The 57671-nt window shown below is 34.8% G+C and carries 49 protein-coding genes, 1 tRNA gene and 1 pseudogene (2 of these 51 running past the window's edge); 22 read left to right on the top strand and 29 right to left on the bottom strand.

The window, feature by feature from the left end:
- The 3 genes from CJ739_RS02650 to CJ739_RS02640 all read left to right on the top strand — a co-directional run.
- Positions 1–964 carry the 3' portion of a DUF6695 family protein gene (locus CJ739_RS02650; RefSeq protein WP_117172505.1) on the top strand. 29 nt of this gene lie to the left of the window's left edge, so 964 of the gene's 993 nt are visible here — the last part of the coding sequence; the start codon falls outside the window, past its left edge; the stop codon is at positions 962–964.
- A gap of 98 nt (positions 965–1062) precedes the next feature.
- Positions 1063–1581 (top strand): DUF4136 domain-containing protein, encoded by a 519-nt coding sequence (locus CJ739_RS02645; protein ID WP_117172504.1) that lies wholly within the window; start codon positions 1063–1065, stop codon positions 1579–1581.
- A gap of 641 nt (positions 1582–2222) precedes the next feature.
- Positions 2223–2633, top strand: a complete 411-nt coding sequence (locus CJ739_RS02640) for a hypothetical protein (protein ID WP_162880107.1) — start codon at positions 2223–2225, stop codon at positions 2631–2633.
- A 189-nt stretch (positions 2634–2822) separates the two neighbouring features.
- Here CJ739_RS02640 and CJ739_RS02635 read toward each other — a convergent pair whose 3' ends face one another.
- The 4 genes from CJ739_RS02635 to CJ739_RS02615 form a co-directional block, all read right to left on the bottom strand.
- A complete protein-coding gene (locus CJ739_RS02635) occupies positions 2823–4238 on the bottom strand; it encodes a M64 family metallopeptidase (RefSeq protein WP_117172502.1) in 1416 nt (471 codons plus the stop codon).
- Between the two features lie 2 nt (positions 4239–4240).
- Positions 4241–4822, bottom strand: a complete 582-nt coding sequence (locus CJ739_RS02630) for a hypothetical protein (protein WP_162880106.1) — start codon at positions 4820–4822, stop codon at positions 4241–4243.
- A gap of 611 nt (positions 4823–5433) precedes the next feature.
- The gene (locus CJ739_RS02620; protein WP_117172499.1) at positions 5434–5814 is read right to left on the bottom strand and encodes a DoxX family membrane protein; all 381 of its coding nucleotides are present in this window, start codon (positions 5812–5814) and stop codon (positions 5434–5436) included.
- A gap of 77 nt (positions 5815–5891) precedes the next feature.
- A complete protein-coding gene (locus tag CJ739_RS02615; protein ID WP_117172498.1) occupies positions 5892–11945 on the bottom strand; it encodes an alpha-2-macroglobulin family protein in 6054 nt (2017 codons plus the stop codon).
- A 249-nt stretch (positions 11946–12194) separates the two neighbouring features.
- Here CJ739_RS02615 and CJ739_RS02610 point away from each other — a divergent pair, with 249 nt between their 5' ends.
- A complete protein-coding gene (locus tag CJ739_RS02610; RefSeq protein ID WP_117178681.1) occupies positions 12195–13148 on the top strand; it encodes a tetratricopeptide repeat protein in 954 nt (317 codons plus the stop codon).
- A gap of 232 nt (positions 13149–13380) precedes the next feature.
- Positions 13381–14736 carry a UDP-N-acetylmuramate--L-alanine ligase gene (locus CJ739_RS02605; protein WP_117172497.1) on the top strand — a complete coding sequence of 452 codons (1356 nt, stop codon included), beginning with the start codon at positions 13381–13383 and terminating at the stop codon, positions 14734–14736.
- Between the two features lie 135 nt (positions 14737–14871).
- Here CJ739_RS02605 and CJ739_RS02600 read toward each other — a convergent pair whose 3' ends face one another.
- The 3 genes from CJ739_RS02600 to blaOXA form a co-directional block, all read right to left on the bottom strand.
- Positions 14872–16155 (bottom strand): M20 metallopeptidase family protein, encoded by a 1284-nt coding sequence (locus CJ739_RS02600; protein ID WP_117172496.1) that lies wholly within the window; start codon positions 16153–16155, stop codon positions 14872–14874.
- Between the two features lie 161 nt (positions 16156–16316).
- On the bottom strand, positions 16317–16634 hold the full coding sequence (locus CJ739_RS02595) for a hypothetical protein (protein WP_117172495.1): 318 nt from the start codon (positions 16632–16634) through the stop codon (positions 16317–16319).
- A gap of 257 nt (positions 16635–16891) precedes the next feature.
- Positions 16892–17731, bottom strand: a complete 840-nt coding sequence (gene blaOXA, locus CJ739_RS02590; RefSeq protein WP_117172494.1) for a class D beta-lactamase — start codon at positions 17729–17731, stop codon at positions 16892–16894.
- Between the two features lie 336 nt (positions 17732–18067).
- Between blaOXA and CJ739_RS02585 the strand changes: the two genes are divergently transcribed.
- The 3 genes from CJ739_RS02585 (at position 18068) to CJ739_RS20510 (ending at position 22792) form a co-directional block, all read left to right on the top strand.
- Positions 18068–18595: an inorganic diphosphatase gene (locus tag CJ739_RS02585; protein WP_117172493.1), complete on the top strand. Its 528-nt coding sequence runs from the start codon at positions 18068–18070 to the stop codon at positions 18593–18595.
- 128 nt (positions 18596–18723) lie between these two features.
- Positions 18724–21099 (top strand): sodium-translocating pyrophosphatase, encoded by a 2376-nt coding sequence (locus CJ739_RS02580; RefSeq protein WP_117172492.1) that lies wholly within the window; start codon positions 18724–18726, stop codon positions 21097–21099.
- A 328-nt stretch (positions 21100–21427) separates the two neighbouring features.
- Positions 21428–22792 (top strand): transposase, encoded by a 1365-nt coding sequence (locus CJ739_RS20510; protein ID WP_117172267.1) that lies wholly within the window; start codon positions 21428–21430, stop codon positions 22790–22792.
- A gap of 264 nt (positions 22793–23056) precedes the next feature.
- Here CJ739_RS20510 and CJ739_RS02570 read toward each other — a convergent pair whose 3' ends face one another.
- From CJ739_RS02570 to CJ739_RS02555, 4 genes are all read right to left on the bottom strand, one after another.
- Positions 23057–24364, bottom strand: coding sequence for an IS110 family RNA-guided transposase (locus CJ739_RS02570; RefSeq protein WP_117172209.1), 1308 nt, complete (start codon positions 24362–24364; stop codon positions 23057–23059).
- Positions 24365–24644: 280 nt separating this feature from the next.
- Positions 24645–25484, bottom strand: a complete 840-nt coding sequence (locus tag CJ739_RS02565; protein ID WP_117172491.1) for a phosphatase PAP2 family protein — start codon at positions 25482–25484, stop codon at positions 24645–24647.
- Between the two features lie 201 nt (positions 25485–25685).
- On the bottom strand, positions 25686–26300 hold the full coding sequence (locus tag CJ739_RS02560; protein WP_117172490.1) for a deoxynucleoside kinase: 615 nt from the start codon (positions 26298–26300) through the stop codon (positions 25686–25688).
- 1 nt (position 26301) lies between these two features.
- Positions 26302–27090 carry a hypothetical protein gene (locus tag CJ739_RS02555; protein WP_117172489.1) on the bottom strand — a complete coding sequence of 263 codons (789 nt, stop codon included), beginning with the start codon at positions 27088–27090 and terminating at the stop codon, positions 26302–26304.
- A 426-nt stretch (positions 27091–27516) separates the two neighbouring features.
- On the opposite strand from CJ739_RS02555, the gene CJ739_RS02550 reads away from it, so the two are divergent.
- The 7 genes from CJ739_RS02550 to CJ739_RS02520 all read left to right on the top strand — a co-directional run bounded on the left by CJ739_RS02550 (position 27517) and on the right by CJ739_RS02520 (position 33619).
- Positions 27517–28344 (top strand): GLPGLI family protein, encoded by an 828-nt coding sequence (locus CJ739_RS02550; protein ID WP_117172488.1) that lies wholly within the window; start codon positions 27517–27519, stop codon positions 28342–28344.
- A 325-nt stretch (positions 28345–28669) separates the two neighbouring features.
- Positions 28670–28751, top strand: a tRNA-Tyr gene (locus tag CJ739_RS02545).
- A 209-nt stretch (positions 28752–28960) separates the two neighbouring features.
- Entirely contained in the window at positions 28961–31375 is a 2415-nt protein-coding gene (locus tag CJ739_RS02540; RefSeq protein ID WP_117172487.1) for a glycoside hydrolase family 2 TIM barrel-domain containing protein, read from the top strand.
- Between the two features lie 502 nt (positions 31376–31877).
- Positions 31878–32531 carry a porin family protein gene (locus tag CJ739_RS02535; protein ID WP_117172486.1) on the top strand — a complete coding sequence of 218 codons (654 nt, stop codon included), beginning with the start codon at positions 31878–31880 and terminating at the stop codon, positions 32529–32531.
- A 54-nt stretch (positions 32532–32585) separates the two neighbouring features.
- Positions 32586–32900, top strand: a complete 315-nt coding sequence (locus CJ739_RS02530; protein ID WP_117172485.1) for a YtxH domain-containing protein — start codon at positions 32586–32588, stop codon at positions 32898–32900.
- A gap of 10 nt (positions 32901–32910) precedes the next feature.
- Positions 32911–33300: a hypothetical protein gene (locus tag CJ739_RS02525; RefSeq protein WP_117172484.1), complete on the top strand. Its 390-nt coding sequence runs from the start codon at positions 32911–32913 to the stop codon at positions 33298–33300.
- Positions 33287–33619 carry a hypothetical protein gene (locus CJ739_RS02520; protein WP_117172483.1) on the top strand — a complete coding sequence of 111 codons (333 nt, stop codon included), beginning with the start codon at positions 33287–33289 and terminating at the stop codon, positions 33617–33619. Before CJ739_RS02525 ends, CJ739_RS02520 begins: the two co-directional genes overlap by 14 nt.
- 464 nt (positions 33620–34083) lie before the next feature.
- Here the strand turns inward: CJ739_RS02520 and CJ739_RS20685 are convergent, their stop codons facing one another.
- Positions 34084–34302: a SymE family type I addiction module toxin gene (locus tag CJ739_RS20685; protein WP_257791453.1), complete on the bottom strand. Its 219-nt coding sequence runs from the start codon at positions 34300–34302 to the stop codon at positions 34084–34086.
- 48 nt (positions 34303–34350) lie between these two features.
- On the opposite strand from CJ739_RS20685, the gene CJ739_RS02510 reads away from it, so the two are divergent.
- Positions 34351–34545, top strand: a complete 195-nt coding sequence (locus CJ739_RS02510) for a hypothetical protein (protein ID WP_117172482.1) — start codon at positions 34351–34353, stop codon at positions 34543–34545.
- Between the two features lie 44 nt (positions 34546–34589).
- On the opposite strand, the gene CJ739_RS02505 is transcribed toward CJ739_RS02510, so the two are convergent.
- The 7 genes from CJ739_RS02505 to CJ739_RS02475 all read right to left on the bottom strand — a co-directional run bounded on the left by CJ739_RS02505 (position 34590) and on the right by CJ739_RS02475 (position 39871).
- Positions 34590–35318, bottom strand: a complete 729-nt coding sequence (locus CJ739_RS02505; protein ID WP_117172481.1) for a carbon-nitrogen hydrolase family protein — start codon at positions 35316–35318, stop codon at positions 34590–34592.
- 7 nt (positions 35319–35325) lie between these two features.
- Positions 35326–36174 carry an alpha/beta fold hydrolase gene (locus tag CJ739_RS02500; RefSeq protein WP_162880105.1) on the bottom strand — a complete coding sequence of 283 codons (849 nt, stop codon included), beginning with the start codon at positions 36172–36174 and terminating at the stop codon, positions 35326–35328.
- Between the two features lie 83 nt (positions 36175–36257).
- Entirely contained in the window at positions 36258–36686 is a 429-nt protein-coding gene (locus CJ739_RS02495; protein WP_117172479.1) for a hypothetical protein, read from the bottom strand.
- 516 nt (positions 36687–37202) lie between these two features.
- Positions 37203–37442 carry a CBU_0592 family membrane protein gene (locus CJ739_RS02490; protein WP_117172478.1) on the bottom strand — a complete coding sequence of 80 codons (240 nt, stop codon included), beginning with the start codon at positions 37440–37442 and terminating at the stop codon, positions 37203–37205.
- 36 nt (positions 37443–37478) lie between these two features.
- Positions 37479–38366 carry a dienelactone hydrolase family protein gene (locus tag CJ739_RS02485; RefSeq protein WP_117172477.1) on the bottom strand — a complete coding sequence of 296 codons (888 nt, stop codon included), beginning with the start codon at positions 38364–38366 and terminating at the stop codon, positions 37479–37481.
- Positions 38367–38393: 27 nt separating this feature from the next.
- Positions 38394–39260 carry an alpha/beta hydrolase gene (locus CJ739_RS02480; protein ID WP_117172476.1) on the bottom strand — a complete coding sequence of 289 codons (867 nt, stop codon included), beginning with the start codon at positions 39258–39260 and terminating at the stop codon, positions 38394–38396.
- Between the two features lie 17 nt (positions 39261–39277).
- On the bottom strand, positions 39278–39871 hold the full coding sequence (locus tag CJ739_RS02475; RefSeq protein ID WP_117172475.1) for an FMN-binding negative transcriptional regulator: 594 nt from the start codon (positions 39869–39871) through the stop codon (positions 39278–39280).
- A gap of 225 nt (positions 39872–40096) precedes the next feature.
- Between CJ739_RS02475 and radC the strand changes: the two genes are divergently transcribed.
- From radC to CJ739_RS02455, 4 genes are read left to right on the top strand one after another with little or no spacing between them, the layout of a single operon-like run.
- Entirely contained in the window at positions 40097–40795 is a 699-nt protein-coding gene (gene radC, locus CJ739_RS02470) for a RadC family protein (RefSeq protein WP_117172474.1), read from the top strand.
- Positions 40796–40845: 50 nt separating this feature from the next.
- Positions 40846–42147, top strand: coding sequence for a polysaccharide deacetylase family protein (locus CJ739_RS02465; protein WP_117172473.1), 1302 nt, complete (start codon positions 40846–40848; stop codon positions 42145–42147).
- Positions 42137–42826, top strand: coding sequence for a YjjG family noncanonical pyrimidine nucleotidase (locus tag CJ739_RS02460; RefSeq protein ID WP_117172472.1), 690 nt, complete (start codon positions 42137–42139; stop codon positions 42824–42826). The genes CJ739_RS02465 and CJ739_RS02460 overlap by 11 nt, the downstream gene beginning before the upstream one ends.
- 43 nt (positions 42827–42869) lie before the next feature.
- Positions 42870–43697 carry a hypothetical protein gene (locus CJ739_RS02455; protein ID WP_117172471.1) on the top strand — a complete coding sequence of 276 codons (828 nt, stop codon included), beginning with the start codon at positions 42870–42872 and terminating at the stop codon, positions 43695–43697.
- 91 nt (positions 43698–43788) lie between these two features.
- Here the strand turns inward: CJ739_RS02455 and CJ739_RS02450 are convergent, their stop codons facing one another.
- Positions 43789–45066, bottom strand: coding sequence for a replication-associated recombination protein A (locus tag CJ739_RS02450; protein ID WP_117172470.1), 1278 nt, complete (start codon positions 45064–45066; stop codon positions 43789–43791).
- A 748-nt stretch (positions 45067–45814) separates the two neighbouring features.
- Between CJ739_RS02450 and CJ739_RS02445 the strand changes: the two genes are divergently transcribed.
- Entirely contained in the window at positions 45815–46540 is a 726-nt protein-coding gene (locus CJ739_RS02445; protein WP_117172469.1) for a rhomboid family intramembrane serine protease, read from the top strand.
- 86 nt (positions 46541–46626) lie between these two features.
- Here CJ739_RS02445 and rlmB read toward each other — a convergent pair whose 3' ends face one another.
- The 5 genes from rlmB to CJ739_RS02420 form a co-directional block, all read right to left on the bottom strand.
- Positions 46627–47373 (bottom strand): 23S rRNA (guanosine(2251)-2'-O)-methyltransferase RlmB, encoded by a 747-nt coding sequence (gene rlmB / locus CJ739_RS02440; protein ID WP_117172468.1) that lies wholly within the window; start codon positions 47371–47373, stop codon positions 46627–46629.
- 65 nt (positions 47374–47438) lie between these two features.
- Positions 47439–47984: a lipid-binding protein gene (locus CJ739_RS02435; protein WP_117172467.1), complete on the bottom strand. Its 546-nt coding sequence runs from the start codon at positions 47982–47984 to the stop codon at positions 47439–47441.
- A gap of 11 nt (positions 47985–47995) precedes the next feature.
- Entirely contained in the window at positions 47996–48709 is a 714-nt protein-coding gene (locus CJ739_RS02430) for a BT_2262 family domain-containing protein (protein WP_162880104.1), read from the bottom strand.
- A gap of 57 nt (positions 48710–48766) precedes the next feature.
- Positions 48767–50260 carry a SusD/RagB family nutrient-binding outer membrane lipoprotein gene (locus tag CJ739_RS02425; RefSeq protein WP_117172465.1) on the bottom strand — a complete coding sequence of 498 codons (1494 nt, stop codon included), beginning with the start codon at positions 50258–50260 and terminating at the stop codon, positions 48767–48769.
- Between the two features lie 16 nt (positions 50261–50276).
- Positions 50277–53528 carry a SusC/RagA family TonB-linked outer membrane protein gene (locus tag CJ739_RS02420; protein ID WP_117172464.1) on the bottom strand — a complete coding sequence of 1084 codons (3252 nt, stop codon included), beginning with the start codon at positions 53526–53528 and terminating at the stop codon, positions 50277–50279.
- Between the two features lie 64 nt (positions 53529–53592).
- Here CJ739_RS02420 and CJ739_RS20240 point away from each other — a divergent pair, with 64 nt between their 5' ends.
- Positions 53593–53754 (top strand): hypothetical protein, encoded by a 162-nt coding sequence (locus CJ739_RS20240; protein ID WP_162880103.1) that lies wholly within the window; start codon positions 53593–53595, stop codon positions 53752–53754.
- A 167-nt stretch (positions 53755–53921) separates the two neighbouring features.
- On the opposite strand, the pseudogene CJ739_RS02415 reads toward CJ739_RS20240, so the two are convergent.
- From CJ739_RS02415 to CJ739_RS02400, 4 genes and pseudogenes are all read right to left on the bottom strand, one after another.
- Positions 53922–54056 (bottom strand): annotated as a pseudogene (locus tag CJ739_RS02415) (RNA methyltransferase substrate-binding domain-containing protein); the annotation flags it as partial.
- Between the two features lie 73 nt (positions 54057–54129).
- Positions 54130–54867, bottom strand: coding sequence for a hypothetical protein (locus tag CJ739_RS02410; RefSeq protein ID WP_117172463.1), 738 nt, complete (start codon positions 54865–54867; stop codon positions 54130–54132).
- Between the two features lie 89 nt (positions 54868–54956).
- The gene (locus tag CJ739_RS02405; RefSeq protein WP_162880102.1) at positions 54957–56900 is read right to left on the bottom strand and encodes a S8 family serine peptidase; all 1944 of its coding nucleotides are present in this window, start codon (positions 56898–56900) and stop codon (positions 54957–54959) included.
- A gap of 140 nt (positions 56901–57040) precedes the next feature.
- A protein-coding gene (locus tag CJ739_RS02400; protein ID WP_162880101.1) for a RagB/SusD family nutrient uptake outer membrane protein crosses the window boundary here: on the bottom strand, positions 57041–57671 show its end. Its footprint extends 842 nt past the window's final position; only the last 631 of its 1473 coding nucleotides appear in the window; its start codon lies off the right edge, out of view; the stop codon is at positions 57041–57043.

Here is a 57671-nt window from a genome sequence, read left to right as displayed (position 1 = left end):
AGCCTATCCAGAAACTATTGTGATGGTGTCTAAAGAATGGTTTTCGCCATTTTTAAGGTTTTTGGGTGTTGGGAAAAAGAACTATTTACGCGCTGGTCATGCTGCTTTGGTACTTATAAATAAAGAAACCGGTGTTTTGGAATACCACGATTTTGGTCGCTACATTACGCCCGAACCTACAGGACGCGTTCGAGGAAGTGATACCGATAACGAGCTGCATTTTCCGTTAGTGGCACAAATCGAAAATGATAAAATCACCAATTTAAACGCTATTTTAGAGTTTTTGGCAACCCATCCCAAACTAACACATGGCGATGGTAAAATGCTGGCATCGGTTTGTAACGCAATTGATTATAAAAAGGCACGGGCACATATTACCAACATGCAGGAAAAACATTTTATTTGTTACGCCGCTTTTATAAAAAACGCCTGTAATTGTGCGCGTTTTGTAACCGATACCTTGATTGCTTCGGTAACCGATAATCGTATTAAAAAGAATCTGGAAAACTCCAAATGGTTTACGCCCAGTACAGTCAGCAATGTGGTGTTGGCAAATACCGAAACACATGCTTTTGAAGTGAGTGAAACAGGTGTGATTTCAAAATTTGAAGGTTCTCGAAAAAGTGAAAATGTGCGTTGTTTTTTAGATAAACTTAAAGACCACAGACCAAATTTTGTGGGTACTTTAGAGCCTAAACCTGTTGATGGTTTACATGAAAAAGCACAATGGCTGCCCGGTATTGCAGCAGGTGCATGGTTTGAATTACATAAAACGGAATCCGACTTGGAATATCTTTTTAGAAGAATCTCACCTGTTGGGCATGTTGATGTTGAAGCTGTCTTTATGGCTGACAGCGACACTTTTAATTACCACGAAGCTTTTGAATTTGTACATTATTCAAACTGTAAATTCTTTCATGTGAGACAAAATGGTGCCATTTATAGGTTCGTGAAGCAGAATTGATATCCATGAAGTAATTTAAACTTCTATGTTTAAGTTTTTTGTTAATAGAAATAAGGGTGGAATAATTTTTGATTAACTTTATAAATAAAATTAGTGTTATGAAATTCCTTAAAGCTACCATTTTACTTCTTTTAATAACATCTTGCGCGCCCATTCGTGTCAATTATGATTTCGAAAAAGGAACTGATTTTTCAAAATACAAAACATATAGTTATTATGCCGATATGAAAACAGGTATGAGCGAATTGGATACCAAACGGTTTTTAGATGCTTTTGATGCGCAAATGGCAGCCAAAGGATTTATGTTTTCCGAAACACCCGATTTTTTTGTAGACATTAAAAGTAGCGAGTATCAAGAAGCACAACGTAATACTGTAGGTGTTGGTTTAGGTGGTGGCGGAGGTAATGTTGGCGGAGGTGTTTCCATAGGGTTGCCTATTGGTCAAGCGAATGTTAACCGCCAAATTACTATCGATTTTGTTGATGAAAATAAAAAACAACTCTTTTGGCAAGCCGTAACCGAATCGAGTTTTAGCCCAAACGCAACACCCGAAAAACGCGAACAACTGTTTAAAGCTCTTGCTGAAAAAGTATTGGCAGCATATCCTCCAAAGTAATAAAATTCCTGCGTACGCAGGAATCCCACGGCTAACGCAAGCACAATATTATTAAGTTAGAGGGAAGGGGGGCAGTTTGAGCGCAGTAGAACCCCTTGTCAAGTTCTTTTTGTTAAGCATCTTACTTGTGCCGTTAAATACGCTAGCATTAAATTTTTATTCATATTTCTAAATTTAAACTCAGACTCATCATAGCTTACTCCCTTTACTTTTTTGCTCATGCCGTCACGAACAGGATGCTTGCGATAGCGGGGACATATTTTCCGGAAAATTTGTCTACGATCTAAGCGCTCGTAGAGCCGCTTTTGTTCTTTTTAAGACGTACAAGCATTACAATAAAAGTAAAAAATCAGTCCAAAAATACAACAGGACATCCAAACCGTAGGCAAGAACCTAGTGTTTTCAAGGGTTTCAGAGGATAGCTATAAGTAACCGTAGAAAACAGAAGGAGAAGCAGTTGATATAATTGCTTGAATTTAGAATAAAAAAGACAGAAAACTATGTTTGGTTATACATATCCCCTTTATCCCGTAAGTACTTAAATTAAATTTTTTGAGTCAAAAAAAATGTTTATACAACATAAGTCTTTCTTCTATAGTGAATATATTTATTCATTAAATATTCTTAAAATTTTTATTATTATGAAACATTTTATTGCCCTTTTTTTAATCGCATTTTTAATAGTTGGATGCAGCAAGGACGACGACAACTATCATGACTACCATTTAGAATATATAGGTGTTAAAAGCGTAGACATTCCAGATGAATTTGTTTACGGACAAAATTATCGTATTGATATTACCTTAGAATTACCAAATAGCTGTTATTATCAATATAATCAATATGATTACTTTTATGAGGGGACCACAAGGTTTATCTACCCTATTGTACATGTAGATGATAACGTTGCTTGCACTCAAAACATTACAGAAACTACATTTTCAGTACGAGTACATGCTATACAATCTGAACCTTATATTTTTAAATTTTATCAAGGGGAAGACGCGAATGGGGAAGATACTTTCTTGACTATTGAAGTTCCTGTAATTTAATAATCTTGGCAGATAATAATTATTTTTAAAAGAAATAATAGAACAGACCAACATGCTTTAAGCTAATAGGATTTTCTATTAGAAAAAAAGATAAATTATTATTGATTAATGATATTGCTCAAAAAGTATTAGCAGTATATCCCCAAAGCAATAAATATTCCTATGCAGGAATCATATTTCCCCCTGTCTCTAATTTTTAACTAGTTTTTTACTAGCAATAAGTATGTTTTTTGAGTAGAAGTTAGTTAAATAAATGCCCGTGCTAAAATCACTTATATCAACTTGGTTTGTTTGAAAGTTGCTTATTGTAATTGTTTTAATTCTTTTTCCGTCTAAGCCAATGATATCAACCTTTAAGGTGTTATCTACATCACTTTCAAATTTAAAATTTAAAAAAGTGTTTGTAGGGTTTGGATACATGGCAATATTATAATTAGCAATGTTGCTGGTAATGTCTTTAATCCCTAAAGCCGAATTGTCGATGTCCCACGTTACGGTGTAAACATGAAACGCATCGTGGTTATCAACTTTTAATAGTGTAGTCGCATCGGTAATGGCAACAGTTAACGTGTTTGCTCCAGTATTCAAATCACTTTCTGTAAGGCTTATATTATCAACATCATTTGCAAAATTGGAAGCGTTAAGAGTCCAAGTGCTTTTTAAAGTATTTGGAATGGGATTTATTAAGTTTAATTGAAAATCAACTGGAAATGTTGGGCTCGTTATAGAGTTTGAAATTGGTGTATAAGAATTAATTGGTGAAATTAAACTGTGTATTTTTTCAACCATACCTTCTTTACAAACCGAACAAAAGGATTTGTCAATACTTTCCATGATACAGTTTTGGTGTGGTTTATACCAATCGGCACAATTACCAGTCGTACAGGTGTATTGATAAATACCAACGCCATTAACGCCTAGCCAATTTTTCCATCTAATAGAAATGGGGTCTGTTTCTTGAGTCATGTTTATGGCTTCGGCAGCTAAAATATCTCCAGGATAATATTCATCTTTTAAATTAAATAAGGAATGTCCCAATTCGTGCATAATAACTTTGTTGCCCCAAAAACCTCTATAAGCCATAGGGAACATACCGCCACTACCACCATATTCAGAGGAATTAACCAAAATTAAAGCTTGGTCGTATGTTGGAAAATTAGTGGCCAAAACATCCATTATTTTTGCTTGGGTGTTATTGGAACTAAAACCATCAATTTCGTAGTAAAGTAATCTGTGTTTTCCATAGGAATCGTAAGTAGCATTAAAATAAGTGTCCACATTTAGTATCGGGGAAGCGGGTTCTGTAACATCTGTAGCAGTTCCTGGATGGTCTGCACCGCTTTCGTTAGAAGGCACTTTTATAATATGCACATTAAAATAATTGGTATATTCTTTAAAAGGAGATTGGTTGAACATAGCATTGGTGAAGTTAATAGCATCGGTTTTAAACTGAGCCAATTCACTAGCTTGATAACCTTCACTTAAAATAACCAGATTGATACGTTTATCATTATTTCCAGAATTTTTAATGGTTTCCACATCAAAAACCTGAGCAGAAAGCCATTGGAAACTAAAAAATAAAACGATGGGTAATATATGCTTCATTTTCAATCAAGTTTAGTGGTAATTAAAGGGCGACTATTTTGTAACGAATCTATGATGTCGCTAATGGTTATGTACTTTGTTTTATCATGTAATGGTAATCTTAATGACAGTGGCGCACTCTTCAACTCTATTTTTTTGCTTTCAAAGATAAGAGAATCATTAACGTATTCAATTATTTTCGATAACGGGTTTTTTATAATAACCGTTTTAATTTCTAGGGAATCTTTATCTAATTGGCTGCATTTTAAATCGCCTACAGAACCCGTTTTAAGGTATGTTTCGGTGTTATTTTTTAGTTTTCCATCAGCAATGATCTTGTTTATAAACTGAGCATGTTTGTTACCATAGTTATCTTTAGAGATGGTGTAATTTAAAAAAATAAGTTTTGGAGGGAGTTCTTCAATGACGGTTTCATTTGCATCCACATTTCTTTTTGAAGCGCAAGAAATTTGTAACGCTAATAGCGCTATTAACAAAAAGATATGGATGTGGTTTTTTTGCAATGGGGTTTTTGCCTTTGATGTTAAAACTTTCTTTTGTTTAGCTAAAATTAGCAATTTTTTATTCACGATGTTACAGCTCATATTTTTACTCATAAACCATTAGCCTTAATCACTACTGAAATTATTGTTATTGATATTCCAATAATGGATGCAATAATATTCTTGCTTATCAATTCTGTTTTAGCTATTCCATAAGTTTGATTGCTAATTTTATGTTTATTCATAATTAATATGATTAGAAGCACGAGTGAGAATCCGATGATATTTGTCAAAATCAGAGTTTTGTCTGTTGGGTCAACGAACTTTACTGAGAAAGACAAATTTGAAATCAGGTAATAGAAATAAGATTGAATTAAAATCCAACCAGTTTTTTTATTAATAAAAATCCCGATGACTGGAATCAGTAAAAAGATTGTTGGCCTTAAAAAAAATTCATTGATGGAAATATTCAAATATTCTGTAAATCTGCTATCGTTGTAATTGGCAAATGCGAAATAATAATCTGTTATTCTTTGAATTCCGAATTTTAATGATAGAATAAAGAAGCTAACTATTAATAATTTAATTGATAGAATTAAATAATTGGTCTTTATGTATTCTGCTGTTAGTTTCAATATGTACTGTAACCCATTTTCTCAAGGCAAAGCTAATCATAAAAAAAAAGAGGCTTTTAAGCCTCTTTAAGAAAAATTTTATCCAGCGAGTAAATCTTTATATTTGTCTTTATAACCGTATAGTACGACGATATTTAAAATTAGAACAGCCAATGCAGGGCCTATGCCTTCAGGATCTAAATTGATGTGGAAAAGCACAGCGTTTACAGAAACACTCATTAAAATAAGAGCCATTAAAGCACCATATTTATTCAGTATTAAAGCCAAACCGGCTAAAACTTCAACAATCCCAACCAAATGTGGGATTACTTTAGCCGACATTAAAGCGCCAAAATAAGCACCAGCTTCTTCAGACATTCCTTCTGGTGCGGGTAAAAAATTTAAAAATTTGTTAAGTCCAAAAACAAGGAGTAAAAGACCTAGAATAATTCTAATTACCATAAAAACTTTTGAATTCATAATGATATATTTATTAGTTAGTAAGTTGAAAGATAATAAATTAAAATTAATTTTTTATTCATTTCATCGAAATTTACTTAATCTACTAATAGGCGAACACCTTCACTATGGCTACTAAATTCTGGTGCATACATGCTTTGAATCGTGGTGATACCATTGCTCATATTACCGGCATTATTGATTCTTAAATCGTATTCAAATACAAAAATGCCTTTGGGTAAATAATCGAAAAAGAAGTTTGTCGATGCATCTTTAGTGCTTTCATAATACCCCAAGCCGTCTTGCCATTTGTATTGGGAAAGCACATTTACAGGTTCTAATCCAGCGGCGCGCATGTCTTTCATATGGACAAATTCCATAGGTCTATCGCTTTGTAGTTCAATACGAACTCTTACTAAATCACCAACTTTTAAATGGGTTTTTTCTGTGATTTCCGAAATTTGCTCGCCAGTATCCGTATTCTTTTTAAGGAACAACTTTTTCTTTAATTTAAGTGGTGTTTCAGCCGAAGTTATTTTGTTTAAATCTTCAAAATATTGCCAGTATAAACTGCCCCATGCAATGCCTTCTCCTTTTTTGGTGAGGGTCACTTCAGCCATTTCTGGTTTAATTTCAGAAGCGCTCCAAGAAGTTTTATAATACCCAGTTCCCGCTTCAACTTTTACATTTTCAAGTTTTGAAGGCTCTATTTTTTGACCGCCTAAAACCACGTCAACCGCATCGGTCACCGATAACCAGTCACTTCCTTGTAACAACAAAGCATAAACAGCTTCGGTAGTTGCTTTGGTGGTTTTCCACTGATGGGTTTGTTTGTTTTTAAGTAACCAGATTTTTAAATTATCGATGGTTTTGGTGTCATTTTCAATTTCAGAAAATGCTTCAATCAACAACGCTTGTGTTTCAACGGGTGCTTGGTACCAATACCAAGAAGGGGTGTTTTCTTTCCAATACATGCCTAATTCTTCATTAGTAATGCTGGTTTCTTTTAATGATTTTAAAATCTTGGCAGACGTTGATTTGTCATTCAACCGTTCTGAAACCAATGCCATGAGTCCTTTTGAATACAGCGAACGGCTTAACCAGTATTTTTGAATTTGTGTTTGGTAATATTTAATGATGTCTTCTACTTCTTTTGATTTTTTAATATCTGGAAAGAAGCTACGCATGTATAAATAATGCAATTGGGTGTAACTTAAATGGTCTTTGCTTAAATCGACTTTAGCATCATATTTTCTAATGTCTTTATATTCTTTTACAAATTCGGCATCTAAATAGTTGATGGCTTTTTCAATCATTTTCGCGTTTTCAGTAGTAGTGACACCGAGTTTATTCAAATGTCCAAAACCAATGATGATGTGTTGGGTGATATAGCGGTTTTCATGTCCGCCATTAAACCATGCCCAAGCGCCATTTGGTAATTGGTTGTTTTTAAGTTTGCGCATAGCCGATTGCAGTTCGTTATTCATTTTGTTTAAGTCGAATAACAAGGCAATACGTTTTTTCTGTTCGGTTTCACTTTGGGCATCACGTAGCCAAGGTGTTTCTTGAATAAGAATAGATTTTAATTCTTCATTCTTTTCAAGATTGCTCATAAGTGCGTCTTGAGACGCCCATTGGTTAAAAACCTCCTGAATTCTAGGGTTTGAATTCGCAATATGGCTCGCCAAGGCATTGGCATAATAACGAGAAAACGTTTGTTCGTTACAATCATACGGATATTCCATTAAATAGGGCAAGGCTTGAACGGCATACCACGCAGGGTTGGAGGTGATTTCCAAGGTTAACTTATGGTTTTTAAGGGTTGTTGAGGTATTAGTTTTAAGCTTGTCTAACGTGAAAGTTCTGGTTTCGTTACTGCGAATCCACATAGGTAGGGTTTCGGTAACTAACATGCGGTTACTTAAAACAGGAAGCGCATTTTGTTCGCCATCGCTAAAATCGCCAGATTTTGCTATGATTTTGTATTGAACGGCATCAACATCATCAGGGATTGTTAAATTCCAAGAGACTTGTGTGTTGCCTTTGGCATTCACCATAAAAGCCCCCTCTAACTCTCCCGAGGGGGGAGGGCTGAGCAGGTTTGCGGTTATGTCTTTTCCTGTGATAGCATTGGTTAATAGTAAAACGGCTTGTCCAGAAAGTTGTTTGTCCGTTAGATTCGCAATTTTCGTACTGATGCTTATTTGGTCGCCTTGACGTAAAAAACGAGGGGCGTTTGGAATGACCATCAATTCTTTTTGGGTAACGGTTGTTAAGGTTTTGGTAGCGCTTTCCAAAGTTTTTGTATGTGCCAATAGTTGCAATTTCCATTGGGTCAGGGCTTCCGGCGTGCTGAAACTAAAACTCACATGGCCTTCTGCATCGGTTTGTAACTGCGGAAAGAAAAAGGCTGTTTCTTGAAGGTTTTTACGAATTTGAACGGTGTCGAAGTTTGGTTTTTCTTCTATAACTTCAGGGGTATTTGGAGTCGGAGGAGCATTTAAAGCTTCTCTTTTCATTTCGCCATAACCAACCACTACAACTTCATCAAGATTAGAGGAATCTTCTTCAACTTGAACACCTGAAACCATTCCGTTTAATGCTTTAGAAATACTTGCAGTTCCTCTAATTCTAATAGCATTATTATTTCCAAAATAAAACCCAAACCAATTTAATTGATCGTATTGTTGCGGATCGTTTAGATTTGGATATGGTTTATTATAAACCCTAAAATTTTTAGTTCCAAAACTTTGGCTTGCATTGCTACGATTATATGAATAGTAATGAGGTTTGTTAATAGGATTAAAATCCCAAGCATGAGATTTAAACTGGTCTAAAGACGCATCATACATACTTGCTAATAATTCTGCAGATACTTTATCTCTTTTCGGGCCTTTAATTTTGAAACTCCAAGTCTCATCGGTTCCCGGTTGTAATTTGTCTCTAAAGGTGGTGGTTTCTATATCTAAATCGGTTTTTGGGTAAGGCACCATAATTATTTCAGTACCCGACCGAAAACTATTAAAAGCTGCAAAACTGTAGTAAATTTTAAAACCACCAACATCTTCTTTTGTAACAGGTATTGAAATGGTTTGTTTGTTATTATTTAGTTGAATGATTTGGGTTTGAACAATTTTATGATCTTTTTCAATGGATACCGTGATTTTTAAATCTTCAGCAGCTGAAGCAAATGTTACCATAGCGGTTTCACCAACTTTATAGGTTGGTTTATTGCTTGTGATGCTAAATAGTTGGTTATCGGCTACGGTTTTATCATGATCACTATACAACATGGTTTTTATTTCATCTTTAACCAATTGACCAAACTTATCCTTGCTTTCCAAAGTGATGATGTATTGCCCGGAGTCCCATTTCTTAATGTTTCCTAAAGGAAGTTCTTTGGATGTTTTAGTGTCAAAGGGTTTTTCAAAAACCAAATCGCCTTTTTCCCAATGACTGGAATCATGTTCATTGGTATAGGCATCATGCGGAAATAGATTTTTAAAAGCTTCTTCTGAAAAATCTTGATAATCGGGTGCTGCCCAAGGTCTGGTTCGTAAAACGGACTTCGGTGCTTGTAATTTATATATTTTAATAGTACCCGTTGCTGGTACGAATTCGCCATTAAGGTTTTTGGTGTCGATGTTGATTTTTTGGTCTTTCTCGTTTTTATCCAGTTTGTCAGCAATAGTCATAGTTGCCACCAACGCATGATATCCTACATTGACAATCGTCGTAGCGCTTCGGGTTTCGCCATTTAAATCGGTCACATCTGCCGTAATTTCATAATTGAAAATAGGCAAACTGCTTTTATCCACACTTTGGTCAGGGATGGCTTTAAAAACGATTTCAAATTCACCTTTCTCATTGGTGGTACTTTCTCCATGGGTGATTTCTTGTGGTTCACTGTTAAACCAAGGACGACTCCAAAAATACCAACGTGGGTATTCCACTTTTCGGTGTACCCGATATACGACTTTGGCATCGGTAATATTGCTTCCTGCATACGCCAAAGCCGTGCCTTTAATGGTTATGGAATCGTTGACTTTAAAGGTTTCGGTAACGGGAGTGAATTTAGTTTCGAACTTCGGACGTTTGTATTCTTCAACAGAGAAATAATGTTCTAAATAAAAATCTTCTTCATCACCATCAAATTCAATGTGGTATTCACCTGTTAATCCAGAGTTTGGTAAGATAAATTCGCCTGAAACGGAGCCGAATTCATTGGTTTTAAATTCCAGTTCTTTTATTTCATCATCATTGACATCATATAGCGTAGCATACACAGGTTCGTTTGCTACGACTTCCGATTTTCCATCATTCGGATTAGTTTTTATAGCAATGGCTTTAAAATAAACGGTTTGTCCTGGGCGGTAAATGCTTCTGTCGGTAAATAAAAAGGCTTTGTATTCGGTTTCTTCTTTTTCGGTTTTATATTTAGGCGTAACATAATAATCGCCAAAATAAGCGGTGTCATTACCGTATTTAACTTTTACCGAAAGGTTCCTGTAGCGGTCTTTGGTTTTCTCAATGTTGATTTCTCCTAAATTATTTGTAGATAGGTTTTCATATTGAATGCTTCGGTTATTGTTTTCGGTATAACTTAATTCAACGGATGCATTACTTATAGGCTTTCCGTTGTTTCTATCAATAACTTGAAAGGTTTTATGAGCTTCGGTTTCAGTTTCAACCAAAGCTAAATTGGTAACTTGAATGGTACTAAACGCAAAGGTTTCGTCATCATTTTTTGTTGAAGCAAAAATTAAACACGTACCATTATTAAGTTTGGGTACAGCAACTTCGGTGGTATGATTTTGGTAGTCATCCTCGTTTCGAAGCTTACTTTCCCATTGATTGTTAACATCCAGTTTTTTTATAAAAGCCAGTTGTTCTTCCTTCCGATAGGTTTTATTGAATTTCTCTAATTGGTTTCGTGTTAGTTTGAATATTTTAAAATCAAGACTGTCTAAATTTTTATAGCTTACCAATAATCGACTGTGATGTTGAATAGGCAAGTAGCTTTCTGTGGTAATTTGTAGTGTTTGCTGAAGTATTTGTTGTTTTAAAATAACGCATTTTTCCGCAGCTTTACTTTTTGGAAATTTTAGAATGACTGCATTACAAATATCTAAAGCTTCTTTGGCTTTCCATCGGTTTTCTTCTTTAGTTGTTGGTTGGTATTGGTTGCTTTGTTGGTAATAAATAGTGGCGATTTCAAAATCATATAACCCAGAAACTTCGTGGGATTTTAGTTTGTCGGATTCAGATTTTAAAGCTTTTAACAATAAGGATTCTTTATCGCTAAAAGTGCCATATTGATTAACAAATTTTAAGCGTTCAATATTCACATCCGCCAAAGCAAAGGGTTCTTTATCCTTTAAATGAAATTGAATGACGTCTTGATAAATTTTTAAAGCATGTAACTGTAAAGACGTGGAATCTTTAGACTTTAATTCTATGTTAGCAAACGTGAAAGCGTCCCCAAGGAATTTTGGGTCATCAATTTCAAATTTATAAGCAGGTTTGGTAATATGGGTTTCGTTGGTTTTATAAAAATCCAAAGCTTCATGATTTAAAAAATCGAACAGCGTAGGTCTATAAATTTTTGAGTCTTTTTGAATGTTTAAAATAGCATCATACTTTCCTAAAGGCTCTAATTGAAGCATTAACCCGTTTTGTAATGCGTTTTGGTAATGTAAATGAATCTCATCGAACAAGGTTTGTAAATCCCAAGTTCTAAAGTCAACCCGATCAACCTTATTTTCTGTATTTGTTCTATTATAAAATTGCCATCTGTTTTGGTTAAAGTATTGCCAATATAAATTTGCCAAAATGCTTTCAAGGATGTTTTTTGTTGGGAAGGCGCTAAGCTCGATTTGCTTCTTAAAATCGTTTATAATTTTTAACTGGGCATCTTCTTCCAGAACCAAGGCAAATTTGCTTTTAAAAAGCATGGTTTTTATAAGTTGAGGTTGGTTTTTATCTTTAGTTGCCAATGTGGAAATTTGGTTTACAACGTTTAAGGCCGATTTTGGCAAGCCTTCAACTTCATGCTTTTCAACAGTTTTCCAAAGGGTGTCGTAATCTGGGTTTTGACTGTAGCCCAAGCTTGAAAGCAAAAGAATTGTTAAAAAAATTACTGATTGTTTCATTTCATTAAATTTGTTACTAAATTACTTTCAAAAGCTATTCCAAAAAATAACAAATGAGTGAATAGTTAATTTGACTGAGTGAAGTTAGCTATTTTTAGTTAAAAGACGTTTTGATATTTGATAAGAAATCATGTTATGAAACATTCATAATTAAATTTTTGTTACACAGTGATAATAGTTTAAACAAGTTCGTTATACGAATGTTGTATTTGACCGATGAAAAACAATGAATTCAATAAGCATGAACCGATGAGAAAATTTATTTACCTACTACTTTTTCCGATAGTATCATTTAGTCAAACCCCGTTAGATAGTATCGATTATTTTTTTAGGCAAAAGCAATTTGAAAAAGCTGAAATACAATTAACAGCGTATCTAAAAAAACAACCGAAAAGTCCAAAAGCTATCGAGTTATTAGGAGATACCTATGGTCATCAAGAAAAATGGGATGAAGCCATAGCAAGCTACAAACAACTCGTAGATGCCAACCCCAAAAGTGCCGAGTACCACTATAAATATGGTGGTGCTTTGGGTATGAAAGCGTTAGCGGCTAGCAAACTAACAGCGTTGGGGATGGTAGGCGATATTGAAGCAGCGTTTCTTAAAGCTGCAGAACTGGATCCCAAACACGTTAACGTACGCTGGGCATTGGTTGAATATTACACGAAATTACCCGGTATTTTAGGAGGAAGCATAAATAAGTCGTTAAAGTATGCTTATCAGCTAGAGCAACTATCAAAAGTAGATGGCTATTTGGCAAAAGGCTATATTTATGAATATGATAATGAACCAGAACTTGCCGAAAAGTATTATAAACTGGCCATAAACCAGGGCGGTTCTTTATGGTGTTACGATAAGTTGACGACCTTTTACGAAAAACAAAAGCAACCCGAAAAAGCCTTGGCGAATTTAGAAGTAGCCAAAGAAAAACACAAACGCAATGCGCTAGATTACCAAATGGGCAAAATAGCTGCAGAATACAACATTGAGTTGCAAAAAGGCGTGCAATGTTTGCAAACCTATCTTAAAAATTATTCGCCCGAAGACGGCGTTCCGAAAGCTTGGGCGCACTATAGGCTATCCCAAATTTACGCCCACAAAAAGAATAAAGAAGCCGCTTTAAAGTATATCGATTTAGCACTTGCCGAATCGCCAAAAACCAAGTCGTTTAAAGACGAGAGGCTAAAGATATTGAGGTTGTAGTTGGTCTCAGTTTGCGGTCTCAGTTTTCAGTCACAGTTTTCAGTCACAGTTAGTTTGTATCTCTGAAACTCTGCGCCTCTGAAGCTCTGCAACTTTGAAACTTTGCCTCTCTGAAACTCTGAAACTTTGAGTCTTTGCAACTTTGCAACTTTGTACCTCAGAAACTTTGCAACTTTTTTACCTTTGAAACTACCTAACAAAAAAGTATATTTGGTGCATTCAAAACAATTCCATGAACGTACATTTTATAGCAATTGGTGGCTCTGCGATGCATAATTTAGCCCTGGCACTTCACAATAAAGGATATCAAGTAACAGGTAGCGACGACGAAATTTTCGAACCTTCAAAATCTCGATTGCAAGCAAAAGGGTTATTGCCAGAAACTTACGGTTGGTTTCCAGAAAAAATCAATGCTGCTATCGATGCGGTTGTTTTAGGCATGCATGCCAAAGCTGATAATCCTGAACTGCTAAAAGCTCAGGAATTAGGCTTGAAAATATACAGTTATCCAGAGTTTTTATATGAACAATCAAAACACAAAACCCGAGTGGTTATTGGTGGGAGTCATGGAAAAACCACTATAACCTCTATGATTTTACATGTGATGCATTACCACAATCGTGATGTCGATTATATGGTGGGCGCACAATTAGAAGGTTTTGATGTGATGGTAAAACTCACCGAAACCAACGATTTTATGGTGCTTGAAGGCGACGAGTATTTAAGTTCTCCTATAGATAGACGCCCAAAATTCCATTTATATAGACCCAATATTGCCTTGCTAAGCGGGATTGCTTGGGATCATATAAACGTATTCCCCACGTATGATAATTATGTAGAGCAGTTCCGTATTTTTGTGGATTCTATTGTTAGTGGTGGAAGCATAACCTATAATGAAGAAGACCTAGAAGTCAAACAAGTTGTAGAGGCGTCTAATAATACCATTCGTAAATTACCATACCAAACACCGGAATATAGCGTAGAGAACGGACAAACATTATTGGAAACTCCCGAAGGGCTTTTACCAATTGAGATTTTTGGGAAGCACAACCTAAACAATTTGGCGGGTGCTAAATGGATTTGCCAACACATGGGTGTCGATGAAGACGATTTTTATGAAGCCATCGCCACCTTTAAAGGAGCGAGCAAACGCCTTGAGAAAATTGCAGAAAGTAAAACCAGTGTGGCCTATAAAGATTTTGCCCATTCACCAAGTAAAGTGGAAGCCACAACAAAAGCCGTTAAAGAACAATATGCCAATAGAACTTTAGTGGCTTGTTTGGAGCTGCATACCTATAGCAGTTTAAATGCCGAATTTTTAAAAGAATACAAAGGCGCGTTAGATGTTGCCGATGTTGCCGTGGTGTTTTACTCGCCACATGCTGTAGAAATTAAAAAGCTTAAAGAAGTCACCCACGAGCAAATAGCTAGAGCCTTTGAACGCGACGATTTAATTATTTACACTAACCCAGACGATTTTAAAAATTTCCTATTCTCGCAAAACTTTGATAATAAAGCATTGCTTTTAATGAGTTCCGGAAATTATGGCGGATTGGATTTTAATGCCGTAAAGGAGTTGATTGGGTAAGCCATTCCTGCGAAGGCAGGAATCTAGTTTCAGATAGTAAAATTATATAGTTGCTATTTTCTAAGTTGTGTTTACTAATTAATTATTTTTAAGAGTAACGTCATTAATTGGAGTTTAGCGGTTGTGCATAGTGCTTTATTCGCTATTAGTTCTTTCCAAAATCAAGGATGAAAAAGATTTTACAGCAATTTTAATACATTCTTCGTCAACTCTAAAATTAGGTGAGTGATTCATAGCAATTATTCCTTTTTCAATGTTTGAACCACCTAATAAGAAATATACTCCAGGTACTTTTTGTTGAAAGTAAAAGAAGTCATCATTGAAATAAGGAATTTGACCATAATCCATCAAAACAGTTTCATTGCCATAAATATCTTTTAGAATGTTCATTGCGTTTTCTGTCAATCTTTCATCGTTTAACACAGTTGGATTTTCCTGAATGAATGATGTTGCAATGAATTTGTCTTTAAATTTTGAATTATTTATTACTTGTTCAATTTTTGGTAAAATTTTTGGCAAATTAGACTTGTTCGTTTCATACAGATAGGCTTTTAAGTGAAGTTGATTATTGTCTTCTTCAATAACGAAATTTTCCTCCAAAAAAAGATAGTCTTTGAAAATAGTATTTGGGTTGGTTAATCCAATGATAGAATCAAATGCTTTTGGAATTTCCCAAGGATTTGCTCCATCTTTTTTTCGTAGAATTTCATTCCTTATTTTATTGTAGAGCGTTTTTGCATCGTCTTTAGAGAATTTTTCGTTGAAGGTAATCTGTATTCGCTTTTGATATGCATACAGTTCGTTAGGTTTGACTATTATTTGACCAACTGGTAACGCAGTTACGTGCAAGGAATATATTTCATCAAGATGAATTTTTGAAAAGAGACTGCTATCAACTATATTTTTCGCACCAACAAACGTTTCCTCTTCTGGTTGAAATATGAAATATATCGTGCCTTTAATCGATTCTTTATTTTTAGCTAATACTTCAGCTATTCCAAGTCCAATTGACATATGAACATCATGACCGCAACCGTGTTGAATTCCGTTAATTTTCGACTTATATTTTACTTCGTCTGGAAAATCATTTGGAAGAGCATCCATATCAGCTCGCCAACCTATATTTTTTCCTTCTTTTCCACCTTTTAAGATTCCAATGACACCATAACCTGCGAAGCCTGTTTTTACTTCTAATCCTAAATTCGATAAATATTCAGCGATGATTTTAGAAGTTCTTTTTTCATTTCCAGCCAGTTCGGGATGTTCGTGGAAATTTCTTCTAATTTCAACTAAACTATCGAAAATTTCGTTTGTGTTCTGTTCAATTTTTTGATGGATAGTTTTTTCCTCTGATGGTTTACAACAAATTAAAATACTAAATGATAAAATCGATAATAATAGATGATTTTTTAATTTCATATTTTGATGTTAGTTCGATTTTTTTGCATTATGCACAACGTGTGTATGGAAAGCGAAGCGAACTGGCGCAAGCAAAATCCGGAAGCCAGCAAATAAGCAACCAACTTTGTGTTAGCTAAAACTAGCAAATTTTTATACACGGCTTAAGGTGGCTTTTTATTTTATTCAATAAGTGCGTTATAAATATCCAATATATTTGAAATTATTACAAAAATGAATAATGTAACAATTCCGAAATTAATTATGATTCCGATTATTTTTTTTAATGTATTTGGCTCTTTTAATCCTCTCAAAGATTTTGCAAGTCCGATAATTGATACTATTCCTATAACAAAAGTCAGAAGTCCGATTAATATAGAATAAATATCAGAATTTTGCGAATCCAAGAATTGAGTTAGAACTACTAAAATAATTATTAATCCTAATTCCGTTATTCCATATTTAAATCCGCTATGAGAGTTAATGTTAGTTTTCGCCATATTTTGTTAATTCAGAATATTAATTGAAGTTCGAAGTTTTTTCAGCTTGCTTGTAACAATCATATAACCCCAACAAACAGCAATAATATCGTAGTGATATTATTTATGTATGCAATATATTACTTTTAATAAGGTATTAAAAATAAAAAAAACCACACCTTATTATAAAATGTAGCTTCTTATAGATGCTTACTTTTTCTTTTATATTGCTACGAAGGCACGGACTTCTCAGAGGGGTTTATACAGTGTTAACACTTTTATTTTATTATTTCCATTTGTCCGAATGCTTTATGAGTCACATCTTTTCTTATCATTGGAAACATATCCATTTCAAATTGTTCTTTAGGCTCAACGTTTGTAGCGAAAAAATATGTTTTGCTTTGGGATTCGATATATCCAACGAACCAACCATTATTATTTCCATTTCTGATTGACCAACCTGTTTTTCCACTAAGTTTGTATTCGTCATTTTCTTCAATTGTCATCATTCTTTTTATTATTACCTCAGTCCGTTCAGAAATTGGTAGTTCAGATTGATAGAGTCTATTTAAAAAGTCTATTTGTTGAAACTGATTAATTTTAGAATCCCCTTCAAGCCAGAATGTATCAATATTGGTAGAATCAACTTTCATAGTCCCATATTCAAGTTTACCCAGATGTTCGGACATCTTTTTTACTCCAATTTTCCTTGCTATCTCTTGATAGCATGGCACACACGATAAATGAAAAGCATCTCTAAAGATTAAATCCTGCTCCCAGTTTTTGAGCCTTCTTTTTTCTCCGTTCCATTTAAAAAGTGTACTATCGTTTTCTACTATTCCTGTTTCAAGCGCAATAATTGAATTAGCTATTTTAAATGTAGAAGCTGGTAAATTTCCTTTTTTAGTCCATTCAAAGTTATTCGAATAATACCTATCAGCTTCAAGGTCATATATCAAAATAGCCCCATTAACATTGGCGGAATCAATAATTGTTTGGAATTCTGGAACTACTATTTCTCGCCCTGTTGCCTTAATCTCCTTTTTGTCAGAGGAGGATTTTTTACCAGTGCAGGAAAAGAATAGAATTAATATGGATCCGATATAAATTATTTTCATCTTGTTCTATTGGTACTAATTAGCATGATATAAAATCATTTTTAGTGTTTTATGTCAGACGTTAAACGAATTTAGTAAATATCTCTTACAACAAAACCTTAATCTTTCTTAAAAAACACCAAATAATCTTCAAATACTTATCAAAGCCCAAACAGCTTCTAAAATATAGTATCTTAAAATTAACCCATCAAATATAAAGCAGTTATAAATTAAAGTTAGCAGTTAAAAAAGTTTGGTAAAACAGCATAATTATTAACATAAAAACAACCTATTTTTTTATTGCTTAACGCTAAGGCGTTCAGTATATTTGTGCCTTTAAAAAAGAAAATAAAAAATATGAGTGAGAAAACCCCATTAACTTTTGATGTGTTAATCGAAATACCAAAAGGAAGTAGAAATAAATACGAATATGATTTCACATTAAATAAAATCCGTTTCGACCGTACCTTGTTTTCATCTATGATGTATCCTGGCGATTATGGTTTTATTCCTGAAACTTTAGCTTTAGATAAAGATCCGCTAGATGTACTTGTATTAGGTATCGAGCCAACTTTCCCAATGGTAGTAATGGAAGTAAAACCTATAGGTGTTTTTTATATGACTGATGAAAAAGGACCAGACGAGAAAATAATTTGTGTACCAGTTTCAGACCCTGTATGGAGCAATAGAGAAGATATTTCTGAATTAAACCCACACCGTCTTAAAGAGATTGAACACTTTTTTCAAGTTTATAAAGATTTAGAAGAAAAGAAGGTTGATGTTGGTGGCTGGGGTAATGCAGAGGAAGCTGTTAAAATTTATCATGAATGTGTAAAGAGATATGATGAAAGCGACCACAAGAAAAAACGAACGTTTACTATATAATTGAGGTATTCTTAAAATATTAAAAAATAACTGAACCATCTTTAACTAAAGGTGGTTTTTTTTATCACTTATATTTTACTATTTTTAGCTCCGTTAAAAAATATTTAATTATAACTAACTAAACTTATATGGAATTAATAGTAAAATTTTTGCCACTTTTCGGGGTTTTGGCATTGGCATTTGTATTTATTAAAAGTGCTTGGGTAACGAAGCAAGATCAGGGTAATGAACGCATGACAAGGATTGCTAAAAGCATTGCCGATGGTGCCATGTCTTTTCTTAAAGCAGAATATAAAATTTTATCAGTATTTGTTATAGCAGTTGCTGTCTTATTATATTTTAAAGGCGCAAATGAAATAGGCTCTAACGGCATGGTTGCCCTTTCTTTTATTGTGGGTGCTATTTGTTCCGCTTTGGCAGGTTTTATTGGTATGAAAGTAGCAACTAAAGCCAATGTGAGAACTACTCAAGCAGCAAGAACGTCATTAGGTAAAGCCTTGGAAGTAGCGTTTGCTGGAGGTGCTGTTATGGGCTTAGGAGTTGTTGGCTTGGGGGTTTTAGGATTAAGCGGTCTGTTTGCTATTTATCAAGAAGTATGGCCAGGTGCTGAAAACTTATCTATGGTACTTAATGTGCTTTCAGGGTTCTCATTAGGAGCATCGTCCATTGCATTATTTGCTCGTGTAGGTGGTGGTATATATACAAAAGCTGCCGATGTGGGAGCCGATTTAGTTGGTAAAGTTGAAGCAGGCATTCCAGAAGATCACCCGTTAAATCCAGCAACAATAGCAGATAACGTTGGTGATAATGTTGGAGACGTTGCTGGAATGGGAGCCGATTTATTCGAATCGTATGTGGGTTCTATTATAGGAACCATGGTTTTAGGGGCGTTTGTTACATCGGCGATACCTAGCTTTAATTTAGGCGCTGTTTATTTGCCATTGGTATTAGCTGCGGTTGGTATTATTATGTCTATCATAGGAACCTTTTTCGTAAAGGTTAAAGACGGAGGAAATCCGCAAACGGCCTTAAACATTGGTGAATTTGGTTCGGCCGGATTAATGGTTATAGCATCCTATTTTATTATTGATGCCTTAATTCCTGAAACATGGGTTTATAGCGGTATTGAGTACACATCATTAGGTGTTTTTTTAGCGACCCTAGCAGGTCTACTTGCTGGTTTAGCTGTTGGTAAGATAACCGAATATTATACAGGTACAGGAACAAAACCAGTAAGTTCTATTGTTAAACAATCTGAAACGGGTGCTGCTACAAACATTATCGCTGGTTTAGGTGTTGGTATGATGTCAACAATGTTCCCTATATTATTCATTGCTGCTGCTATTTTGGTTTCTCATCATTTTGCAGGATTATACGGAATTGCCATTGCTGCGGTTGGTATGTTGGCAAATACAGGAATACAATTGGCTGTAGATGCTTACGGACCCATTTCTGATAATGCTGGTGGTATAGCTGAAATGGCTGAATTACCAAAAGAAGTTAGGGAGCGTACCGACAAATTAGATGCCGTTGGTAATACAACTGCAGCTATTGGAAAAGGATTTGCTATTGCTTCGGCTGCTTTAACAGCATTGGCTTTGTTTTCTGCATTTATGAAAGTGGCAAATGTTAGTTCTATCGATGTATCTAAACCAGATATTATGGCAGGATTATTAATAGGAGGTATGTTGCCATTTGTGTTCTCTGCATTATCCATGAATGCAGTGGGTAGGGCAGCCATGGCTATGATTGAAGAAGTGCGTCGACAGTTTAGGGACATTCCACAATTGAAAGCGGCATTAGGAGTGATGCGTAAATATGATTCAGATATGAGTAAAGCAACTGTTGAGGATCGTGCTATTTTTGACGCTGCCGATGGTTATGCTGAATATGAGAAATGTGTTGCTATTTCAACAAAAGCATCTATTAAAGAAATGGTATTGCCTGGATTGTTAGCCATTGCAGTACCAGTTGCTGTTGGATTTGTAGGTGGTGCCGAAATGTTAGGAGGTTTATTAGCAGGAGTTACTACTTGTGGGGTATTAATGGCTATTTTTCAATCGAATGCAGGTGGTGCTTGGGATAATGCCAAGAAAATGATAGAAGCCGACGGACGTAAAGGTACCGATGCACATAAAGCAGCTGTAGTTGGTGATACTGTTGGAGATCCGTTTAAAGACACTTCTGGGCCTTCATTAAATATCTTGTTAAAATTAATGTCGGTTGTAGCCTTGGTAATTGCACCAAGTATTGCATTATCATCGGATGTTGTAACAGCTTATGTTTCTGAAAACGCGCCAGAGAAAGTTGAAATCACCAAAGAAGTGAAAGTAGCTATGCATAATAATGATGATGGTACTGTTAAAGCAGTAGTCACCACTGTAACGACCAATAATGGTGAAAAGTCTACAAGTTATGAAACCTTTCAAGGTGGAGAGGCTGAAGTAAAAGCAAGTATTGCAGCTTTAAATAACAAAGAAATTGAAGAAGAAGTGGTAAATTAAGTTTATAGCTTTTAATCTAAAGAATTCCTCGGGGCTTGCCTCGGGGATTTTTTGTTTCAAGAAATTTGTTTATTTATAAAAAAGAAGAAGCTGTCTTTTGAAAAGTTTAGTTCTATGTTCATATTGAGGTGTCATTTTTATTCTAAAAAAAGCAATATAAAATGACATTTAGTTTGTCGGACTGAGCTTGTCGAAGTCCTAATTTTAAAAAGGCATATTCATAATAATATAAACTATTGTTTTTCAATAAAATAGGTATTATATTAGAAGGAACAAACCCCGAAATTGCTCCAAACGGGCCAAAAACGGGGTTTTCTTTTAAAGTGTGATGCCAAAAATAATACGTTTAAGCGAATTTCAATACGAAATTCCAATTTTCGCCATCAATAAAGATTTTGATGGATTTTATGCCCAATTTCTAAAAACCGATTTGGGCAAAATTTACCTTTCCACGCCTTTTTCCGAGCTTGGTCAATCTTTCAAATTGAAAGATTCTAAAAAAGGAACCCATTGCTATTTTAGTCCCAAAGGGAAAATTGCCCTGATGATGCTCAAAAACTATTATGGATGCTCGGACAAGAAACTGATCGAGCTTTTGAATGGAAATATTTTCATGCAGTTTTTTTGCGATATTCTAATTCCCATCGATAAACCGCTGACCAACTTTAAGATCGTGAGCCAAATCAGGATGGAGCTTTCCAAGGGTTTAAATATTAGAAGATCCCAAGAAGTACTTGCCAAGAACTGGATTCCTTATATGAAGGACCTGGACAAAATGTTTACCGATGCGACCTGTTACGAGAGCGAAGTGCGTTTTCCAACCAATCAGAAATTGCTTTGGGAATGCGTTCAGTGGAACTACAGACAAATGGAATCCTTATGCCGCACTTTGAAAATCAAATTGCCCAGGACCAAATATCTGGATTGGTGCAGACGCTATAACGAGTATTCGAAAAAACGAAAGAAACAATCCAAATACCGCACAAAAGTAACCCGAGGGTTACTGAAATTACTGTACAAACTTAACGGTGCACTGGGTCAGATAGAAAATCAATATCCATTTGAATCCACCGCTAAATACAAGCGACAACGATCCATTATTGCCAAAGTTTACCGGCAACAGGCACAAATATTTAAAACAGGAAAAAGTGTTCCCGATAGAATCGTAAGCATCAGCAAAAGTTACATTCGTCCAATTGTGCGGGGCAAAGAAACCAAACAGGTAGAATTTGGAGCAAAAGTGAACAAAGTTCAAATAGACGGAATCAATTTTATTGAGCATATCCAGTACCGTGCCTTCAATGAAGGGACCCGTTTGCAGAGCAGTGTATCTTGCGCCCAAAACCTGACCAAGACTAAAATAAAAATACTGGGGGCAGATGCTATTTATGCTACCAATAAAAACCGAACATTTACCTCAAGTCGCAAAATCCAGACCGATTTTATCAGAAAAGGAAAGGCTGGTAAAAACGAAGAACAGCGTAAAATTTTGGCCAGAGAAATCAAAAAAGAACGTTCCACACGTCTTGAAGGAAGCTTTGGTAAAGAAAAAGAACATTACAACCTGAAAAAGATCAAGGCCAAAACCCAAAAGAGCGAGATTCTCTGGATTTTCTTCGGAATCCATACAGCCAATGCTCTTGAAATTGGAAGAAGAATTTACAGCTCTCGATTTAAAAACTTAGCTGCTTAAAAAAACGAAAGCTAACTTCGATGGGATACTTGTGTCCTGTTGGAAACAAAAACGCATTCTTTTCTATAAAATTATCCTTAAAAAACTCCAAATAACAAAAATGACCGATTTTGAAAATCAAAATCGGTCATTTTTTATGTTAGTTTTACTCAAAAGTACTCTTACTTCTGAATGTGCCTAAAAAACGTCATTGGTAGCTTGTCGAAATATTTTAACTTATTGGTAATCAATATCGGTTTCGACAAGCTACCATTGACGTATTTGCTAAACCGCTGTTTTATAGCTAATTGACAAACCAAGTTCTCTTGCCATTTTCATAATGTTCTTTTGTTTATTAAACAAGATCTTCTCCTCATAATCTTTGATTCCCTTCTCTACATATGACAGTCCTTTAACAAATAGCTTCCAATAGAGCTCTGCCAGTTTTCTTGCCATTGCCTTTATTGCCGGTGATGCCCCTTTCTTTGCCCTTATCTTTCTGCCAAAAGCACCCAATGCAATTTTCTTGCTGTTGAGCAGGCTCGTGGCCGCTTGCTTAAATATCAGGCCGGCCTTTGGTTGTCCTTTAGCCTTATAGTTTTTTTTCATCTTGCCCGAATGGTGCTGTTTTGGCGCCAGTCCCAACCAGGAAGTAAAATGCTTTTCTGTTTTCCATTTATGTAAATCAGTCCCTATTTCCGATAGGAGCTGCATCCAATTATAATCTGTTATACCGGGTAGGACCGTAGCATCTTTGCCTTCAAATATTTGCAATAGATAACGGTCCATTCCTTCTATATTTGGTTTGTGGTGCCTCACGTTTTTTCGTGGAGTTGCCTTATTTGATACTTTAGGCCGGTTTGCCCCCATCTTTTTAAGGACTTCTTCCATTTTCAGATCACAACCGGCAATTTGTTGTTGATAAAAATCATAGCACACCACTGCTTGGCCCAAAGCAAATAGCCCTGCTTCATTGTAGTGCCCTTTCAAGGATTTAAGGATCAGTTCCTTTTTTGTTTTCAACACACTCCCATGGCATAGCTTTACCAAAACCCCGGGATCCCTTTCGCCCTTTAAGATCGCCCTGATTATTTTCAATCCACTTACCCCGTGAACTTGGTCCAGAACTTCTTTTAGCCGAACGTTCATCAGGGTCAGTGCTTTTTGCATATGGTTAATATGCATAGCAGCACTACGGATGTGATCTTCGCGCAGGCGTTGATAGCTCCTTAGTTCATGTACCAGTTCATCTGCAACAAAACAACGGTTCAACAAACCATAGCTGTGCAATTGCTGTATCCATTGACAGTCCTTTACATCGGTCTTTCTGCCTGGAACTTGTTTTGTGCTCCTGCCATCCACCAACCATACATCGATGCCTCTTGCCTTCAATATATCATAGAGGATGACCCAATACACTCCCGTGGCTTCCATGGCCACTGAGGTTACATTGTTTTCCTCTAAGTAAGATACCGCCTGTTCCAGATCTGATGTGAAGGTATCAAAACTGCGAACCTCCTTATCTTCAAGACCTATGAAGATTTTTTTGGCTCCGATATCGATCCCTCCTGCGTTTTTCCTGATTTTTTTCATCCTACATTATTTTTTAAAATCACACCCAGAAAATTTTTATGCTTGCTAGACTACCATTCGGGCATTATTATAAATAAGCACCATAATCGCTACCCCTATTTTCTGAAAACCATACTCAACCACAGGTATATAAACACTACGCTGTGCCTCGGAAATATTGTGACTTTTTGTTAAACTTGCACAAAATACGTCATCGCATTCGCTAGTTAAAAACTTTAACAAAAGTCTCAACCTGACAAATTAAATTTAAAGGACTTTTTAGACAGTTTCTTTTTTTTATTTAGAATGTACCAACAAAGCCTAAAGTACCATAGCCAGCTTTCAGTTGCCAGCTTATATGCTTTGGTTTTGAATAGTTGTAGGCGTTTTTCTTCTTCATAAAATTATCCACACCATCAACTACCACAATGCTTATGGCTATACCAAGCCCTACATCACTTAGCCAATGGGCGTCTGCCCATAATCTTGAAATAGGAGCAATGGAACCAACGGTATAAATACCAGCTTTTGCCCAAAAATTATCAAATTGCTTTGCAATCGCATGTGCCATTGAAAATGACAAAATAGCGTGACCTGATGGGAATGAATGGTATCCTGGCGTACCTTCAAAAGGCTTAAATTCGTTTCGGTTACCAGACATTGGTCGGGCGCGTCCAACAGCGGTTTTAGAAATGGATTGAATAATACCCGATGTCGCTGCCGATGCAATTATAAGAACACCTGTATGGCGTACTTTTTCGTTATCGGTTATAAGTCCGAAACCATAAACCCCAGCGGAAATCATAAAGAAGTTTTGCGGACTTCCAAAGTACCAACCAAACTCTTTTAAAACTTGTGGCACTTCGTTTTGATGGTTTTGGAAAAAAGTCCGTGCGTCATTATCTGCAAGATAAAGAATTCCAGTGCCAGCAACTACGCCGCCTGCGGTGATAAAATCATCTTTTTGCCATCGTAAAGGCTGTGTGAATCCATTACCGATGCTTTGTAAGGTGAATTTTCCATCATAGGCAAGTTGCTTCCAAACTCTGTTTTTTGTTACCGTTATGTCTTCTTGGGAATAACTATTAATTGAAAATAAAATATAAGCAGATAGTGCTATTAAAGTTTTAAAATTCAGCATGTAATATTAATATCAAGTTTATTTTAGTACATGAGAAAAACTGCAGAGTGTCACATTGAGCGCAGTCGAAATGCGATTAAATAACAATATTTTCAATGTCTTCGACTTTAGTTTATCTTGAGCGCAGTCGAAAGGCTCAGACTGACATCTGAATATATTTGGATTTTTGTCATGTACTAAACAAGTTTATTCTAAAACCTTCTAAAACAACCCATTTATTTCCGCATCAATGGTATTGATTACATGGCCTAAATCTTCTGGTTTGTCTACAAAATTAAGTTTGTCAACATCAATAATTAAAAGTTTGCCTTTAGTGTAACCATGTATCCAAGCCTCGTAGCGTTCATTCAATCTGCTTAAATAATCGATGCTTATAGAGTTTTCATAATCGCGTCCACGTTTATGGATTTGCGATACTAAATTAGGAATGGTGCTTCTCAGATAAATTAACACGTCAGGGCCTTTTACCAACGATTCCATTAAATCGAAAAGCGATTTGTAGTTTTCGTAATCGCGATTGGTCATTAAACCCATAGCATGTAAGTTAGGAGCGAAAATATGGGCGTCTTCATAAATGGTTCGGTCTTGAATGATGTCTTTGCCACTCTCTCGAATTTGCAAAACCTGACGAAACCTACTGTTTAAAAAATACACTTGTAAATTAAAACTCCAACGTTCCATTTGATTGTAAAAATCGTCTAAATATGGATTATCTACAACGTCCTCAAGTTGTGCCTCCCATTTATAATGTTTTGCTAGTAATTTTGTAAGGGTTGTTTTTCCTGCGCCAATATTTCCGGCAATAGCAATATGCATGTTAGTTGATTTTTAATTGGTACTTATGTAGGGTTTCGTCATTGTAAATATACAAGGTTTCGTTGGTTACATAAAACTGATTTATTAACAAATTTGGTAAGCGAATGGGAAGGATTGTTTCTGAATCTTTTTTCAGGTAAAACAAAGCATTATCTTTTTTAAAAATGATGTTTTCATTATCAATTTCCATAGATGTATATCCTTGGTTTTTTATTTTCTTTAAAAGATTTCCAAAATAATCATATACATAAAGTGCTTTTTCAGTAAGAACCCAGCAATTGTTGTAATTACTTTTTAAATCTAAAACAGCACTTTTAATAGGTAATGTTTTTGCACGCGTGGTATTGCTTTTATAATCGAAAAGCTCTAGTTGCTGGGTATTTTCATTAAAAATCCAAAGCGTATTATCGGAGCCTGTAGCCACATGCGACACATTTTTATAATCGGAAAGGGTGTTAAAATCAATTTTAAATATTTCGGCTAATCGGTTGTCTAAAACGATAACCGTATTAAAGTTTTTATAAAAAACATTGATTTTTAAAGGGTTGAAGGTGTTTACAGATGTGATGTTTCCTAATTGGAAGTTATTGTAGCCAATATCAAGCCCCTTGGTTTTTGTGCTATGCTTAAACAGCACATTTTCCAAAATATAAAACGTGTCGTTAAAGTTGTTGGTGCTAACAAAAACATCGGCCTCTAGTTCTGTTTTTTCAATCAATGAAGCTTCAACAAATTCTTGGGCATCCATGGACATTGAAAGAAAAATAAATAAATATAAAATGTATTTCATAGTGGGACGAAAAATACAAAAATTAATAAAATAATTCGGTTATTCGTTATTTATTAGCTGTTCAAATTAATTGAACTCGTTTAAACTTTTTACAATTGGCTTAAAAATGGTCTTTTTGCAGTTACTTTTTAAACTAATTGAAGTTTTTTAAGTCTAACTAGAGGCTGTCTAAAAAGTCTAGTTCTATGTCATATTGAGCACTTCGACAAGCTCAGCACAGGCTTTGTCGAAATATTTTAACTTATCGGTAATCCATATCGGTTTCGACAAGCTCAACCTGACAAATTAAATTTAAAGGACTTTTAGACAGCCTTCTAAATCTAAAAGTTGGTACTATATGAAACACCCATAAGAATCACATTCACACACGAAGATGATTATAAAGGGTGTTCCATCTGACAATTAAAAAACAATAAATATAAACTGATGAAACGCTATTTTATTAAAACACATATTATTTATTTAGCCTTTTTTACGTCTGTTTTGGCATTTGCCCAAAAAGATTTTCAAGGAAAAGCGTATTACGAATCTAAAACCGCAGTCGATATGAGCAATTTTGGAGGTAGTGATATGAGTGAAGAACGAAGAAACCAAATAGCCGATCGTATGAGAAGCAGACTTGAAAAAACATTTGTACTTACTTTTAATCAATCCGAATCTTTTTATAAAGAAGAAGAAAAACTAGAGACTTCAGGAGGTGGCAACCGTTGGGGTGCCATGATGAGCAGTTTTACAGGCGGTCCGCAGTATAAAAATATTAAAAGCAACTTGTTGTTACAAGAACAGGAGTTTTTTGGAAAGCAATTTTTAATTAAAGATTCACTGCCCAAGTTCAACTGGAAAATGGAAGCTGAAACCAAACAAATAGGGCAGTATACGTGTTTTAAAGCCACAGCAACAAAAACAGTTGATGCGGTAGATTTTACACGTTTTAGAAGACCGCCGAATGATGATGAAACCGAAACACCAAAAGCCAAAGAAATACAAATAGTAGCGTGGTACACCATGCAGATCCCTGTTAGTCTAGGACCCGATGATTATTGGGGGCTTCCCGGTTTGATTTTAGAAGTGAATGCCGATAGAACGACTATATATTGCTCTAAAATTATATTAAATCCAGAAGAGAAGGATGTTATTGTAATGCCTTCAAAAGGAAAAGAAGTAACAAGAGAAGCATACACATCTATTGTTAAAAAGAAAACCGAAGAGATGCGCCAAAGTTTTAGAAATGGTGGAGGCGGTGGCAGAAGATAAAATCAATAATTTAATAGTGTCTGATTCAAGATTCAAGGCTTTGTTAAAAGAAAATAGAAAATAGAATAAAGAAAATAGACTAGACTAAATGGCAACAAATTGATATTCAAATGGATATTTGCTTTTTTATTTTTGTTTTAATATTCGCTAGGTAACAAATTATTACAGAAGCAAGCCCGCAAATTCATAATCTCTTAAAAAGCCTATTATCATTGCGTTTGCAGAGAATTGTAAAGGTTTTATCGGATAACAATGATATGAATTATAAAAAGCGCATTTTTATTTTGCATAGTTGCTAAACTATAATATATTTGCGCTCGGTTTTGGGGAGATACTCAAGCGGCCAACGAGGGCAGACTGTAAATCTGCTGACTTAGTCTTCGCAGGTTCGAATCCTGCTCTCCCCACAGAAAAAGCAAGCTAATTTTGGCTTGCTTTTTTTATTTGATCAACTCCAAAACCTGTGGCGTAGCAAAGATTACGTTAATCAGAACTCTAAAAAACAGCTCCTTAACAAGCCCTAAAAATAAAAGTTTAAAATAAGTTTTATTTTTTACATATTTATAAGTGTATTTTCTACATTTGTAAATCAAGCCAATTAAAAGCCAAAAAAAACATGCTAAAGTTTCGCCGCTTTCTACTCGCACTTTTTGTATTCAGTTTTTTTATAACTACCTATAGCCAACAAACTACAGAGCGCAAACAGCTCTTTGATTCCAATTGGAAATTTTATTTAGGAGATCCGCTAAACGCCAACACCCCTAATTTTGACGACAGCAATTGGCGAGAACTTGATTTACCGCACGATTGGAGCATTGAAGGGCAAACAGACCCTAAAAACCCAATGGGCAATGATGGCGGCTATTTTCCCGCTGGTATTGGTTGGTATCGAAAAACATTTACACCAACCTCAGAATGGAAAGACAAAAAAATCACTATCTATTTTGAAGGCGTATATATGAATTCAGAGGTTTTTATCAATGGAAAATCCCTAGGTATTTATCCTTACGGGTACACCTCATTTGGTTACGACCTAACGCCCTATATAGATTTAAACAAAGAAAATAGTATTTCTGTTCGCGTTGACAATGCCCAACAGAAAAATTCTCGTTGGTATAGCGGCTCGGGTATCTATCGCCATGTTTGGATGATTGTCACCAATCCGGTACATATTACCAATTGGGGCACAGCCATTTCTACTCCCGAAGTATCTTCTAAAAAAGCGACCGTTAAAATAAAAACAACGGTTAAAAATGAAACTGCTTCATCACAAAATATGGTGATTAAAACCAAGCTTCAGGGCAAAAACAAAGGAAACGCAGGAGACAACCAAATAAATGTAACGCTTGCAGCAAATAGCGAAAAAGAAGTAGAACAAACCATAACGGTTTCAAAACCGGAATTATGGTCACCAGAAACCCCAAACTTATATTCAGCTCAAATACAAATACTAAAGGGCAAAGAAGTCGTTGACAACACCAAACAAACATTTGGTATACGCTCCATAAAATTCACTCCGGAAGACGGATTTCAACTAAATGGTAAACCTGTTATCCTGAATGGTGGTTGCGTACATCACGATAATGGTTCTTTGGGTGCTGCAGCATACGACAGAGCCGAAGAACGAAAAGTAAAATTGCTCAAATCGGCAGGATTTAATGCCGTGAGAACGGCACACAACCCTTCTTCGGAAGCCTTTTTAGATGCCTGTGACAAATATGGCTTATTCGTTATTGACGAATGCTTTGACGGATGGAGGGAAAGTAAAACCCCAAATGACTATGCCAAGTATTTTGATGCGTGGGCACAACGCGACTTAAAAGCCATGGTATTGCGCGATCGCAATCATCCTTCAATAATTATGTGGAGTATCGGGAACGAAATTATCGAACGAACAAAACCGGAAGCTGTTGAGACTGCTAAAATGCTGGTCAATACAATCAAGAATACAGATACTACACGACCGGTGACTTCGGCAATGACTACTTGGGGACAGGGTTGGGAAATCTTCGATCCTTTATTTGCCGTTCACGATATTGGAGGTTACAATTATCAGTTGCACGAAGCTCCTTCAGATCACGAGCGGGTGCCTTCAAGAATTATAGTGCAAACAGAATCTTATCCTAAAGACGCATTTGCCAACTGGAACTTGACACAAAACAACAAATATATTATTGGCGATTTTGTATGGACCGCTATAGATTATCTTGGCGAATCTGGAATAGGACGTTATTATTACCCCGGCGAAACCGAAGGAGAACATTACGTTAGAGACCATTTTCCTTATCATGGAGCATATTGTGGTGATATTGATTTGATAGGTTGGCGAAAACCTATTTCGCATTATCGGGACATGTTATACAACGGTACTGAAAAAATATATTTGGCCGTAAAAGAACCCAATCCAGAAAATGGCGAAATCAAATTAACAGATTGGTCCGTTTGGCCCACATGGGAAAGCTGGACTTGGCCAGGACATGAAGGTAAAGATATTGAGGTAGAAGTATATTCCAGATATCCTAAAGTGAGATTGTATCTTAATAAAGAACTCATAGGCGAACAATCAACGACCAAAGAACAAGAGTTCAAAGCAAACTTTACTTTGCCCTATTCCAGTGGTGAATTGACTGCTGTGGGAGTAAAAGACAATAACGAAATAGAAACAACGGTTTTAAAAACCTCCGGCAATCCCACTAAAATTAGGCTAATTGCCGACAGAACACAGTTGGTGGCTAACGGACAGGATTTATCGTTCATTACCATTGAAGTCATTGACACAGCAGGAACCATCAACCCTAATGCAGAAAACCAACTTCAGTTTGATATTGATGGCCCTGGAGTGATTGTGGCTGTTGACAATGCCAACCTTAAAGACACCGATTTATACGTTGCCAATAAACGAAAAGCATGGAAGGGAAAAGCAATGGTTATAATTAAAAGTACTTCAAAAACTGGAGACATAAAGCTTACGGTAAGTTCCCCAGAATTAAAAGAAGCTACCATCCATATTAAATCTGTTTCAGACAAATAATATTCCGTTTCTTCTCTTTTTCAACAGAATACTGATAGAGCCGCAAGAGGTTAAAAAGTCTAGTCCTATATTCATATTGAGTTTGTTAAAATGTTTTAACTTGCTGGTACTCAATATCGGTTTCGACAAGCTCCTGACAAATTAAATTTAAAGGACTTTTTAGCCTCTTGTTTTTTTATATCTTTCCTCAGAACTTTAAAATTTCCTATACTCGCAAAACTTTTACAATTCACTGCAAACACAGTGATAATGGCTTTTTAAAAGATTACAGATTTGTTATCATTGAGTCTATATTCTTTAGTCTATATTCTATTTTCTTTTAGCGGTCTTGAATCTTTAATTGGATCCTAATTTAAAACATATAAAAACTTATTTTTAAATCACTTCTAAGTTGAAAAATGGGAATTCTATAAAATATCTAAAATATTTTATAATAAACAAACTCTAAGTCTGTCGCATCTTTGTAGCATACGATAAACAATAAAACCTCAAACCTCAAATTATGAAAAATAGATTTCAAATAATCATAGCTCTGGTTTTAACCTTAGGAGCATCATTCATACCATTACAAGCACAAACAACTACCTCTCCAGATGCAGGATTTGGTATTAAAGGTGGTCTTAATTTTTCAAACATGTACACAGAAGATGTAGATGATAATAATGTATTAACAAGCTTTAATGCAGGTTTATATGTAAGTATGCCAATAAGCGATTTTTTGGCGATACAACCTGAGTTTTTATTTAGTAGAAAAGGTTCTAAATTAATGTATGACAATATTTTCGCAGAGGGCGAAGCCAAGTTTAAGTTAAATTACATTGAAGTACCTGTATTGCTTAAGGCAAATGTAACTCCCAATTTTAATATTCATGTAGGTCCTTATGTTGCCTATTTAATTGATGCACAAGTAACGAATGAAGCAGATGATGGTTCATTCGATTTTGAAGAGAATTTTGATAATGACGACTTCAATAAAATTGATGCTGGTATTTCAGCCGGTATTGGTTTTGACTTTGAATCAATTGGAATTGGAGCACGTTATAACTATGGACTTACAACCGTAGGTAAAGAGCGGGAGATTGGTGATGGCACTTATACCTTTCCAGATGGAAAAAATAGTAATATTAGTGTATATGTTGCACTACAATTAAACTAACATAAAGTATGTTAGTGTAAAATAATAATAATTAATAATTTAAAAAAAAAGACAATGAAAACAAGTAAAGCAGTAATTGGCGTATTAAGCGGCGTGGCCGTAGGTGCAGCCCTTGGGGTTTTATTCGCCCCAGATAAAGGTTCGGAAACAAGAAATAAAATTGCTAAAAAAAGCAAGGATATTAAAGACAAGGCAGTGAGTGGTTTGAAAGATGTTGCAGATTCTGTATCAAACACATACCATTCGGTTGTAAGCAAAGGCGAAGAACTGGTAAATAAGGGCGAAAAAATAGTAAATGAAGGAAAAGAAGAAATTAAGCAGGAAGCAAGGGACATGAAGGGGACTGTAAGAGAACAAATGAATAAATAAAGAAGAATAAATGGATACTATTGCAACAAATATAGAATTGCTTTATGAAAAAGCTAAAGATTATGCAGAGATTAATATAGAATTGGGAAAACTTTACGCAATAGACAAAATTGCCGATGTAGCTTCATCAATTCTATCAAGGCTAGTAATAACTATGGGTGTTGCAATGGTAGTTCTCTTTCTAAGCATTGGTCTTAGTCTCTATTTAGGAGAACTCCTGGGTAAAGACTATTTCGGCTTTTTAGTTGTATCTGGCTTTTATTTAATAGTAACCATTTGTATTAGCTTTTACAGAGATAAAATAATTAAAGCGCCTGTAGCAAATTTATTTATTGAAAAATTGCTAAAGAAAAAACACATGTTAAATAATTCTAAAACTAATTCAAATGACATGGCATAAAAATCAAACTTCGGAATTAGATATCATGATTGCACGTTTAGAACTTGAAAAAAAGATAAAGTTTGAAGAATTAAAAGAGCAATTGGCTATAACTTCCGAAAGTATAAAACCAATTAATATTATTAAGGATACATTTCAAGATTTTACACATTCCCCCGATTTAAAATCTAATTTATTACAAACAGCAGTAAGTATCACGGGAGGCTATTTGTCTAAAAAACTACTATTTGGGAAATCTAAATCATTTTTCAAAAAAACCATAGGGAATCTTTTGCAATATGGTGTAGCCTATTTTATTTCAAAAAAAGTAAAAGCCTAGTTCGTGTTATTTGAACTCATTTTGACTTTTTTGATTGAAGCGAAAAATAGAGATTTTAGTTCCAGATTTTAGCTTTTTAGCACTTCATAGCAGCGCTACGGAGTAAAAAAACAGGTGAAATATGGGGCAAAAAGATTATTTTGTAGCCAATTGAAAAAAGTGAAGATGAGTTCTTTATATGAATCCATGGTTAGGTTTTAAAGAATATAATATTAAGCAAGTTTAGGGATATAGCGTTTCCAAAGTTAAAAGTTTGGGAAAAAGCTATATCCCTAATTCGTAAGGATCATTTTCAACCTTTGATTTACATACTTTCGTTAAAAACAGCGCATGCCGTTTTGGGTATTTAAAACAGAGGCAATAAGAAGAAGTCCAACATGGTTATTGTTGACTTAGGTTATGTTTTTTAATGATTTTCTTTTTAAGGGTAATGATACGAAGCTTAGCCGGAATGGACATCGTCGCTATTTTTCCCTCTTTTCAATTAATGTGATAGTCAGTTTATTCTTTTGTTGTTTAATTTCAATTTCTTTTCCTATTTCAAAGCCGAGTTTTTTCAACCAATTTCCTTCCAATCGTATCTCTGGCACTGTCGTATTGTCCCAAGTTCGATTTCTGAATTTTTGATAGATTTTTAGCTTTCTAAATTGGCTTATTAATCGGTTGTTCGCTATTACGAACACACGATATAAATAATTTATGGATATTCGTAGTATTAAAAAACAAATGATATGAGCAAAAGATACACCAAAGCCGATTTAGAAACGATTGTCTACAAACAATTAGAAAATTTAAATGCCATGCATGATTTAATAGGGATTATGAAATTCCAAAATAACCTGCTCCAAAACCTCAATAAAACCTTAAGTGAGGAAATTGGGGAGTTTAAAGAACACCAAGCCATGCATCCAATTCGCGGCAAGTAAAAATTGTAACTATAAAATGTGGCTTAATGGTATCGGGGAGCAGTTTATATGGTTTGTTCAATTATTTCTTCTGTTTCAGTATCAAAAACTAATATTCCTTCAACCTTGTCATTAAGTTGTCCAATTAATTTCCCTTGTTTTGTCCAAACAGATGTTTGTCCAACACTTAAAAAATTGTCGCAATAACCAATACAATTAGACATCAAAATTGGAATAGAATTTTTCTGGGCAATTTCTGGGTAGTGTTTCATAGCTTTGTCAATACCATTTTGTGATTTTGCAACACTTGCCACATATATTTCTGCTCCAAGTTTCTTTGCGTTGTCCGAATGGTCGGTTTGTAAACTTTCATAGCAAATGGCTGGGGCAATTTTTTTATTGTCAATTGTCAAAATGATTTGCTTTTCTCCATTTACAAAATAAGGAAACTCGTCAGAATGTAGTTGTTGTTTTGAATAAGTCTGTCTTGGTGAGTTTGGGTGAAAAATTATCATACTAATTTTTATTCCTGAATTTGAGTTTGTTGGCATGCCGATTCCAATAGTAATTCTGTTTTTATTACTAATTTCTTGGAAGTCGTCAAATTCTTTGTTGTCTTGATTTGTTGCCAACTCTTTTGCAAGTTCAGGTTCATAACCTGTTACAGAAAGTTCGGGAAAAAATATAGTGTCCACTTTGTATAAAATAGCAAGGGATATTAATTTTTTATGTGTTTCAATATTTGCAGAAATATCTCCCTTAATTGATTTTGTTTGTGCTACTGAAATTTTCATTATGCCGTCATTTTAAAATATAATCAAATGGAACGGAAAAAAATCGATTTGCTATTTCGTTGAATATTTCTGGATTGTTCCGAGGGGCTCCGTGATTAATACCTGGCATAATGCAAAGCTGACCTTTAGGGAGATTATTGAAAATTTCAACAGCGTGCTCGTTTTTAATAATGTCTCTGTCTCCAACCATTACCAAAACAGGGGCTGCTATTTTTTTTAAATCGGAATGGCTAATATTTGGTTGGTTTAATAAAAGTCCATCGAGCTGAAGTTCTAGATTCCAATCTTGAGAAGTATCACCATTTGCTATCATTTTCTTTACTTGAGCTTGATTTTTTCTAACATTTTCAGGAGCCCAACTATTAACTGCTGTAGTGTCAGGTCTTAAATTTGCGCCCATTGCAACTATTTTTTTGATTTTAGTTTTTTTGCTAATTCCCATTTTTAAACCGATTATGCCTCCATCACTCCATCCAAGAATATTAATGGAATCTAATTTTAGGTAATTAACTAATCCTTCCCAATCTTTTGTTATTTGAGTATAAGTTAGTGAGTCGGTTTTCAATTCTGATTTTCCTTGACCCCTACTATCGGCTACAATGACTCTGTATTTATTTTTAAAATAATCAATTTGATATTCCATTGATTTAATATCTGCGCCACATCCGTGAATTAACAGTAGCGGTTCTCCTTTTCCATATTCCTCATAATATATTTTTGCCCCATTTAAATCTACGTATTTCCCGACTGAGTCATTACTTCCATAAGGTATGTCAAATTTATTTTGAGCATTTGTAATACTAAATTGAAATATTAGGGAGAGAAATAAAATTTGATGTGTAATTGAATTTTTCATTCTGTCGGTTTTAATTGTAGCAAACGTGCAACCAAACTTTGTATTAGCAAAAACTAGCAATTTTTTATACACGGTAGTAGTTGCTATAATTTTTTCCAATAATCTGAATCCTCATTAAGAAGAAAAAGGTTAAGTTGTTCTATATATTCAGTTTTCAATAATTTGTCCATTGTTTGAGATTCAAAATCTTCACGAATTAGTTCATCTATTCTAAAAACTGTTTTCCCAGGAAAAGAATTAATTACTTCACGGTCGATATCAATAACAATTTTGTCTGCATCAAACAATTTATTTACAATCCAACTATATTTTATTCTTGGATAACTAATATTTAAAATTCCATTTTTTATACTAAAGTTGAAGTCATATTTACCGCCTTTTAATTTACCTTCCATTAAACCATTTTTGTCAAGTTCATTTAAAGAATTATAAAATATAGTTACATGATTAGAAACTTTAGACAATAACTCTTCTTCTGTACTTTCAACGATATATTCTAAATAGTATCCCATTTAATTACTGCCAACAATTGAACATACCCAATTCTCTACATCCAATTTATATCCCCACGAATATAATAAATATCCACTTACAAAAAGCAGATTTTTTTAACCCTATTTACCGTTCATCGATGCTTTAAAAGTAGTTTCCTTCGAGTCTCCTTCGACATTCCTTCGAGGATTCTTCGTAAAAATCCCTATTTTACGAAGGATTCCCGAACAATCCTCGAAGGAATGTCGAACAAACCCTTATAAAATCGCTATCGAAACCCTATGAAATGTTTGTTTTGTGTGCATTTCGTCGGTGTTTTTTAATGTGAATGGGTGTTTATTTTAAAAAGTATCGATTAATTAACACGGTACACAAAGCCAACCTGTGCTTTTATGAGTAAAGCTAGGAAGTCCTTGAAAACTAGAATTTGGTTAAGTCTTGTTTGCACCTAAATCAGACGTCAGCTTATAGCTGTTTGTAGGTATTTTTTAATGGAATAAAGGTTTTTGTCATGTAAAAAAATACCTTCTAAAACCTTATGCCTTCTTATAAACCCCAAACAATCCCCAAAAACTAACCAAAACCCAGGTAGCCTCTAAAATAATAAAAGGGGTGTAGTTAATTAAAACAGAAGCATAACATGCCAAACTGGCACCTATAATGTTTAATATAAAATAGAGAACGCCATTTTTGGGTATTAAGGCACTAATGTTTAAAAAATAGGCGATAAGGATAAGTCCAACGCCTATAGTGCCAATAACATCATTGTATTGCATCGCTTAAAAAGTGTTTAAAAGGTGGTTTATAAAGGATTATTTAAGCTTTTCCTTAAAAAAAGCTATGGTTCTATCCCAAGCCAAGGTCGCTGCTTTTTCATCATAACGCGGTGTGGTGTTATTATGAAAGCCATGATTTACATCAGGATAAAAATGAGCGGTATATTCAACGTTGTTTTCTTTTAAAACCGCTTGATATGCAGGCCAGCCTTCGTTAACTCTCGTGTCTAAACCAGCAAATTGCAGTAGCAACGGTGTTTTTATTTGCGCGGCTTCTTCGGCAGTTGGTTGTCCGCCATAAAAAGGCACTGCTGCCAGTAGATTAGGTAGTTTAACCGCCATCATATTTGCAATCCAACCCCCAAAGCAAAATCCAACGACACCAATTTTTCCGTTGCAGTTTTCGTGGGTACTCAAATAGTGAAAGGCAGCGATAAAATCTTCAAGCATCTCGTTGCGGTCCCGTTTACGTTGCATCTCGCGACCGTCGTCATCATTACCGGGATAGCCACCCAAAGGCGATAAGGCATCGGGAGCTAAGCTTATAAAACCATCAAGTGCGGTACGTCTGCCCACATCTTCAATATAAGGGTTTAAGCCCCGATTTTCATGGACTACAATAACGCCGGGTAATTTGCCAGAGGTGTTGTCAGGTTTTGATAACAACCCTTTTATAGCGCCGCCACCTTTAGGCGATTGGTAGGTGATGTATTCAGATTGTAAGCGTTCATCGTTTGGTTTTACTAAAAGAGTGTCCAAATAATTGGGTGTCATATAGCTTAGTAACGCCGATACTGTTAAGCCTCCAATAGCATAAAGCGACAATTTTTCAACAAACTGGCGTCTGTCAATTTTGTTGTGGGCATAATCATCATACAAATCAAATACCTCTTGATTGATAGCCTCTTTTGTTAGTTTTTTCATGACATTAAGTTTAAACGAGTTCAGAAATTATATCCCTAATTTATTCAAAAATTTCCAAATGCTTTTACTTAATAGTATGTTTTGTTTTTTTGTAAACTTACCGTGTTTGCCTTTTCTAAGGGTTAATAGTTCTGTTTTAACCCGATTGGCTTTTAGTTTTTTATAAAGTATTACCGATTGCATATAGGGTACAATAGGGTCTGCAGTACCATGTGCTATAAAAACAGGCGGGCTTTTGTAGGACACATAATTTATAGGCGATACCGATTTAACAAAAGCAGCATCGGTATTATTAAGGGATAGCCAATTGTTTGCCGATTTCCAATAAGCCAAAGGGCTTAAATCGGTGATGCCATATTTGTCTATAATGGCAGCTATTTTTATGTTTTCCGTGTTTGGACAATTGGTGTCAAATTGTTTATTGTTTCCCAAAAAACCAGCCATTAAAGCTAAATGGCCGCCAGCCGAACCGCCCATGAGTACGATTTTGGACGTATCGATGTTTAGTGCTTTGGCATGTTTGTGAATATATATTAAAGCACAACGTACATCTTCTATGGCTGCGGGGGCAGGAGCCATATCCGCCAATCGGTAAGCGACATTGGCTACGGCGTAGCCATTTTTAAAAAAGGTACTTAAACTTGTTTGGGATTCTTTATTACCACTTCGCCATCCGCCACCGTGTATATTTATAACTATTGGAGTAGGCGTCGTGTCATTAGGTTTTATGTATAAATCCATATATCCCACCCAATCGTTAACTTCTGTGTAGGCAACATCAACCTGTACAGTGTAATCTTCCGGATAAATAACCGAAGTGTATTCTTTTTCTTGAGAAACTGCCAAGTGCGAATAGCTTAAAAATGCAAATAAAAAAACGATAAAACGCTTCATAGTTTATGGGTGTGGGGTTAAAACACTTTGTTTAAAAAGTGTTCAATGCTTTCTTGGTTGGCACGTATCAATTCAGCCCGGGCATTTTGTATGTCTTGAGGCTTTTTGTCTTGTGAGAGTTTAAATTTCCCTTCCCAAGAATCTATGGTTATTTCAAATATGTCAATATAATCCAAAGCCCCGAGCATGCGCGGGTTATCGGGTTCTAAAACATATTTATGTTCTGGAGCTTCTAAAAACTCGGTCATTTTAATAATAGACTCTTTCAAGGCTTCTTTACTCTCTATAGCATTAACCGTGCCTTTTAAATGCACTTTAATATAATTCCAAGTAGGTAATTGGGTTGTCGCATAAATACTGGGCGAAATGTAGCATTGCGGCCCAGAAAAGAGGACCGTTACAGGCTGGCTGTCTTTTAATAAGGGCACCTGCGGATTTTGTTTGTCAATATGTCCAATTAATTTACCAACTTCGTTGTAAACCAAAGGTAAATGCGTAATGAAAGGCACGTTGTCTTTTATTGAAATTACAGTAGCCAATGGATAGGATTTTATTACATCAATTATATGATTTATCTCGTTATTTTGATGTATTTTTGGTGGATAGGTCAATGAATATACGATTTTAAGTTGACGATTATTGAATTATAAAATTACAATTAAGTGATTTAAACTTTTTGTTTGTAAGCGAAAAATTCGGCTTTTGTTTCATAATGAAGCCTTTTTTATGTTGCATAGCATCGCTACGGGACTTAAAAAAGTCAAAATTAGGGAACAAAATGTGAATTTTGTAGGTAAAAGAAAAGTTTAAATGACTTCAATATATATCTTTACTTTATGCAAGAAAAAACAGCCTCATTTTCAATAAAAAATTGGAGTCAAGACGACCAACCACGCGAAAAATTACTCTATAAAGGGAAGTCAACTTTAAGCGATGCCGAATTGGTAGCCATTTTAATTGGCTCGGGTAACCGAAGCGAAAGTGCTGTCGATTTGTGCAAACGCATTTTGGCAAGTGTAGATAATAACCTAAGTGAATTGGGGAAACTATCTATTATCCAACTTATGGAGTTTAGAGGTATTGGTGAAGCCAAAGCCGTTACCATTGCCGCTGCCTTAGAGTTAGGTCGCAGACGAAGAGGCGAGGAGGCCTTGGAAAAGAAAAAGATAATCAGCAGTGAATCGGTTTTCGAATTGATGCAACCTATTATTGGTGAACTGGAACACGAAGAGTTCTGGATTGTTTATTTAAACAATTCCAATAAGGTTATTTTAAAAACCCAGTTAAGTAAAGGCGGTATTACAGGTACCTTGGTCGATGTACGTCTAGTACTTAAAAATGCTTTGGAAGTAGGCGCAACGGGACTTATTTTGGCACATAACCATCCATCCGGCACCTTAAAACCCAGCAAAGCTGATAAACAAATTACCAGTAAATTACAAATAGCAGCAGAAAATTTGGATATAAAAGTGTTGGACCATTTAATTGTAACCGAAAATGCATACTTTAGTTTTGCCGATGAAGCCATTTTATAGTAATTGTTTTTAAAACTGTTTACTGCTGCTAAAAACGGGCAACTTATTTTATGCTTTTAGTTTATACACATAATATCACACCACGCTTAAAGTATGTTTTTAAACATATATGCACACGAGTTTTGGGTGTTGAGGTCTCTTTTACCACTAAAGTTGAGGAGTTTATTGCTCACGATAATTTAAAAATTTCATATACAAAACAGCAACTCAGTAATGAGTTTTTCATTAAAAGCCACGATATTTTATTTGAACAAGGTTTGAATGATATTGAAATTCATGTTCAAAATTGGGGAAACACCAAATGCTTCTTTTTTAATGGAGATAAAAGTGCCATACCTTTCGATATTTTTGCAGCATCCTTTTACCTTCTTTCAAGGTATGAAGAATATTTGCCCCATGTAAAAGACGATTTCGGACGCTTTATAGCAACCGAAAGTATTGCTTTTAAACATGATTTTTTACATCAGCCCGTTGTAGATATTTGGGCTTATAAGTTTAAGGAAGCGTTGCGGGTACAATTTCCGGAATTTGAATTTCCGCAAAGGGAATATCGTATTAAACCTATAATAGATGTGCCCAGTCCCTACCATTTTAAATTGAAAGGGCTTATGCGAAGTTTTGGGGGTTCTGTAAAAGATTTGTTTAAGTTCGAGTTTAAGAGTTTGTACAACAGGTTTATGGTTATTTTTAATTTAAAACATGACCCTTATGACACTTTTAAATACATTATCAATAAACAAAAACAAAGCAAGTTTAAATTTTTGTTTTTCTTTTTAATTGGTGATTTCTCAACTTACGATAAAGGCATTAATCCTAATAAAAGGAAGTTTGTGTCGCTTATTAAACATGTTGCCGATTATTGCGAAGTCGGTTTGAAAGTATCGTTTTTTGCCACCGACGATTTTTCGATTTTGAAAAAGGAAAAACTTAAAATGGAAGATATTTTAAATACAGCGCTGAAAGCATCCCGACAATCGTTTTCAAAATTAAACCTGCCAGAATCCTACAGAAATCTTATTGAACTTGAAATATTGGAAGATTACACCATGGGTTATGTGAACCAAATTGGTTTTAGGGCAGGCTCTTGCACGCCTTTTTTCTTTTACGATTTAGATTATGAAATTCAAACGCCTTTAAAGGTTTGTGCTTATCATGTTATGGACTATGTGTTGTTGAAAAACCAGTCGTTATTAGATAAAAAGAAAATGTTGAATAACGTTATTTATGAGGTGAAACAGGTAAATGGCGAGTTTATTCCGGTGTTTCATAATTATACATTTAGCGATATAGAACGGTGGAGGGGTTTTAAGGAATTGTTTAATATTATTTTAGAATCAGGAAATGAAAATTAGTGGTATTACCGATGTGTTTTTCGATTTAGATCATACGCTTTGGGATTTTGATAAAAATTCAGAATTAACATTTGACAAAATTTTTAAAATGAATGCTATAGCTATTGACTTGAATGAATTTTTATTACACTACCGCGACATAAATTTTCAGTATTGGAAACTTTACAGAGATGCGAAAATTGATAAAGAAGTGCTGCGCTTCGGCCGATTGAGGGATACTTTTGTGGCTGCCAATCTGCATGTTGAAGATGCCATGATAAGTAAACTATCAACAGATTATATCACCTATCTTACCGATAATAATTACTTATTTGAAAACACCATTGAAATTCTGGATTACCTGAGTTTAAAATACAATCTACATATATTGTCTAACGGATTTGAGGAAGTTCAATATAGAAAATTAACAAAATCGAACATTCATCATTATTTTAAAACTATTACCAATGGCGAAGATATTGGTATTAAAAAACCACATCCCGAAATTTTTCATTATGCCATTAAAAGAGCCGAAACAGAAATAAGCAGAAGCATTATGATTGGTGATGGTTATGAAGCCGATATAGAAGGCGCTATAAATGTAGGAATGGATGTTATTTATTTTGATACTAATAATATGAATATAGAAACTAGCGTTAAACAAATTAGAGGATTAATAGAATTAAAAAAATATTTATAAAAGTGTATCTTTACAAAGATTGTTTAACTATAATTAAATAAAAATGAAGCTTAAATATTTTGCCATACTAGTTACATGTTTACTTTCTACAAGTATATTTTCCCAAGCCAATTTAAACAATTATAAGTACGTTATTATACCGAATAAATACGATTTTTTAAAGGAAGCCGACCAATATCAGTTAAATTCATTAACCGAGTTTTTATTTGACAAATATGGTTTTCAAACGCTCATGGAAGGCTCCAATTACCCAGAAGATGTTATTAGAAACAGATGTTTGGCGTTGAAATCTAATGTAATAAAAGATTCGGGACTGTTTAAAACCAAATTAACGGTAGAGCTAAAAAATTGTAACGACCAAGTGGTTTATACTTCCGAAATGGGAGAGAGTAGAGAAAAAGAATACCAAAAAGCATATAACGAAGCATTGCGAGATGCTTTTAAATCTATTGAAGCGCTTAATTATAAATATGTGCCAAATACTAATAACTCCATTGCAGTTTCACAAAACGTAGAAAACGAGAGTGAAGTTTCTAAAGAAATACAGCAATTAAGAGAAGAAATCCAAAACTTAAAAAAGGAAAAAGAAGCTGTTGTGTCTGACAAAGTTGAGCCAAAAGTTGATGCGGTTGCAGAACCTATTGTAAAAGAAGCTCCATCGGGTGTTTTATATGCCCAAGCTATTGAAAACGGTTTTCAGTTGGTAGATAGTACGCCTAAAGTGGTTTATAAAATTAAAAAAACCAGTATTGATGGTGTGTTTTTAGTAGAAAACAAAAATGCCACTTTATATAAAAAAGATGCTAACTGGATTTTAGAGTATTATGAAAATAATGTTTTAAAGCAAGATGTTTTAAATATTAAGTTTTAAAATGTTTGGTTGTTTGTCGATTAGTTGTTAAGCCGTGAAAAAATAAATCAACTTACCCAAGACCCAACAACCAAGAACCAAGAACCATCAACTAATACCCATACTTATCCTTCCAACGTTGTTTTAAAAAATCCCGATGTGCATTTTCGCGAGCGTTATTTCCGGGGTCGTAAAGTTTGGTGTTTTTTACAGCGTCAGGCATAAACTCCTGATTTGCAAAATTATTTTCATAGTTGTGTGCGTATTGGTAATTTTCGCCATAGCCTAGTTCTTTCATGAGTTTTGTAGGGGCGTTTCTAATATCTAAAGGCACTGACAAATCGCCCGTTTCCTTTACCAACTGTTGCGCTTTACCAATAGCCATGTAAGCGGTGTTGCTTTTAGGCGAACAGGCTAAATACGTAGCACATTGGCTAAGTAAAATTCTGGATTCTGGATAGCCAATTGCCGTAACTGCTTGAAACGTGTTATTGGCGATAACCAATGCGGTAGGGTTGGCGTTTCCAATATCCTCACTTGCCGAAATGAGTAACCGACGGGCTATAAATTTTACATCTTCACCACCTTCAATCATACGCGCTAACCAATACACAGCGGCATTGGGGTCGCTCCCGCGAATGGATTTTATAAACGCTGAAATAATATCGTAATGTTGTTCGCCTGTTTTGTCGTAACGAACCGTATTGTTTTGAATTTTTTGTAATACGCTTTCGTCTGTAATTTCAATAACATCGGCGTTTTCAGAATTTACAATCAGTTCGAAAATGTTCAGCAATTTTCTGGCATCGCCACCCGAAAGCCTTAAAAGCGCATTGGTTTCCTTTAGGTTTATGGTTTTTTTGGATAAGGAGTCATCGTTTTCGATAGCACGCCTTAAAAGCATCTCTAAATCGCTTTTGTCAAAAGCGTTTAAAATATACACTTGACATCTGGATAAAAGTGCAGGAATCACCTCGAAACTTGGGTTTTCAGTAGTAGCGCCAATAAGGGTAATCCATCCTTTTTCAACCGCTTGTAATAAAGAGTCTTGTTGCGATTTGCTAAACCTATGTATTTCGTCAATAAACAAAATAGGGTTTTTAGTGGTAAACAAACCGCCACTTTGTTTTGCTTTATCAATAACATCCCTAACATCTTTAACCCCAGAATTTATGGCACTTAAGGTGTAAAACGGTCTGCCAGATTCGGCAGCAATAATATTTGCCAAGGTTGTTTTCCCCGTTCCAGGAGGTCCCCATAATATCATCGACGGAATTAAACCCTGCTTTATATGTTGTGTTAGTGCACCATTTTTACCCACCAAATGCGTTTGGCTTACATAGTCATCCAAGGTCTTTGGGCGTAATCGTTCTGCTAAAGGTTCATTCATAATGTAAAGTTAAAATAATTCCTGCGAAAATAGGAGTCTTCTTAATTGAAGTTTTTTAATAGAATCTAAAACCCGAAACCCAGAACCCAGAAGGTTAGATTGTTAAATAACTGTTTTTTAACATGACGACAAGATGCTATTCCCGATTCACCTTTCCCGAAATTAACGATTGACGATTAACGATTTATGATTGATGATTGAGAATTTAGAATTCAGAATTATGTATTCAGAATGTGGAATTGAAAACCCAGAATCCAACCGCTTAGAAGCCATAAGGTTAAAAAGTTAGACAGTTAGAAGGTTAAAAAGTTAGAAAGTTGGAAAAATGTTTTTGTAAAAATGACAAGACCTTTCTTTCACGCTTCACCTTTCATTTGAACCCAAAACCTTGAACCCCGAACCCAAGAGGTTAGAAAGCTGCTTTTTTAAATGACAAGATCCTCCTTTCACGCTTCACAATTTCACGCTTCTCCTTCACGATTCACCTCAACCCAAAACCCAAAACCCAGAACCTTGAACCCAAAACAGAACCCGAGAGGCTAAAAGATGTTTTTAAACGACGACAAGACGCTATTTCCGAATCACCTTTCACGATTCCCGATTCCCGATTTGAACCTCCCTGATTATAGTCGACTGATCACCAAATCTAGAATCCAGAACCCAAAACCTAGAACCCAAAACCTAGAACCTTTTGTGCCATTTTAGCATAAACTCAAAACTTGGTCAATTATTTGCTATATTTAATTCTATGAATGATCAACACCATTTTAAATTTTCAACAGGCGTTTTAGCATACCCTATTTTTTTTGTGCTTACTATTTGGTTTGTGTTTTGGTTTGAAGTGCGTTTTGGGTTCAACTTTAGTAAGTATGGGATTTACCCACAAACCTTAAAAGGGTTGAGAGGCGTTGTTTTTAGTCCGTTTATTCATGGCAGTATCCAGCATTTGTATCATAATAGCATTCCATTGTTTGTCTTGTCCGCGGCTTTATTTTATTTCTATAGGCCTATTGCATGGAAAGTTTTATGCTTCGGCATTATAGTTTCCGGTTTTTTAACGTGGTGTATTGGTAGGCCTTCTTATCACATTGGTGCTAGCGGATTAATTTATCTTTTGGTAAGTTTTATATTTTTCAAAGGTGTTTTTGCAAAGTATTACCGACTCATTGCCTTATCATTATTAGTGGTTTTTCTCTATGGAAGTATGATTTGGTATGCGTTGCCATTAGAAGAAGGCGTTTCTTGGGAAGGGCATTTATCAGGATTGATTACAGGACTTTTGTTTGCATTAACTTTTAGAAGATCTATAGCAAAACCTAAAAAATATGTTTGGGAGCAAACCGATTATAATGAAGCTGACGACCCATTTTTAAAGCACTTTGATGAAAATGGAAACTTTATTGAAAAGATAAACCCAGAAGTAGAGCAGGAGCAACCTGCAATAAATTATACGTTTAAAGAAAAGAAAGATTGATTTTTTGGTTGATGGTTGATGGTTGTTGGTTGGTGGGTTTTTGTCATCTGTCTTCCGTCATCTGTCTTCTTTGATTAACTCATAACTTACTGGTCAATTGTCAACCTTTGTCTCACCGCTTCATACAAAAAAGCACCACAGGCTACCGATACATTTAAAGATTCAATCTCGCCAAGTAAAGGTAATTTAGCTTTAGCATCCACTACTTTTAAAATAGAAGGGTTTATACCTCTATCTTCCGATCCCATAATTATGGCACAAGGCTCGGTAAAAGAAGTATCATATAGTGTGTCATCTGTTTTTTCAGTTGCAGCAATCACTTTGATACCCGACGATTGCATATAAAAAACGGCATCTTTAATATGGTCAACTTTACAAATAGGTATTTTAAAAACAGCACCGGCACTGGTTTTAATCGTATCACCGTTTACTGGAGCACCACCTTTTTTCTGGATAATAATACCATCAACCCCTGTACATTCTGCAGTACGTATAATAGCACCAAAGTTTCGAACATCACTCAATTGATCCAACAATAAAAATAATGGTGTTTTTCCTGATTCCATAACGTTCAGAACTAGTGTTTCTAAATCATGGAACTCAATGGGTGAAATTTGAGCAACAACCCCTTGATGGTTTTTATTGGTAAGTCTATTTAGCTTTTCAACAGGTACATACGATTTGTTAATCGAGTTTCTGTTGAGCACAGATTCTAACTCACTAAACAGTTCACCTTTTAAGCCTTTTTGAAGAAAGACTTTGTCAATAGTTTCACCTGCATTTACGGCTTCAATAACGGCTCGTATTCCAAAAATTTGTGTTTGTTCTTGCATGAGGTAAAGGTATAAAAAAACCACCTATGAAATTAGGTGGTTTTTTATAATTATTATCGTGAAAATTAATGATTATCATCTATGAAACCTGTCGCTTTATATCCAGCTATTTGATAAATGGTTCCTGGATCATCAGAAAATTCAATGTCAAATGAAATGCTATCTACAACGGTTCCACTACCCGAGGCAGTTGTCCCTTTTTTTACTATAATACCGTTAGTTACATTTACATCAATATCATAGGTTTCAATAACATTAGGGGTTGAAGAATCATCATCTTCAACACTGCTCGCTAAGTTAGTGCCAGAAAAAGACATACTTGACAGATTTATAGGAGTTTTAAATTTAAACCACCAGAAATTTTTATGATCATCCAACCAAATTTCAGTTCCGTCATTAGCAGATGTGTTATATATTGATATTTGAAAATAATCAGCAACTAAGTCTCCATCAACAGACACTTGAACATACCAATGTCCAGTAACTTCTTCTACTTTTATATCACTTTCATCAGGCACAGATTCAACTTGATCACAAGCTACGAAGGAACTCACGAAAGCAAAACTCAAAAATAGGTAGCCCAACTTTTTTAAAATTATATTATTTTTCATTTTATTGATTTTTAATTATAGTATTTATCAGTTTGAGTCCAAGTTGATACAAATGTATAACCAAAATCCCAGTTAACTGTAAGTGTAAGGGTTTTTGCAATCGGATCTACTACCAGACTAGTAAAAGTATTTGAGCCTCCAAAAGTACCAGTAGTAACATTTCCTTCACTAGTAAAACTATTTGTTGCAATGTTATTTGCTTTAAGAACCATGCCAGTTGTAGCATAAGTCACACCTAGTCCTCTTCCATATTCATACCAACCACCTTGTGCGTCAGATATGGCATATCTATCATCACCTAAGTCCCTAATAATAAAAGGACCATTGTTTTGATAACCAGCGGGTGAACTTCCGTCTCTTGCAACGGAAGCTGTATACATACCTGCTATACTGGTTACAAGATCACCATTACATTCAGGCCACAAAACTGTTCTAAATCCAGTGGCTGGAATGCCATCGGAATTAAAAGCACTATATGCTACAGAATAAACATCAGGACCATCATCCACTGAATTTCCTCCAAAGTATTTTCCAGTTACTTTTGTTTCTAAATCTATTTCTACTCCTCCAGCTGATGCTACAGCCCCGGGGTCTGTATAAGAGGGATTTTCACAATCAAGAACAACATCACCTCCCTCTAGGGTAATTAAAGGGAGGAATGTCACCTCTGACTTATCACTTGCACCGGGTGCCTCTACACTAGGGTCACAACTAGTTAATATCAATCCTATGATTGAAAACGTATATAATATTAATTTATAATTTTTCATCTTTATTTTTTTTTAATTATCCCAAAATATAGCATCAGTAATACTTCTTTGTGGTAACGCATTTGGATTGAAACTTCTTTCAGACTCTGGATACAACCATGAAGACGGAAATGTTCCACTTGGCAAAACAGAAGCTGGAGGTGTTTGAAAAATACCATCAGTAAATATTCTACTTGCAGGTCTATCAAATCTACGTGATTCAATCCATCCTTCGTCCTCTTGTGTTCCATTTAAAGAAATCCATTTTTGTATACCTATCATATCAAGTTTAGCATCTAATGTGGTTGCTCCAGCAAAATTTAAAGTACTAATGTAAGAAGCAGCATCAGCAACTCCCATATAGCCAAAATTTAACTCAATGGCTGTAGAAAATGCCGTTCCAGCATCATCACTTGTACTATATCTTGCAGCAGCCTCAGCTCTTAAAAACCAAACTTCCCATGGGCTCATTAAAATAACAGGTTTTGATGACGAATAGGCATATGCAGAAGCCATACTGTAATCAGAAGCCGGTGCAGTAAATGGTTCGTTGTCTATGGTTCCTTGATCTATCCCGTGTAATTGCCCTGCAAATGTTCCTGTAGTAGCTTTGGTGTAAAATACTTCGGCTCTAGGGTCGTCAAGTGATTCAAGTAAATCTAAAGTCGCATTACTAGCAAAATAAAACATACCTACTCCAAATTCAGCTCTAGCAAACATGGGGTTTTGATCACCAGTATTTCCAGTATATGGAATAAATGGCATATCAGCAACCGATTCAATAAAAGTACCAGTGCTAATAAGCGTTTGTATTGCAGCTCCTTGTGGACTAACTTCAGAAGTTCTCATTAAAACTCTTAACTTCAATGAATTTGCAAACTTAATCCATTTTGAAATATCAGTACTTTCTACTTCTTCATCATCATCATAGTAAATAAAATCACCAGGTCCTATTCTACTTATTTCATCCTCATCAGCTGTACTTAAATCTTCTAAAGCTTCATCTAACATTGCTACCAATGCTGGGTAAATAACAGTTTCTGCAGAATCATAATTTGGTGTTAATACAGAACCATCCTCAATAGATCCCGAAAGGGCTTCAGTAAATGGAATATCTCCAAAATGATCCACTAAACCTTGAAATAAATAAGCTTTTAATACATTGGCTATACCTCTATATGCTTTATTAGTACTAGTTTTAGTTATATAATTTAAATCTGCAAGTGAGTTTGCATACGCACGTTGCCAGTAACCATTAAAATCCCCAGGATCAGATACGTAACGTTCTTCATTACCAATTGAAACCCCAATTCCCCATGTGTAGTATTGACTCCAAAGGAAGGATTCACTGTAATTTAAATCGGTTTCAACAATATATCCCATAAAGCCAATAGCAGAGCTTAAAACTTGTTCGTCTCCAGCAGAAGGGAAAGTGTTAGGGTCTATATTAACTTCTTCTAAGCTATCATTACATGAAAAGCCTAGTGTTAATAATAGAATAAGAAATATATTTATTTTGTTCTTCATCGTATTATTTTTTTAATTAAAATGATAATTGTAAATTAAGACCTAAGCTTCTTGAAGAAGGTGTTTGTGTTGTTTCAATACCTTGACCATTACCTGTTGTTGAACTACCGCTATTATTTGTAGCAGCGGTAATACCATTAACTTCTGGATCGGCATATTTATTTTCATCAGGTAACCAATACATAAGGTTTTTACCATATAAAGAAATTCTAGCATTTGTAAAGAAAGTATTTTTTAAAATTTCTTTAGAAAATGTATAACTTAATTCCACTTCTCTTAATTTTAAATAACTTGCGTCAATTAATTGTGTTGAGACAGGTGCGTCATAATCAGTAAAATAAACTTGCTCGGTAATTTGAACAGTATTTTCAGAGAATGTACCATCTCCATTATCTACTACTGAATTTGGAAAGATAAAAGGTTCTCTGTTATAAACTGTTGTGTTAACGTTAGTTCCATTAAAATTAGTATTGTATTTAGTTTGAGAGGCAAACAGACCTCCTTTTTTCATATCCAATAAAATTCTAATTCCAAACCCCTTGTATTTGATATTTGTGCCAAAATTTAATAAATAATCTGGTTGGTAAGAACCTAAAAATACATCTTCACTAGTTTTTACAGGTAAACCAGTAGCATCAACAATAGTTTGTCCTTGAGCATTATACGTAAAATCATTACCTTTAAAAGTACCAAATGGCAGTCCTTCTTTTGCAACTAAAGAAACTGTAGTACCAGCAGCAAATCCATATGTGCCAATTGATAACTCGTCTATTTCATCAGTAACCTTAACTACTTTATTGTCATTTGTAGAATAAGATCCAAACAATTCAAAATCTAATCCTTCAACTACACCATTAAGAGGTTTTAAGGTTAAAGTAAGTTCATGACCTTTGTTCTCCATTCTACCAATATTGCTAGCGGTTGTAGTGTAGCCTGTAGATCTTGGAAGGCTGATCTCAACAATTTGATCATCATGAATTGAATGATAATAAGTATAGGCAACACTAACTTTGTTATTAAACAAACCTAGGTCGGTACCAACTTCGTAAGTAGTCGTTAATTCGGGTTTAAGTGTTGGATTTCCAATGGTGTTACCAATTGTAAACCCAGGTACACCATCTTTTGGAAAGGTAAGATCATAATCGCCTAATTCCACAATTTGAGGATTCCCCACAAAGTAAGAGTTTAATAAGTATAAACCAGCATCTTTACCTGATGTACCGTAGCTTCCTCTCAGTTTGGCGTAATTTATAACATCGTTTTTTATATCAAATAAATCTGTTAATACTAAAGAAGCACCAACAGCACCGTATAAAAAGGAGTTGTTTTCTGTTGGAAGCGTAGAAGACCAGTCATTTCTTGCTGAAAACTCTAAAAATGCTGCATTTTTATAACCAAGTGTTGCATTTCCTAAAACACCAAAAATTCTATATTTACTTCTATACATTTCAGAAGTAGGATTTTGCACACTATTAGCTAAATTGTAAACATCAGGAACAACTAGGCCACCTACTGAACTTCCTGTTAAACGTTCACTAGATTTTTGAAAGAAATTATAACCTGCTGCTGCTGTTAATGTAAGGTTTTCGCTAAATTCTGTATTGTAATTAGCCATAACAGTAGCATCAAGATTTTCTACTTTGGTATTGGAGTTAATATATTCTCCTAAAGAACTATGCTTTGAATTTCTCGTTGCGATTTGTAAGTCGTCAGTCCAAACCAATTGTTGAGCTGGTGTAAACGTAGGAGTCCATATATCTGTTTGAGTGTTTACAATATTACCACCAAAGCGACCTGTTATTGATAAATTTTCTAAAAAATTGTAAGTTAAAGAAGCGTTAGCTAATATGTTGTCGATGTTTCCTTCGTTTCCGTATTCATTTAAGATGTAATAAGGATTTACCGATGAATAAGATCCCCAGTATCCATTAATATCATGAAAAGGGCTTTTATAATCTCTTAATTCAGTAAATGGGATATTAACTGGAGATTGAACCGCCATTGCATAGGCATTATTTCCTTCAAAAGCACGCGATCCTTCTTGGACTGTATTTTGTTTGACATTTGCATAACTAACTTTAAAATCTGATTTAAGCTTATCGCTTAATTTTGCAGAAGCATTAAAGGTAATATTATTTCTTTTATAATAGGTGTTATCAAGTGTTCCTGATTGATCTGTACTACCATAAGAAGCGTAGTAAGTAAAAGCTTCGTTTGCTCCAGATATATTTATATTATTCGTAGTAGTATAGCCTGTGTTAAAAAAATCTTTCAATTGATTTCTTACAGCACTGTAGGGTCTTATTAAGGCTTCTAAAGACCCATCTCCATCGGAGTCGATAGGACTTGTCCAAGGTCTTACAACACCATCTAGAGCAGGTCCCCAAGACCAGTTTTCCCCAGAATCAAGATGTGCAGTATCATATCCTTGTCCAAATTTACTTTGGCGTTGTAGATTAATTATCGCCGTTTCCATTGAAGTCGAACCGTTATAATTGATTTGCATCTTTTTACCTTTACCGGTTTTTGTTGTAATAAGAACAACTCCCGAAGCACCACGTGACCCATAAAGCGAAGTCGCTGAGGGACCTTTTAAAATGGTTACAGATTCTATATCGTCAGGATTGACGTCATTAAATCTATTACCAAAATCGGAATATCCAGTTGTAGAAGATCCAGCGCCTCCAGAAGTGGACGTATTATCAATAGCAACACCATCAATAACAATTAAAGCGTTGTTGTTACCAGTAAGCGAACCTTCACCTCTTAATACGATTCTTGTAGATGCACCTACTGAACCTGAAGCAGTAGATAGTCTTACCCCAGCTGTTTTACCTCTTAAACCTTCTAGAGCGTTTTTGGTAGGAGTAGATAACAAATCCTCAGATTTTACTGTCTGGTTGGCATAAACTACTTGTTTTGCATTCCTATCACTACCAAAAGCAGTAACAACAACTTCTTCTAAAGCCTGAGCATCTTCACTAAGTGTGACATTAATTGTATTCGATGCTCCGACATTCACTTCTTTAGTAGTATAGCCAACAAAACTAAAGACAAGCGTAGCGCCTTGATTAGCTTTAATTGAATAATTACCATCGAAATCTGACGATGTACCAGTTGTAGTACCTTTTACTAAGACAGTCGCTCCAGGCAAAGGCAAACCAGATGCATCTGATATTGTGCCTGAAACAGTCTTTTCTTGTGCGAACGTTAGTTGCACGACAAACGCTAGTAATAGCGTTAGTATTCCACTAAACTTTGTTTTCATTTTATAATTATTTGAATTAGTCAATATCAAAAATCATAATAAAAAGTTAATAAAACAATAAATAATGGTTAAAATTTACGATTTAGGGCAAAAAATTAAGAAAATGATAAAATACGATGCTTGGGTTTCTCGTAAATTAAGTAAAGGTTCGGATTTACACCATTTTAATTGCAAATCTATAGTTTGGACCATAAATGAAAGTTTTGAATCTATTTTTTACTTTTAGTTATAGTTTTGAACAATAATTTGAATGTACCACTAAAAGGATAAGCACATTCAGAAGTAAGTCGACTTTTGATTAAAACATAAAAAAATGACCGATATTTAAAATCAAAATCGGTCATTTTTTATTTTCAAGAAGTTTTATAGGATACGTTTATGTCAAAAAATGGATTTTAACAAAGATTTTAATTCATTAAATAGTTCACCTTTTAAGCCTTTTTGAAGAAACGCTTTATCTATAGTTTCGCCTGCATTTGCGGCTTCAATAACAGCGCGTATTCCAAAAATTTGTGTTTGGTTTTCCATGGAGGTAAAGGTATAAAAAAAACAGATTGCTAGATGGCAATCTGTTTTTTTTATAAAAATGTTATAATTGAATTTAATTACTAATGGTAAATTGTTTTGATGTTCCGTAGCCAAAATCACCGATAACTTCAGTTAATTTTGTTCCGCTATTAGTTATTGTAGCGCTTCCATTTGCAGGATAAGAAAGCCCATCACCATATTTATCGTTAATAGTGAATGTGTAAGTTCCAGGAGCTAAACAAAAAGTAGCAGAAGCACTAACTTGACCTTCAGTATAGGTGCCTAAAGCAGCAGAGTATAAAACGGTATCTGAGTTATCTTTTATTTCCCAACTTGTTTCATCACCGTATCCGTCAAAAATAATATCTAAAACGGTCTCAGGATAAGGACAAACTTGTTGAAGGTTTAATTTTATAGGCTCACCAAGCAATATCTTATCCTCAGATTTAATTTCAATTACTACAATATCTAGACCAGAAGCTTTTATATTCTCACCAATGGCATTAAGTGAAAATGAGCCAGTATTACTGCCAGCAGGTATTGTTACGGAGCTAGGAATACTATATGCGGTAGCACTTGCAGTAGTCAAATTTGGAACTATATTTATAGAAAAAGTTCTATCGAAATTCTTTGTCTTGGTAGCATAAATTGAAACATCTTGTGATTTAGTTCCAGTAGGATCAACACCTATTGCAAAATCAGATACAAAACCTACATAGTCAATGTTTACTGGTTCTTGATCATCTACGTTGCAACTATTTAAAACAAATAGTAAAATTGTTACTAAGGATAAAAATTTAATTTTTTTCATAATTTTAATCTTTTAATTATTCATTTGAGTTAGTCAATTCCAAATATAAACAACATAAATTATATTTGAAAGTATTGAAAAATAGGTGGTTACCTAATTAATATTTTTCTGTTATAAATTCCATTTCCATTTTGAATATTTAAGAAATAGATTCCTTTTAAAAAATTTCCCGTATTTATTGCTTCTTCAATTACAGAATTATTGATTTCCATTTCCTTTTGATAAATGACCTTACCAAGTATATTATATAAACGAATTTTAATTTTAGGTTCTGTGGGTTTAAAACGAAAATTTAAAATGTCACCTGCAGGGTTTGGCCAAACAACAATGTTGTCAAGGGGTTTTTGAGTTGCGCTTAAAGTCAAGTCAGAACCGGTTACAATTAGCGAGAATGCTTGTGAACCATTAGTTAGGCTCCCTTTGTGAGTAACAGTTAGTGTGTAATTTCCAGCACTTGGTGTTGGGATATCTATTCTTTCTATGTTGTCAACAGTATTGTCACCTTTTATTGCAGATCCAGCAACATTAGCAGTATTTAATTTCCAAGGAAAAAAAACTGTACTGTTTTCATTTTCAATTCTGATATCTAAATCATTTACTAATCTAGGCGTAAGAACATTGTTTAAGCTTGAAGAAACTGTACCTGCTGGATCTGTCCAACAAATAGTTGCAGAAACTGGTCCGTTAGCACTTGCTGAAAATTGATAGGTATAGGTTCCTTTATCATTTAAAGTAAGTTCTTTTATAACTGCGGTCCCATTTGAATTTCCTTGTATAACTAAAGCTGAGGCTTCTGCATCAAGAAGACCCCAACCAAAAATAGGATCTGGACCTATTCTACTTGCGTTATCTATAGCTGTATGACAAACTAAACCTTTCAAGGTTGCAGCTTTCATATAGCTTGCATTTATACGATTATAGTATTCTTGCAGGAGCAGCAAAGTACCAGCAACATTAGGTGATGCCATAGAGGTTCCAGAAAAGGTGGAATATTGAGTGTTAGATCCAGAAGTTGATGAATAAACATTTGTGCCATCTCCTGCAATGTCTGGTTTTATTCTAAAATCATCTGTTGGCCCTTGGCTACTACTCGTGTTAATAGGGAAATTTATTAGTGTGCCAAATTCTGGATGTACAGATGGATTTGCATTGGCAACAACTAAAATATTCTTAGCTGTTTTGTTACCAGTTAGTTTATCATATCCCACACCTAATCCACCAGTGTAGGTTTCACTTCCATCATTACCAGCAGAATTTACAGCTAAATAATAAGGAGACTGAAATGAAACTTGATCCCAAGCTCTTGCATCAGTCGAATAAGACCCAATGTCTTTTGCATCAACTTGTTGTACATTTGAAGAATTATATATAGGTACTCCATACGAATGATTTGAAATAAGTAAACCATTTGCGGCTTCAGTCAATGCTTCTTGATCGTCAAGACCCCAATCAAAAGATCTTAAAGTTGCTTTTGGAGCCATTCCTTTTGCATTAACATCTGTGCCCTTTGCAATAAGTATACCCGCTACATGAGTGGCATGGTCACTTATTGGTCCAAAAAAACCGTTTGGAAATTCTGGGTAAATCACTCTAGATACAGGAATTGCTTCGCCGTCTTCAAACTCAACATGGGTTCCTCGTACACTTTCCTCATCCCAAACTGCTATAACCATATTCGTTCCATCCAAATTCAGTCCTAAATTTCCGCCCGTTTGTAATTTATCAGTTTTGGTTGACTTAGCACTATTTAAACTATGAGTAGTTCTATAAACAGGATGCCCATTCACAATATCGTAAATATTATAGGTTTTACCTTTTACTATTATATTTTTACTGGATTTGTTATTCCTTTTTAAGTAATCTAAAATCTTATTTTCTCTAACTAAAAAACTAGTTTCTAATTCTTCTTTTAGCTGATTTATAGCTTCAAAATTATAATTTTTGGTAATAACTTCTCTCTCAGTTTTAGTTTGAGCATTTAATGATATAGTAATCAGGCTAATTAAACTAAAAACAGATATAATGTTTTTCATACGTTCTACATTTGAATTAAGCAATTAAAGTAGGCTGATAAAACGTGTTTGTAAATCAACAGTTTCTAAACAAAATGGAGCAGTTTTGTAATAAATAAAACTGCTCTTTTGTTTATAACTTAAGTTATTATTAATAGTTATTAGTTATTAATGCTTTCATCAATGTTTGGATTGGCATCAATTTCCCTCTGAGGTATTTTTAAGAAGAATAGATCACTATTAGCTGGTACAGAAACAGGAACTCTATGTTCTGGCGAAGTTCTAGTAATGGGTAGGCCATATCGTTTTGCGTCAAACCATTCTACGCCTATTTCTCCGTAAAGTTCTTTACGTCTTTCTAATAAAATTTCATCTAATAAGGCTTGTCCAGAATTTGTGGATTTTATAGCATTAGGATCTCTTGCAGATTGTAGTGCAAATAATAAATCTCTGGCATCATCTTCAAAACCTAAATGATATTGTGCTTCAGCATCAATTAATACCATTTCAGATTTTCTCATCAAAGGAGCATCAGCATCAAAAGAAAAAGCAAATTTCGTAAATATATATTCTCTATATTTTGTTGCAGTAGGGCCATAGTAATCTTTAACAAAGGTATTTCTTATGTCTGAGGGAGAAAATTTTTCCACAAATAAACGGTTTGCATAAGCAGCTTTGTATGATAAATTTAAGTGATCTGTCATAACAGCAGGAGTTGTTACCCAATAATAAGATGTTTCGTTTGAACCGTCTTGAAATAAGCCCCATATCCATTCATCATCTTGTAAATTA

This window comes from Mariniflexile sp. TRM1-10, assembly GCF_003425985.1.
Classification (GTDB): Bacteria; Bacteroidota; Bacteroidia; order Flavobacteriales; family Flavobacteriaceae; genus Mariniflexile.
Note: the sequence above shows the minus strand (reverse complement) of the source record. Positions and strands in the feature narration are given on the sequence as shown.

What these genes read in the sequence shown, in the direction of transcription:
- CJ739_RS02645 (WP_117172504.1), top strand. Translation starts at nt 1,063, where the DNA reads ATGAAATTCCTTAAAGCTACCATTTTACTTCTTTTAATAACATCTTGC.
- CJ739_RS02640 (WP_162880107.1), top strand. Translation starts at nt 2,223, where the DNA reads ATGAAACATTTTATTGCCCTTTTTTTAATCGCATTTTTAATAGTTGGA.
- CJ739_RS02635 (WP_117172502.1), bottom strand. Translation starts at nt 4,238, where the DNA reads ATGAAGCATATATTACCCATCGTTTTATTTTTTAGTTTCCAATGGCTT.
- CJ739_RS02630 (WP_162880106.1), bottom strand. Translation starts at nt 4,822, where the DNA reads ATGAGCTGTAACATCGTGAATAAAAAATTGCTAATTTTAGCTAAACAA.
- CJ739_RS02620 (WP_117172499.1), bottom strand. Translation starts at nt 5,814, where the DNA reads ATGAATTCAAAAGTTTTTATGGTAATTAGAATTATTCTAGGTCTTTTA.
- CJ739_RS02615 (WP_117172498.1), bottom strand. Translation starts at nt 11,945, where the DNA reads ATGAAACAATCAGTAATTTTTTTAACAATTCTTTTGCTTTCAAGCTTG.
- CJ739_RS02610 (WP_117178681.1), top strand. Translation starts at nt 12,195, where the DNA reads ATGAGAAAATTTATTTACCTACTACTTTTTCCGATAGTATCATTTAGT.
- CJ739_RS02605 (WP_117172497.1), top strand. Translation starts at nt 13,381, where the DNA reads ATGAACGTACATTTTATAGCAATTGGTGGCTCTGCGATGCATAATTTA.
- CJ739_RS02600 (WP_117172496.1), bottom strand. Translation starts at nt 16,155, where the DNA reads ATGAAATTAAAAAATCATCTATTATTATCGATTTTATCATTTAGTATT.
- CJ739_RS02595 (WP_117172495.1), bottom strand. Translation starts at nt 16,634, where the DNA reads ATGGCGAAAACTAACATTAACTCTCATAGCGGATTTAAATATGGAATA.
- blaOXA (WP_117172494.1), bottom strand. Translation starts at nt 17,731, where the DNA reads ATGAAAATAATTTATATCGGATCCATATTAATTCTATTCTTTTCCTGC.
- CJ739_RS02585 (WP_117172493.1), top strand. Translation starts at nt 18,068, where the DNA reads ATGAGTGAGAAAACCCCATTAACTTTTGATGTGTTAATCGAAATACCA.
- CJ739_RS02580 (WP_117172492.1), top strand. Translation starts at nt 18,724, where the DNA reads ATGGAATTAATAGTAAAATTTTTGCCACTTTTCGGGGTTTTGGCATTG.
- CJ739_RS20510 (WP_117172267.1), top strand. Translation starts at nt 21,428, where the DNA reads ATGCCAAAAATAATACGTTTAAGCGAATTTCAATACGAAATTCCAATT.
- CJ739_RS02570 (WP_117172209.1), bottom strand. Translation starts at nt 24,364, where the DNA reads ATGAAAAAAATCAGGAAAAACGCAGGAGGGATCGATATCGGAGCCAAA.
- CJ739_RS02565 (WP_117172491.1), bottom strand. Translation starts at nt 25,484, where the DNA reads ATGCTGAATTTTAAAACTTTAATAGCACTATCTGCTTATATTTTATTT.
- CJ739_RS02560 (WP_117172490.1), bottom strand. Translation starts at nt 26,300, where the DNA reads ATGCATATTGCTATTGCCGGAAATATTGGCGCAGGAAAAACAACCCTT.
- CJ739_RS02555 (WP_117172489.1), bottom strand. Translation starts at nt 27,090, where the DNA reads ATGAAATACATTTTATATTTATTTATTTTTCTTTCAATGTCCATGGAT.
- CJ739_RS02550 (WP_117172488.1), top strand. Translation starts at nt 27,517, where the DNA reads ATGAAACGCTATTTTATTAAAACACATATTATTTATTTAGCCTTTTTT.
- CJ739_RS02540 (WP_117172487.1), top strand. Translation starts at nt 28,961, where the DNA reads ATGCTAAAGTTTCGCCGCTTTCTACTCGCACTTTTTGTATTCAGTTTT.
- CJ739_RS02535 (WP_117172486.1), top strand. Translation starts at nt 31,878, where the DNA reads ATGAAAAATAGATTTCAAATAATCATAGCTCTGGTTTTAACCTTAGGA.
- CJ739_RS02530 (WP_117172485.1), top strand. Translation starts at nt 32,586, where the DNA reads ATGAAAACAAGTAAAGCAGTAATTGGCGTATTAAGCGGCGTGGCCGTA.
- CJ739_RS02525 (WP_117172484.1), top strand. Translation starts at nt 32,911, where the DNA reads ATGGATACTATTGCAACAAATATAGAATTGCTTTATGAAAAAGCTAAA.
- CJ739_RS02520 (WP_117172483.1), top strand. Translation starts at nt 33,287, where the DNA reads ATGACATGGCATAAAAATCAAACTTCGGAATTAGATATCATGATTGCA.
- CJ739_RS02510 (WP_117172482.1), top strand. Translation starts at nt 34,351, where the DNA reads ATGAGCAAAAGATACACCAAAGCCGATTTAGAAACGATTGTCTACAAA.
- CJ739_RS02505 (WP_117172481.1), bottom strand. Translation starts at nt 35,318, where the DNA reads ATGAAAATTTCAGTAGCACAAACAAAATCAATTAAGGGAGATATTTCT.
- CJ739_RS02500 (WP_162880105.1), bottom strand. Translation starts at nt 36,174, where the DNA reads ATGAAAAATTCAATTACACATCAAATTTTATTTCTCTCCCTAATATTT.
- CJ739_RS02495 (WP_117172479.1), bottom strand. Translation starts at nt 36,686, where the DNA reads ATGGGATACTATTTAGAATATATCGTTGAAAGTACAGAAGAAGAGTTA.
- CJ739_RS02490 (WP_117172478.1), bottom strand. Translation starts at nt 37,442, where the DNA reads ATGCAATACAATGATGTTATTGGCACTATAGGCGTTGGACTTATCCTT.
- CJ739_RS02485 (WP_117172477.1), bottom strand. Translation starts at nt 38,366, where the DNA reads ATGAAAAAACTAACAAAAGAGGCTATCAATCAAGAGGTATTTGATTTG.
- CJ739_RS02480 (WP_117172476.1), bottom strand. Translation starts at nt 39,260, where the DNA reads ATGAAGCGTTTTATCGTTTTTTTATTTGCATTTTTAAGCTATTCGCAC.
- radC (WP_117172474.1), top strand. Translation starts at nt 40,097, where the DNA reads ATGCAAGAAAAAACAGCCTCATTTTCAATAAAAAATTGGAGTCAAGAC.
- CJ739_RS02465 (WP_117172473.1), top strand. Translation starts at nt 40,846, where the DNA reads ATGCTTTTAGTTTATACACATAATATCACACCACGCTTAAAGTATGTT.
- CJ739_RS02460 (WP_117172472.1), top strand. Translation starts at nt 42,137, where the DNA reads ATGAAAATTAGTGGTATTACCGATGTGTTTTTCGATTTAGATCATACG.
- CJ739_RS02455 (WP_117172471.1), top strand. Translation starts at nt 42,870, where the DNA reads ATGAAGCTTAAATATTTTGCCATACTAGTTACATGTTTACTTTCTACA.
- CJ739_RS02450 (WP_117172470.1), bottom strand. Translation starts at nt 45,066, where the DNA reads ATGAATGAACCTTTAGCAGAACGATTACGCCCAAAGACCTTGGATGAC.
- CJ739_RS02445 (WP_117172469.1), top strand. Translation starts at nt 45,815, where the DNA reads ATGAATGATCAACACCATTTTAAATTTTCAACAGGCGTTTTAGCATAC.
- rlmB (WP_117172468.1), bottom strand. Translation starts at nt 47,373, where the DNA reads ATGCAAGAACAAACACAAATTTTTGGAATACGAGCCGTTATTGAAGCC.
- CJ739_RS02435 (WP_117172467.1), bottom strand. Translation starts at nt 47,984, where the DNA reads ATGAAAAATAATATAATTTTAAAAAAGTTGGGCTACCTATTTTTGAGT.
- CJ739_RS02425 (WP_117172465.1), bottom strand. Translation starts at nt 50,260, where the DNA reads ATGAAGAACAAAATAAATATATTTCTTATTCTATTATTAACACTAGGC.
- CJ739_RS02420 (WP_117172464.1), bottom strand. Translation starts at nt 53,528, where the DNA reads ATGAAAACAAAGTTTAGTGGAATACTAACGCTATTACTAGCGTTTGTC.
- CJ739_RS20240 (WP_162880103.1), top strand. Translation starts at nt 53,593, where the DNA reads ATGGTTAAAATTTACGATTTAGGGCAAAAAATTAAGAAAATGATAAAA.
- CJ739_RS02410 (WP_117172463.1), bottom strand. Translation starts at nt 54,867, where the DNA reads ATGAAAAAAATTAAATTTTTATCCTTAGTAACAATTTTACTATTTGTT.
- CJ739_RS02405 (WP_162880102.1), bottom strand. Translation starts at nt 56,900, where the DNA reads ATGAAAAACATTATATCTGTTTTTAGTTTAATTAGCCTGATTACTATA.